Source organism: Treponema socranskii subsp. socranskii VPI DR56BR1116 = ATCC 35536, assembly GCF_000468115.1.
Classification (GTDB): domain Bacteria; phylum Spirochaetota; class Spirochaetia; order Treponematales; family Treponemataceae; genus Treponema_D; species Treponema_D socranskii.
The window spans coordinates 1-57671 of record NZ_AVQI01000028.1; the positions used below are offsets into that span (position 1 = coordinate 1).

Sequence of the window (57671 nt, forward strand, 5' to 3'; positions counted from 1 at the left end):
TTTTAAGAACGCGATCAAAGAGTGCATACAAAACGACATCCTGCAGGAGTATCTGTTGCGAAAGTCAAAGGATGTGATGAATATGTTAATTGCCGAATACGATTACGATGTAGACATCGCCGTACAGCGGGAAGAAGAGCGGGAAATCGCTCTGCAGGAAGGCTCATACCAAGCTAAGCTTGAAACGGCAAAAAACTTGCTCGGCATGGGGCTATCGATTGAAAACATAGCGCAAGCTACCGGCCTCACCGAAGACGAAATCGAAAAACCGTAACCGTACCCCTGCGCTATATTATCATCACTTTGCGAATTCGGCGAGCACGGTTTGAAGGGCTGCGATGCCGTAGAGGGCAGCGGTTTCACATCGCAAAATATTTCCCGCAAAGTGAACGGACGTAAATCCCGCGTTTCGGAGCGCTGTCATTTCATCCGGGCTGATGCCGCCTTCACATCCGACGGCGATCGCCGCGCACGTAACGCCTGCGAAAACCGCGTCCGAAAACGGCATGCAAAAATCATTCCGCTCCGAGAGGACGACGGCTGCCGACGTGTTTCGCGCTTTTTCGCTCATCCGTCTCCACACTTCACATACTCCTCGAACATCAGCGGTTTCGGCGACTGAGGTTTCCACGGGAGAGCCGCTCTGCTCGCGAGCTTCTTTGATGATCCGCGCAAAGCGTTCGGCTTTTCCTGCCAGAGAAGCGATGCTGCCCTTTTGCGAATACTCGCCTGCGACGGGAACTATCGTTTTCACTCCGCACTCGCAAGCCTGTCGGACAATGAGTTCCATCTTTTGCGGCTTCGCGATAAATTGAAAAAGCGTATATTCGACGGCACGGCGATCCTTATCGATATCGGCGGCTCCGACCCCGCGCACGACTGAGGCCACTCCCAATCCGCACTTTTGCAATACGGCAATGCCCCGAACGTCATCGATGCGTGCGACGGTCATGGAAAAAAGAAATCCGCCCGGAACCCGCACGGCGAGCATATCGCCCGGCTTTGCGCGGAGGACACGGCACAGGTGCGTAAAACTTTTCCCCGAAACGGCTATCAGTCCCTTTTCGTCCGGAGCAGCATCGGAGAGAAATTGCCGCACGCTTTAGACTCCCGCTTTCTTTTTCGCTTCGACTTCATCTTGCAGCTCTTTGAGCGTCTTTGCCGAACGCACGAGCTTTTGAAAATCGCTCGATTTTAAAATCTCGATCGCAGCGTTCAGCTGAATGTCGTAATCCGAATCGTAGAGCATTGCGGGCTTTAAGCGGTTTACGCGGACACGGATAAGACGGCGAAGCAAAGCCGCATTCAGCGGATATTTTTTTTGCAAAACGAGCGCGTAAGATGCGATGTCGCGTTCGGTCATACCTCTGTGAGAATCGACGTAGGATGCGATCGCATTCGATTTAATAAGTTCCGCGTAGGCTTTTTCTTCGGCATCATTCAGTTCGGGATAGAGCACTTCTCTGTCGGGGGGAATGCCGACTTTATCGATATTCGTATCGCTCGGCGTATAGTAGCGTGCCATCGTAATTTTAAAACCGTCGGAAGCGCTGAGCGGAATCACTTGCTGAACCGAACCCTTGCCGTAAGTACGCTGACCGACGAGGTATGCGAGGTGATTGTCTTTGAGCGCCCCCGCCAAAATCTCCGATGCGGACGCCGAACCGCGATTTATGAGCACGACAATCGGAAGACCTGCCGAAACCGTCGTCTTTTTGGCGTTCGCGGTAAAGACCTTGTTTTCAAATGCGAGGCGGCTCTTTGTCGAAACGAGCGTTCCCGAATCAATGAATTTATCCGCGACGTCTGCGACGCTCGTGATAAGTCCTCCGGGATTGTCGCGCAGATCGATTATTAAATCTTTATAGTTCGCCTTTGCAAACGAATCGAGCGCTTCCTGCACACGCTTGGGCGTATCGGGCGTAAATTCGATTATGCGGAGATAGCCCGCAGCGCCTATCATGCCGTACTTTACCGTCGGCACTTCGATGAGCGCTCGGACGAGCGTTACGTCGAATCTGATGTCTTTGCCTCGCAAAATCGAAACGATAACCGGCGTGCCCGCTTTGCCGCGCAAATGATTGAGCACTTCTTCCATCGTCATAGGAGCCGTAGCTTCCCCGTCGATCGCCGTAATATAATCACCCGACAGGATACCGGCCTTAGCACCGGGCGTATCTTCGATCGGAGAAGCGACTTCAACGTAGGCCGGTTTTTCGGAAGACGATTCGACGGGCTTACTGATGGAAAGGCCGACGCCGCCGAAATTGCCGGCCGTCGTATCGGAGAGCGGGCGCATCGTGTTTTGGTCGAGGTACTGCGTATACGGATCTTTCAACGAGTCGAGCATACCTTTGAGCGCTCCTTCGTAGAGCACTTTTGAATCGATTTCATCGACGTAATTCTGCTGCACAAAATCGAATACGGCAGAGATTTTTTTCATGTATTGGAAATTGGAAACGGATTCGCCGCCGACAGGCGATTCGGCAAAACACTGAGATGCCGCAGCGGAGACGATAAACGCGCATATAACGGATGCTGTAAAACGAATTGCTTTATTGTGTATTTTAAAGATAACCATAGGTATCATTGTATGACGGGAAGCTGAAAATTGCAACACGCAAAGCGGCACACACGGCAGCACCGCGAGCCGCCATGCGAGTGCGCTGCCTGCGCCTGCATTATGCGTGCAGATTTTCCTTTGCGAACGTGCGCGCGTCGACCGGATGACTGAACAGATAGCCTTGAAATTTATCGGGTCCGAAGGGCAAAAGCTTTTCCACGTTGCCGTACGATTCGATACCTTCCATGCACACCGTCATACCGAGCGCGTGCGCCATGCCGACGACGAATTCGATTATCTTTAAATCTTTCATATCGCCGGTGAGTGCTTTTTGGATAAACGTATAATCGAGCTTGAGCGTATTTGCGTGGATATCCTGCAGATAGCGCAGGTTCGAAAATCCCGTACCGAAATCGTCGATATCGATTTTAAGGCCGAGCGCCAAAAGCTCTGCGAGTACCGATTGAATTTCTTCATCGTCGATGTTGCCGCTTTCCGTTATTTCGAGCACGATATTTTTCGGATTGACCTTCGTACGCTCGAGTGCGATCTGCACTTCACTGACGAGGTTCGACTGCAAAATCTGCACAAAGGAAATATTGACGCTCACATAGAGATCGGGAAACAGCGTATTCCACGCGGCACACTGTGCAAACGCTTTTATGAGTATCCACCGTCCAACCGGCACGATGAGTCCGCTTCGTTCAAGGATGGAAATAAGCTCTCCCGCGCCGACCGTACCGAAGCGTTCGTTTTTCCAGCGCAAAAGCGATTCGGCGCCGATGACGATTTTCGACAAGCTGCCGCCTTTGCGTTTCTGCACCGTCTTTGCATTTACGATCGGCTGAAACAGAAGCGTAAATCCTTCAAACTTATTTTTTATGGAATCGCGCACCGCACTTTCGATTTCGAGCGTACGAAGATAGTTTGCATATTCGCGGGCATTGAACAGCTCGAGCGTATCTTTGCCGCTGTTTTTGGCGGATTCTACGGTAAACAAAAGTTTAGCAAGCATCTCCCTAAGCGTGCTTGTATCGTTGATAAAAGCGATACCGCCGACGGAAATGGTAAACATGCGCTTGTAACCCGACGCGTATTCGGCTTCCCGTATGCTTTGCTTTATGCCGCTGTAGCTGCGGCGTATTTCATCCGCACTTTCACCGCTGAAATTTATCAAAAGAAATTTTCTGCCGGAAAGCAGATACACTTTCGTGCCGTTTATGCATTGCCGTTTACACGCATCCGCGACGATGGACAATATTTCGTTTCCGGCTTCAAAACCGACGTGTTCGTTTATCGAAATAAAATTGTCGATTTCGATCTGCATGGCAAAACCGCTCAGCGTTCCCGTATCCATGCGCGCCGTATCGAAATCGAACTGAGCGTCCCGTTCCGAACCGAGGTTATCGTCTTCAAAAAAAGGATGCTTTTCGGCGGAACCGACGGAACCGGCAACGATATCACCCAAAGGAACGGGCAAGTGCAACATTCTGATTTCGGCAGGAACATATTCGCCGTATTTGTTGCGAATATGATACGTCGCTTTTATTTTCGACTTTTTATTTGCAATGATCGATTCGATATCGGCACTGCAGCGGACGCGTTCGTCTTCATGCACAAAGGTGATGATTTTCCGCACCGCTCCCGAAAATTGCACGCCGGGGAAATCGAAATGAGCCAAAGCTCGCTCCGATACAAAAAACGTATCTGTTGCGATATCGTATACAAACGCAAACGACTCGGTACAGTTTTCGAGAAGCGAGATAATATTTTTTACAATGCTTAAACCGATTTTATTTTGCACATTTCCCGTTCCGGTACGATACAGTATACAATAATCAATACGATATTGCAATAATTTTTTCGACGTTATCGCAGACATGTGATATTTTCGCACGTGTGATTTTTCGACACGGACGAAACAAGCCGAATATATCCTTGCTTTTCCGACAAGATGCTTTATAATGAACGTATGACTTTTATACAAAATGTAACCGAATATTACGACGAATTGTATCCCGTCACAGAAGAACAAAAAAAATTTTACAGCCGTATACAAGAATCCTATCCGACACCGGCGCGATTTTTGCAGATAGGATGCGGAACCGGTGCGCTCGAACACGTGCTTGTCAAAAGCGGCGCAGACATAACGGGCATTGAAGTTTCAAAAGAGCTCATAGAAATAGCGGCGCTGCGCCGAAGGACGCAGCTCATGCCGATACGTTTTTTTCAGCTTTCGACGCTCGACATGACACGCTTTCTCGGAAAAAATTTCTATAACGTCATCTCCTGCCTGAACAGCCGCATCGTCTTCGTTAGAGATAAAACGCTTGTACGCAAATTCTTTTTCGACTGCAAAGCGCTGCTCACGGAAGGCGGAACGCTCATCCTCCATCTGTATAATTTTCCTCGCGCGCTGCAAAGCGGCAAGACGGAACTCCGTACGCGCAGCAGCATCCGGGTTAAACTGTCGTCGACGCTTACGACAGGAAACGACGGTGCGTTTTTTATGAGCCAAACGCTCGAAACGGGTACGGGCAAAGTTCTCACCGTCATGAAAAACGAAGCGTTCTATCCGCTCGCAAAAGACGAAATCGCTTCATTCGCAAAAGAAGCGGGCTTTACCGATTTTTCGTTTTACGGCTCATACGCGATGGAAGCATTTACCGAACAAAGCGAATATCTCGTCTGCGCCCTACGATAAAAATGCGGCATTCGATTTAAAATTTTGCAACGCCCGCGATCGGCACTACGGCACGTCAGCCGATACGCCAGCGGTTGCCCGAATCTTTGGCAAAGCGCTTGGCGTTCACTTCGAGCAGGCGGCCGTCTTCTCCGAGCATTTTTATCGTAGACGTGATCGGATTTACTTCGGTGATTTTAAAATTCGTTCCGTCGTAAAAAAGGCGAATACCTTCCGACGGCAAATTTTTCCGCGCGTCGTTGTACCAATCGAATTCATACGAAAGACAGCATAAAAGCCTGCCGCACTGCCCCGAAATCTTCATCGAATTGAGCGAAAGATTTTGATCCTTTGCCATGCGGATCGACACCGGCTTGATCTTATCCGAAACGGCGTGACAGCAATACGGACGGCCGCAGACGCCGAGACCTCCGGTGATGCGCGCTTCGTCGCGCACGCCTATTTGCCGCAGTTCGATGCGCATTTTAAATACGGACACCAAATCTTTGACGAGTTCACGAAAGTCGACGCGGTTGTCGGAGCTGAAAAAAAACAACGCCTTTTGCTCGGCGACTAGAAAATGCACTTGAATCAATTTCATGTCGAGACGATGATAGGCGACTTTTTCTTTAAAAATTTTTACAGCATCGCTTTCTTTTACTTTCAGTTCTTCCGCACGCTTTGCGTCTTCTTTCGATACGACGCGGTCTATGTCGACGATATCGCTCTGCCGCACGCCGCGCGGCTTTTTCGTTTCGCCGAGCACGACTGCAATATCGCGCCCGTACCGCGTCGGGACGATGACGCGTATGCCCGCTTCGATGCCCTGCACGCCGCCGGCCGTCGCGTAAATGCTTTCGCGCGAGTATTCGAGTTTTAAATGATACAGCGGTTTATCGGGCGTAAAATCCGCCTCTCCCTGATCGCTTTCGTCCACAGCATCTTCAAGCGCTTCAAGATTTTCGCTCTCATCATCTATATCGTTTTCAAAAATATCGCTCATCGTCGCCTCTCCCGCGCGTTTGCGCGTTTTTCGGTTTTAACAATCGGAACCCCGAAAAAAAATTACAATTCTCAGAAGGTTTTTTCGGATTTATTAATTTTTATTTTAACATCAAGAAGCAAGCACGTCTACGAGCAAACCGCGGATCTCTTCGACGCGTTTCAAAAGCAAAAATTTATCGGCTTGATTTGCAAGGATTTCCGCCGCAAGATTGTTGAGCTTTTCGTCGATAATCCGCACTTGCACGAATATCCGCTCTTTATTTGTCCGCCGATTGCGCCGCCCCGAGAGTTCCTCAATCTCGAAGCTGTACTTTACGACGTACTTCATAAACTGGCTCACCGCACGCCGATATTCGGCAAAGGCATCTTCCGTCATCGAATCGATGAGCTTGTCGCCGGCAGTCGTTACGCGGTCTTTCAAAAAAACGACGGCGTCTTCAACGGACATCCCCGCGATTTCGCTCGGAAGTCCCGCCGACGCAAGTTCGTTTGCTTCTTCGTTTTTTTTCAGCATCGCGGAAAAAATTCCCGCGCTCTGCTGTGCACCCGCTTTTTTTTTCTTTGCTTCCTTTGCCGCTTCTCCCGCAGCCGAAGACACCGCAGTAAAATAAAGCGCCTGTCCCAGCGGATCGACCGTGTTCATGCAAACGCCGCCTTCGTGCGGATAGCTTTCGCTTCGAGGTAGCGCTCCGATGCTGCGAGGTATTTCGCTTCGTCTTCGATGGAAATGCAGTGTCCGTGAAAGATTACCTTTTCTTCGATCCGGACTTTTTGCGAAATGATATCGCCGATAACGGCAGCCGATGAAAGCAGCGTTACGCTTTCTTTTGCAATGATGTCGCCGAGCACGATACCGCCGACGATCGCGGACTTCGCCGTAAGATTGCCGCACAGCCGCGCCCGCTCGCCGATCTGCACGTTGCCGTCGGTGTCGAGATCGCCGCGTACGTCGCCGTCCAAACGGACGGAGCCGTTTATCCGAAGATCACCGGAAACGGTCGAACCTTCACCGATAACCGTGTTGATCGAAAAGTCGTCGGAGCGCAGCGCCATAAGTCAATTCGAAAGCTTTACGTTGATGTACTTTGCAGGGTCTACGACATCCGAACCGATATGCACTTCGTAATGCAAGTGCGGCCCCGTCGTAACGCCGGTGTTGCCGACATAGCCGATGACATCGCGCTGAGAGATGAACTGTCCCTTTGTCACGCGCGAAGACATCAAGTGCGCATAGCGCGTGTAGATGCCGTGTTTATGTTTGATAATAATGTAATTGCCGTAGCTTGCGTCGTAGCCGACCGTAACGACTTGCCCGCTCGCCGTCGCAATAACCGGATCACCTGAGCGGTACGTCGAAAAATCGATTCCCTTGTGAATATACCACTGTCCCGTAATCGGGTGCACGTTCGGACCGAAGGCCATGGAAATATGCGCATTGACGTTTTTCAGCGGCCAAACGCTCGGAATCTCCGTAAAGAGCGTATTTTGATTTTCAAGCATTTTACCGATCTGTTCGACGGGCTGCACCGCATTTTCAAGGTAGGATGCAAGCTGCTTGACGTCTTCCGTTTCGCGCATCGAACCCGCCACCGTTTCCTGCGTACCGAAAAGCGAAGAGAGGTCGCTGTTCGAAACCGACGCACGAGCGACGTTTGCACTGTCCGTAATGCCGAGCAGGGCAAGCGACTGCGACAGCGACGTTTGAAAGCGCTTTGCCGCCTGCATGAGATTCATGTTTTCGTCGCGAAGTTCGTCGAGACTCGCCTGCGTCAAACGATTCTGCGACGAAAGGCGCGATATCTCGGCACTTGAACCGATCGCCCTGCGATCAAAGTAGAAAAAAGATGCTACGATACCGAAGACAAGCACGACGCCGAGACCGAGAGCAAAAACATTTGTTTGGAAATTAACAACTTTACTCTGCGAATGCGGAACGATCATTATCGTCAGCTTGCCGTCGAGGATTTTAAATATCCGCTGCGCGCCGTTTTTTATACAATTTAAAAAAGAAAAAAATGCGCTGCTCGTTTTTGAGGCGACCTTTTTTTCCAACTTTTTATATTTTTGCGTCCGAGCCACAACCTCGCTCCTGTTCCACCCAAAATAGACCCGATACTGCCGCCGAGCCTCAACGTGTTATTGTAGCATATTAGCCGCCTTCGTGTCAAATGGTAAAAATCTCCAATCACGGAAATCAATTTTGCGCTTTTGCCCGTTCCGCGCTTTCGGCGGCCACCTCCCATTCTTCGCCGAGAGCCGTAAGACGCGCTTCCGTATCCGCGAGGCGCTTTTGCACGACGCGCGATTTTTCTCCCGACGCATACACTTCGGGCTTTGCAAGTTCGTTTTCGCATTCGGCCTTTTGCGCTTCGAGCGCGGCGATTTCCGTTTCGAGCCGTTCGACTTCGCGTTCGAGTTTTCGCTGTTCGGCTTTTCGCTTTTTCGCTTTTTCCCACGAAAGCTGTCCGCCCGCGAGCGCATCGTTCGTACCGGAAAGCTTTTCGCTCATCCCCGATCCGGCCGTACGAGAGACGAATTGCGCCTTTCCGTCGGACGAAGACGAAAAAGGCATACCGGCAACCGTTCCGTTTTTTTCCGCTTCGATGCGTTCAAGGTAATACGCATAATCGCCCGGAAAAATGCGGAAGCGCCCCGTTTCGAGAGCGAGCACGCGCGTCGAAAGCCCTTCGATAAAACCGCGGTCATGGCTCACAAATACGACGGTACCGCCGAAATCTTTGAGCGCCTGCATGAGCACGTCTTTCGAATGCATGTCGAGGTGATTCGTCGGTTCGTCGAGCACGAGAAAATTGACCGGCTCGAGCAAAAGCTTTAAGAGTGCAATGCGGTTTTTCTCCCCGCCCGAAAGCACGTCCAAACTTTTAAATACGTCGTCTCCGCGAAACAAAAACGCACCGAGCATGTCGCGCACTTTCGGAATCATTTCAAGCGGAGCCGCACTTTCGATATAATCGATGATGCTTTCGCTGCCGGAGATTTCTTCCGAACTGTCCTGAGAAAAATACCCCGTACGCACGCCGCTTCCGAATATGAGCTCGCCCGAAAAAGCAGTATCTTCCCCCGCGATGATCCGGAGGAGCGTCGATTTGCCCGCTCCGTTATGCCCTGCGACCACGAGCCGATCCCCGTTTTCGATCGTCACGTCGAGCTTGTCGAGCACATTGTGTTCTCCGTCATAACTTTTCGTTACGCCGTTTATGCGGAGCACGACCTTTCCCGCATGAGGAGCCGGTGGAAAAGTAAAGCGGATTTTCTTCATCGATTCGGGAATCTCGATGCGCTGTATTTTATCGAGCTGCTTTTGCCGCTCCTGCGCTTGAGATGCCTTTGTCGCTTTTGCACCGAAGCGCCTGATAAATTCTTCGAGGTGACGGATTTCCTTTTGCTGCTGTTCGTAAGAGGCGATGAGCGTTTTCAATTCGGTTTTGCGCACCGCTTCGTAGTGCGTAAAGTTTCCCGGATAGCGTTTGAGTTCGCCGCCGAAAAGTTCGTACACATCGGTAACGCTGACGTCGAGAAAATAGCGGTCGTGGCTGACGAGCAAAAATCCGCCTTTGAACGACTGCAAAAACCGTTCGAGCCAAGTACGCGCTTCTATGTCGAGGTAATTCGTCGGCTCGTCGAGGAGGAGTATGTCGGGATTTTGCATGAGCACTTTTGCAAGGGCGATCCGCATCTGCCAGCCGCCCGAAAACGCTTCCGTCCGTTTGGTAAAATCTTCGCGTGAAAAACCGAGCCCCGAAAGCACCGCTTCCGCCTGCGCCCGCCTCCTGTGCCAGCCGCTTTCGTCGAGCGCCGCAATAAGAGAAGCTTGCCGAGCGGCAAGATCGGATGCGCGTTCCGGGTACAGCGAAAGTTCGTCGCCTATCCGGTCGATTTCCGCCTGCATATCGTAGCCGAATTGAAACGCGGTATCCGCTTCTTCAAGCAGCGTGCGTCCCGCGTGCGTAAGCCCCGACTGCGGCAAATAGCCGATGCGCGCATCCTTTTGCACGACTCTCGTTCCGCTGTCGCAGGGGATGAGCCCGGCCATCACTTTGATGAGCGTCGATTTTCCTTCCCCGTTCGCTCCCGTAAGAGCGGCTTTAGTGCCCGACTGCAGATTGATCGAAACGTTTTTTAATATGTCGCGGCCGCCGAACGCGAGCGACACTTTTGAAAACTGAACGAAAGCCATGACAACCGCTGCTAATTTTTTTTGAAAAAGATGACGAGCGGACTTGCTCCCCGCCGCACGAGGGTATTGCCTTCAAAGCGCGCTTCGGACGCATCTTCAAGGCGTATGCCGTTCGCTTCGATTTTGTACAAAAAATTCACTTTGGCTTTCATGCCTTCAAAGGAAAACGAAAGCACACCGTCGTACTGCGGCGAAAGCGATGCGTCGATAAAATAATCGATCCCGACCGTACCGCCTCCCTTTGCGCTTTCGGCGATGAGAGACGGAACGAGCCTCCGGTTGCCCCGCCACGTAAAGGAACCGTCGCCTTTGAGCGAAAGCTGTCCGTATGCAGCGCTTTTAAAATTCGGCCCCGCCGCTGCAATGCGTGCATATTCGGCTTCTCGCCGCTCTTTTTCTTCGGCGACGAGGGCTGTTATATCGACGTCTTCTCCGAGTGCGATAAAATTATAATCGCGCGGTCTGCCCGCATCGTCGGCGCAAGTAACGGCGATATAATTGTTTTTGACGGAAACCTTTACGGGGGTATCGGTAAACGTATATTCGCCGTCCGCCGTTTTAAGTGCTTCTCCGTATTCCCACGAGCCGTAGCGTTCGGGAAGGTTCAGCGATACTTTTCGATTTTCGGCGTCGACCGTAAAACAATAGGCGGCATTCATGCGAAGCGGATCGACTCTCTTTTCGCGTATCATCGCGCGGTAATAATCGGGATACCATATCGTCCCGGCAAGCTTTTCAAATACGTCGTCTTTTTCTTCGGCACCGCTCCCCTCTCCCGTTTCGACGACTCCTCCCTTTTGTGTTTCAAAGAGCTCGAGATTGTACGAAAAGCACCAGCCCTGCGTACCGCTCGATGTCAAAACACGCAGCCAATTTCCCGCAAGCGCATCGGAGCCGACCATAACGGCCTGCCCCTCTCCCTTATACAGAATCTTAATAATTTCGCCTTTTCTGAGACGGTACACTTGCCTCGCCGTATTGACCGGTTCCGCGCGGATCGGAAGTCCGTCGAGCTTTACCGACGCATAGCGATGGAGGAATTCCGCGTACTGCCCGGCCGCCTTTTTGAGCGAACGGCGGGATGCCGGCGGCGTAATCTGCCACAGCGGGATATCGAAGCGCTCTTTGGAACCGGGGGCGGAGACGGCATAGGTGTGAGAAATATTTGAACGGATATACACGGGAAGGATATCGCCGTCTTGCAGGCCGCGCTCGGGGATATCCCACAGCAGCATGCCGTATCCCATAACGCGGGAACAGGACACAAGCGCAAACGAAAGGGCGCATAACGCGATCAAACCGTATTTTTTCGGCAAACAAATCATGAGATACAGCATAACACAGCGCGGCAAAAAAGTCATCTTTAAAAATACGGCATTAGCGTACGAGCACAGTCGGCATCGCCTCAAGCAAGTATACCGCTCGGTACGCCAGACAGCTGCCTGCAAATCATATCGCAAATCGCCTGTGAAAATTGTAAAAATATGTTATAATATAAGATGCCGGAAGCATTCGGCAATAGAAAGTTGCAACTTTCTGCAAAAGTTTTCAGAGGAGGTTTATGATGACTGTAAACAAAGGAACACCTATACTTCCGTATAGGGAGGGGGCTCGGTAAAGGCTTTTTAAAAAGCGTACCGATTATAGCGGGCGCCTTGCTGTTTGCAGCTGCGTTCGTTTTTGCAAGCTGTTCGAACGGCAGCGATTCGGGAGAAGGAACACCCGCACCGTCCGTCTTTGCCGTAAGCTTCGGCATAGAAGGCTTGCCTCCGAACGGTACCATTGAGGCAAGGGTAGACGGCACAATAATTATGCCGAACGATGTAGTACAAAAAGGCAAAACCGTAACCTTTACGGCAATGCCTAAGACGAATCACAAAGTAAAAGAGTGGAAGGTAGACGGCGCCGTCATAAGCAACTCTACAAACACCTATGTCCACACCGTAACAGATGCGGTCGATGTAAAGGTGAGCTTTGAAAGCGCCGGCGGCGAACGGATTGCAATTACCCAAGTGCGTGCAAAAACCGCCCCCCTCGTATTAGGCAGCCCGATACCGGACGGTCTTTCTTATACATACACAGACTATCTGCCTGCAAGCGTAGAGGGAGAGCCCGCAAAGCTTATCGCGAATAATTCTATGTACGGATGGGAAAAAAAGAACGGAACGGAATGGCAGGATGTTTCCGGTCAGCCTTGTACGGAAGGAATCTACCGAGTACAAACGCAAGTGCGCATAGACGGTGCTGAAAGCGCGCAATATATGCTTGCGCCCGACATAAAAGTATTTGTAAGCGTCGATGACGGTACCTCTTACGATGAATGGAGCGTTTCGGGCGTAGGTAACTATGAGGGTTATTCATACGCATGGGTTATTTCAAAAGAATATCCCGTCTCAAGCAGCGGACATCTTGCGCTCAGCCAAAACAACGTAGACATTCCCAAATCCTATGTCGGAAAACCGATAACCGAAGTTAATATAGCTTCAATAGTAAGCGGCGGTACGCTTCCGTATCATTTTACCCTTACTTCGGGAGCGCTTCCCGCAGGTCTTTCGCTTGACGAAAGCGGTGCAATTTTAGGCACGCCTACTGCTGTACAGCCGGGACAAACGGGAAGGATTGCACGGATTACGGTACGCGACAGCGCTTCGACGCCTGAAGAAAAGCTTATCGACGTCTTTTGTACGGAAGGCATAGTCGATAAAAAAGTCGTTACCTTTGCCGTCGGCTGGCGCGGAACCGCCCCCGCTCCGATTGAAGTCGATTCGGGGCAGTCGATTTTCGCTCCTGCCGCTCCCGTACCCGTCGATTCGAACTGGGCGTTTTCCGCATGGTGCGTTTCCCAAGATGATGCCCAATCCGGAACGGGTTCTTCGGGTACATGGGATTTTTCCGATCCGGTAACGGATCATATGACGCTCTATGCGCGCTGGAGCGATAACCGCACGGCAATAGACGCGCTTACGGCGACGATGGAGGCTCCCGTATCAGGCAGAGCGATACCGAATCCTATAACGTATACCTACAGTGCAGGCAGTCCCGCAAAACTTTTGAATGACGACTCCTACGCATGGCAAGTATGGAACGGTACTACGTGGGACAATGCGAGCGGCAATTTCGAAGCCGGAAAAAAATACCGCATAAACACACAAATGAGGATCGATCAGCCCGCCGGCAAAACGCACCGGCTTGCAACAACAGGTATTACCGTCACGGTAAACGGACAGGCATGGACGGTAGGTACATCCGTGCTCAATTATATCGACTATAACTATAGCGGAAACGTATATTCATACGTATGGGCTACCTCTCCGGAGTTTCAGTTGTAAAAGCTGCAAAAGCACATAGCCGTGCACGGGAGTTGAACTAACCTAACCGCTCTCAAGTCGGAGAAGATTCCGGCTTGGGGGCGGTTTTTTTGTCCGTATTCAAAATCGTACCGTTGACAGCAAAACACAATATCACTACCATCGTATGCAACAAAATCACAAGCGACGGCGTATGGAATTTTTGCGCCGCGCAATCGTTTTTCAAAAAGGAAAATACTATGAAACGAATCATCACCGTACAGGATATTTCATGCGTCGGAAAGTGCTCGCTCACCGTAGCGCTTCCCGTTATTTCCGCAATGGGAGTCGAAGCCGCCATCCTTCCGACGGCAGTGCTTTCGACGCACACCGCATTCAAAGGCTTTACATTCCGCGATCTCACGGAAGACATCACGCCGATATGCGATCATTGGAAAAAGGAAAAAATTTCATTCGACGCGATCTACACCGGCTACCTCGGCTCTTTCGAACAGCTCGATTTGATGAAAAAGATGTTCGCCGACTTCGGCGGAAAAGACGTGCTCGTCTTCGTCGATCCGTGCATGGCCGACAACGGAAAACTTTATCCGGGCTTTACGCAGGAGTTCGCATTCGCGATGGCAAAGCTCGCAGGTCTCGCCGACGTCATCGCGCCGAATATGACCGAAGCGTCGTTTATGCTCGGCGTTCCGTACAAAGCTGCCGGTGAATACGATGAAGCGTACATCAAAGACATGCTCAAAAAACTCGCAGCCCTCGGTGCAAAGCGCATCGTTTTAAAAGGTATCGAGTTCGCGTCCGAACCCGGCAAGATCGGCATCATGTCCTACGATTCGGAAAGCGGCGCTTATACGAGTTACTTTCACGAAAAATGCGCGACGAGCTTTCACGGCACGGGCGACATCTTCGCAAGCGTCTGCGTCGGCGCTCTCATGCGCGGCCGCTCTCTCGAACAATCCTATGCACTCGCGGCGGACTTCGTCGTCGAATCGATTAAAGCGACCGTTTCGCACAAAGATTACAACTGGTACGGCGTCGATTTCGAAAGCGCTATCCCTTACCTCGTAAAGCGGCTCGGAGCATAACGGATGCGCCTACTGTTTATCCGGCACGGCGACCCGAATTACGATTTGGACATATTAACCGAAAAGGGAAAACGCGAAGCCGCCCTGCTTGCAAGCCGCGTCGCAAAATGGCAGGTTACCGATTTTTTCTCCTCGCCCTTGGGACGCGCACAGGAGACGGCTCGAATCGCGATGAAGGACACCGGGCGCAAAGCCGAAACCTGCGATTGGCTGCAGGAATTTCATTATAAAGTGCGCGATCCCGAAACGGGCAAAAACAAAATCGCGTGGGACTGGCTCCCCTCTTTTTATACCGACCCCGCAAACAAAACGCTCCTCGACGCCGACAAGTGGATGCATACTCCCGTCATGGAATCGGGCAATATTGCACAGCGCTTCGAAGAAGTGTGCGGCGGCTTTGACGGCATCCTCGCGCGCTACGGCTTCGTGCGCGAAGGCGGCATCTACCGGACTGACGGCACGCACTGCCAAAAAGGCGTATTCAACGATTCGATCGCACCCGTTAAACGATCCTACGACGACCGGACGCTCGTCTTTTTTTGTCACTTGGGCGTTATGTTCGCGATCATCGGCCACCTCGTAAAAATATCGCCCGTGCAGTTGTGGCAGGGCTTTTACGTCGCGCCGACGTCGGTGACCGCTCTCGCATCCGAAGAGCGCGTTCCCGGCACCGCATTTTTCCGCGTGCAGACTTTCGGCGACACGAATCATTTGCACGACGGAAACGAAGCGCCTTCGGCCGTAGGATACTTTACCGACGTATTTTGCGATTAATGCGCTTTCGCTCAACCCGCAAAAGAATCGGCGGCGATGCGGCTGTCCGCACCTGCAAGCTTTTCTTTGAGATACAGGAATATTTGCTGCAGCTGAATGATAAACGAAATACGATCGTTCATCTGTATCAGTCCCTGTATCTGATCGTCGCTGATCGCTTTCGCTTTCAGCCGGTTCAAGCGGTCGACTTCGTTGATATTGGCAATCGTTTCCGAAATGGAAGCGCCGCTCTCTTTTAAGCGCCCGACAAGCGTCGATATCGATTGAAAGGTTTCGCCGTTTCCCTGTTTTATATCCTCGATGTTTTTCAGCGAACTTTTTGCCGACTGCTGCAGCGTCACGAGTTTTTTTGTATTTTCTTCGTTCAGGGAAACCAAACGCTCAAGGTCGGAACGAAGGCGATTGATGGTTTCGCTGATTTTCCGCGACATATCGTCGGTATTGCTCGAAAGCTTTTTTATTTCGTTCGCGATGACGCGAAAGCCTTTACCCGCTTGCCCGGCATGTGCGGCTTCGATTGAAGCGTTGAATGCGAGCAGCTGCGTATTCATGGCAATGCTTTGAATGGCAACGATAAATTTTTCTATGGAAACTATTTCAGTGTTCAGCTGTGAAAACTGATTGAAAAAGAGGCGCCCGCTTTCTTCGATCTTTTGTACCTGCATCGAAATATCGGTAAACTGATCGAGCGTCTGTTCAAGGTTGTCGACGGTTTTTTGATTCGTACCGATCATACCGTCGGCGCTTTTACCGATAGAATCGCTTATTTCCGAAAGGTTTAAAAGCGTTTCTTCCTGCTTTTGCTGCAAGATGCGTTCATTTTCTATAACCGCGAGATTTTCCCGTTTTACCGCGTCGTCTTTTGTCGTATCGTTGCAATAGTCCATCAAAATCCGCAAAAGCTCAAGGCCGCCGTCCAATACCGCATCTACCGTTATATCCTGTGTGGCCATAAAAACCTCCCTATACTTATTCACCGATAACGATTGAAACCAAGGTCTGATTTAAGTACACTTTTCGGAACAATTCGCCGTAACTCGAAAAACCGCAGTACACGGGAAATTTCGCATTGTATATGCTCGTCATAACGGGCCCTGATTTATCTCTGGCAAAGAGCAGCGCGCGGAAAGCACAATTGATAAACATGACAAACTGAGGCCGTCGTATTATCGAGAGGATTTCATCGCACGTATTTCGTGAAATTTCCTCATAATTATCGGGCTCGAGAATATCGATAAGGCTGCCGGGAAGAACTCGCCCCTGCATGTTTACCGTACCGTCGGAATTGAATTTATCGAAAGCGGTGATAAAGATTTCATCGCCGATTCGCCTTCCCAGCGGATGATCGAAGGTCACGTCGCCGACGCCGCTTTCGGGACATCCGACCGCTGCGGCATATTCTTTTTTCGGTGAAGAATAATTCATCGTCCGTATCAGACGGCGGGCGACATCCGCTTGCGTAACGGTAACTTGCTTTCCGTTCGGTTTATAGATATTTTCTTTTCTGATATCGAATTTGAGCGACGTATTAAAAAATAAAATAACCGCTCCGTCCGAAACGACATCTCCGTTGTAGCTCACATAGGTTTTTATAAAGCGCAAATCGTCGCCCGCACCGCCGCCGGCGATAATAAATTTATCGTTCGGCACGACTGCGTAAAATACGGAAAGCAGCGCTTCTTCCGCATAGCAGATACCGTTCACAAAAGCAAGCGCAAAAGCGTGCGTGTGGCAGGCGGGATCGTTCGCATCGATGCCGCATCTGTTCATCGCGGACAAAATTTTCGTTTTGTGAATAATCGGAAACTTATTTACGGCGTCGAGCAATACCCCTGCGAAACGTATTTCGGAACCGCTGACGGCAGTCAGCACGATAGAGTGATTCGTGAACCCTTTCATGGAAATTTCGCCGCACGTCGTCGTTCCGATAACCTCCGCATCGGGAAAACGCGCCTTTATTTCGGCCGAAAGAGCCGAAAAATCATAAATCGAGCTCGCAAAAAAATTACCGCACCGTATACCGAAAACGGCGCCTGCAGCGATCGACACAGATCGTTTACAACCTCGTGTATATCGCCTGTAATCGCTGTGCTTACAACTTCTTGTTTCATACTGCACCATCCTGTACGCTTGGTATGGGTATTACCCTGTTTTCAATAATAGTTCGATAATCGAAAAATAGCAATGCAAAACGGTAATCCGCATGAATGTATGCTGCCGCTCTTTCCGTCGACAATCGGTTAAAAAACCGCAGACCTTCATACGCCGAAGCACCTATGTATTTTACCGGTGCGGCAAAACGCGGCTCCATCACGGGTGTATGCCGTCGATCGTACATTCATCCGTGCACCAAAACCGCACCTCCGCTCGCATCGCGGAGCGCATCTGAGAATTTCCGCAATTCGCCGCTTTCGATTTCTCCGCTTACGCTTACCGCCGATTCGAAGCGTTCTGCAACATCGAAAAGCCGGAATTCTTTCATAATGCGTCGAAGCTTTTCGTAGGCGGCATACGAAGCGGTAAACGAAAAGCGTGTTTTTTCGATAAGTTCCGAAAAGACACCAAGACTCTCGGCTTTTTCGATAACCGCCTTTGCCGCATCCGTGTACGCTTTAACAAGACCGCCCGTACCGAGGAGCGTTCCGCCAAACCAGCGCGTGACGGTCAAAAGCGCATTCGTGCAGTTTTTCCCGCACAGCACGTCGAGCACCGGACGGGCGGCCGTTCCCGAAGGCTCGCCGTCGTCGCTCATGCCGCGTATTTCAGCCGAAGACCCCACGACGAAAGCGTGGACGACGTGAGAAGCGTTCGAATATTTCGCTTTTTGAGATTTTAATAATTCGCGCGCTTCGCTCTGCGACGCACAAGGCAAAAGTTCGGCAATAAAGCGCGAATGCTTTACGAGCGTTTCAGAAACCGCATAGCCTGTAAGCGCATCCAAAAAACTTTTCTCCGCTCAGGCTTCTTTCGGAGGCTCGACGTCGACAGATTCGACTTCTTTCGAAGCTGCGCGCGTCCCCTGTGCTTTTAACCCTTTTTCAGGGAAGGCGGACGCTTTGAAGCTTTCATCGAGTTTTTTAACCCGCGCTTTTTTCGCATAGTGCAGCGTAAACGTAAAATTTTTCCGCGTATCGACATGGAGCACTTCTTTGCCGTCGGGCGCAAAAAAATAATCGCGGTTCATGATATAGCCTTCGACGCGGCATCGTTTAACAAAAACGTATTTCGTTTCGGGGTCGCGGTAGATGACCGTAAAGAGCACTTTTGCAAGACTTTCTTTGTCCGCAAGCCCGCACCAAAACATGCCCGGCCCGACGAAAACTTTTTGCGGAGAATCGGTTACGCTGAATATGCCGCTCCGTCTGACAAAGAGTACCCGGTCGTAGGGCGTAATTTTAAGCACTTCGACGCCGCCCGAAACACCCGTTCCGAGATAGCCCGACGTACCGTCGTATTTGAGCGGGATGTCGCGCTTGACGATTTCTTTGACGTCGACTTTTTCGATGTCGGCGATCGTCGTAAGGCGCTGCGTCTTTTCCGCGTCGAGCTTTGCAAGCAAGCCGTCGAGCCGGCTTATCGCATAAGCGGCAAGATGCTTTAAAAGCTTGTCGATTTCTTTGATGCGATTTTTCGCAGCTTCCACTTCCTGGCGGTTTTTGTTGATATCGTAAAGCGAAATGCGGCGGATCGGAATCTTCAACAAGTGATCGACATCGTCGTCGGTTATGGGACGCAGAAGTTCTTTTTTAAACGGCACAAAACCTTTTTTTACCGCATCTACGACGGCCTCTTGGGTTTTCATCTGTTCGATATTTTTATAGATGCGCTCTTCGATAAAGATGCGCTCGAGCGTCCGCAAATGCAGCTTTTCGAATTGTTCGGCACGCTCGACGGTGAGTTCGTCTTTCAGTACGCCGACGAGCTGCTTTGCGTGAAATTTAATAACGTCGGTTACGGTAATCTGCATCGGCATATTGTCGCGGATAACGAGCAGATTGCAGTATATCGTCTGTTCGCATTCGGTATACGCGTAAAGCGCATCGACGATATCGGCGGCATACACGCCGCGCGGAAGCTTTATTTCGATGTTGACGCTTTCGGCCGTGTAATCGTTGATCGAAGCGATGCGCACTTTATTGTTTTTTGCGGCTTTTTCGATCGAGTCCATGAGCGACTCTGTCGTCGAACCGAAGGGCAGCTCGGTGATCGTAATCTTTTTTTCGTCGCTTAAATCCATCTTCGCTCTCGTAACGATTTTGCCCAAGCCGTCCTGATAGTCCGACACGTCGATGAGACCGCCCGTTTGAAAGTCGGGATAGAGCGTAAACTTTTCGCCGCGCAGACATTTTTTTTCGGCTTCGATGACTTCGCGGATATTGTGAGGAAGGATTTTCGTACTCATGCCGACGGCGATCCCTTCCGCGCCCAAAATCAGTACGAGAGGCAGCTTTGCGCGGAACATAACGGGCTCTTTATTGCGCCCGTCGTAGCTCGGAACGTAATCGGTGATCTTCGGATTGTAGAGGATATCGCGCGCAATGGGGCGCAGACGGCATTCGATATAACGCGCCGCGGAAGCCGAGTCTCCGGTGTAGAGGTTTCCGAAGTTTCCCTGCCGATCGACGAGCAAATCCTTATTGGCAAGAACGACGAGCGCCGAATAAATGGATGCATCCCCGTGCGGGTGATATTTCATGCACTGACCGACGACGTTTGCGACTTTGTGAAATTTGCCGTCGTCCGCTTCGAGGAGCGTATGGAGGATTCTCCGCTGTACCGGCTTCAGTCCGTCGACGAGTTCGGGGATCGCACGGTCTCGGATAACGTAGCTTGCATATTGGATAAAATTGCTGTCGAAAAGATTTTTTACGTATGCCATACCGTTTCAGTATACAGCAAATGCGGACTTCTGTCTTGCAACACGATACGGCAAGTTATGCCATATATCCCAAACACGAAGAAATCTGACGAGCGGTTTCGCAAATCATATAGATATTCGCATCCATCTGCTCTTTTGTAATATAATTTTCAAACGCGCTCATGCTCACCGCTGCGACGATCTTTCCGCTCGAATCGCGGATCGGTGCGGCATTGCAGTTATCGTTTAAAATAAGCTCTTCGCGGTCGATCGCATATCCCTGTTCGCGTATCTTCTGCAGTTCCCGCTGCAAAACCGCATAATCGGTAATCGTGTGAACGGTAAACTCTTTCAGCCCGCCGCTTTTGTCGATGATCCTCTCAAGCTCTTCGGGATACAATTCGGAAACGAGCACTTTACCCAAAGCGGAAGCGTTAAACGGAACTTTTTTTCCCGGAGTAAAATACGTTTTAATGATAACTTGCCCGTCGATCCTGTCGGTTTGCACTATTTCACCGTCGTATAAAACCGCCAAATTGATATTCGCTTCGGGAAAACGATGCGCAAGCATTTCCATATACGGAAGCGCGAACTTCCGTATATCGATCGAAGAAAGCGCACGGTTAAACAGCTTTAACACTTTAAGTGAAACCGTATATGTCCCCGCCGTTTCGTTTTTTATCAAATAACCGGCCGACGTCATCGTCGTAAGCAGACGGTAGGCCATATTGACGTTTATCTGCAGCGCTTTCATGACATCCTGCACCGTAAACGGATCTTCCTGTCCGGCCGCCATGTCGAAGATCGCAAGGCTTCGAGAAACTATTTTTACATTGTACTTTTCATCCTTATCGCTCATCATATTATGCGGAGTATACTGTTATTGCAGATAAAATGAAATACCGATACGGCGATTTTAGACATCGATTTCATAAGACAACACGTAAAACACCGGTAATCCCGCCGAATCCGATGCGTATCCGCCGCCCTTGCCTTGTCGATCGACGGCGGACTTTCGCGCACGGATCATGAACGGCATTTCAAAATACGAGGTAAAACTATGTAAAGCCCACGAACGACTTTTTATTAAGCGTTTACGATATTAACGGCTTTCCCCTTTTGAAATTGCTTTAAATTATCGACTGCGATATCCATTAAGCGCTGACGCGATTCTTTCGGCGCCCATGCGATATGCGGCGTGATAATGCAATTTTTCGCTTTCAACAGCGGATTCGTCGGCATTATAGGTTCGGTCGCAACGACATCCGTTGCATAATAATAAATTCTATCGTTATTAAGCGCATCCGCCATATCGCTTTCGTTTACCAGAGGACCTCGGGACGTGTTGATGATAATGACGCTTCGTTTCATTTTCTCAATACTGTTTCGATTTATCATCCCTTCCGTCGAAGGAAATAACGGAACATGTAAAGAGATGACGTCCGATTGCTCATAGAGCTTTTCAAGAGGAACGTACGAAGCGAGTTTTTTGCCTTCATCGTTTTGATATTCGTCATAGGCTATAACGTTCATTCCGAAAGCGCGTGCGATCTTTGCCGTACTCTGTCCGATACGACCGAAACCGATCACCCCCAGTGTTTTGCCGGCAAGTTCGATCAGCGAATAATCCCAAAAACACCAATCCGCATTGGACGCCCAGCGTCCCTCATGTACGGCAGCGGAGTGATGCGCCGCATGGTGGCAGATTTCCAACAGCAGCGCAAATACAAACTGCGAAACCGCCTGCGTTCCGTATGTAGGAATATTTGCGACGACGATACGCTTTTCTTTCGCGGCTTGAATATCGATAACGTTATAACCGGTTGCAAGCACGCCGATAAATTTCAGCTTCGGGCACGCATCGATCGTTTCTCTCGTAAGCGGAGTTTTATTCGTATACACATAGGCGGCATCCCCGATGCGTTCGACGATTTTATCGGGCGGAGTACGGTCGTAAACGGTTAAAGCTCCGAGCTGTCCCAATGCATCCCACGACAGATCTCCGGGGTTTTCGGTATATCCGTCCAATACGACAATTTTTTCCATTTTTTTCCTCAAAATCACGCAGTATGGGGAGCCTCTAAAAACTTCGGTTTCTAAAGGCCCCTGCAATAATTAATAATTATTTCTTCGACAAAAATTCTTTCATCGCGGCGCCTTGCTGATTGATGAAAGTATCATACACTTTTATTTGATCTCCGAAACAGATATCTTTTACTCCCAAATCGAGGTAATACTGTACGTCTTCGATTTTACCGTATATTTCGCATCGCGGACGGACGCCGTGCTTCAGCGCAGTTTCAATCATTTTCCGTTCGGCCTTTTTGCACTCTTCTTTAAAATCCGCTGCGTTGTGTCCGTTGCTCATGGAAAAATCCGAGGGGCCGAACTGTACCATATCGACTCCTTTTACCGAACAAATCTCTTCGATATTATCCATCGCTTCGCTTTTTTCGATCATAAAAGCCAGCACGATATCATTTACCCGTTCTGCGTGTTCCATCTGCTTTAAAAACGGTTGATAACCGATAAAGCGTCGGTTCGGGTATCCGAAGCGGCCTCCCGATACCGTCGAATCCGCTTTCATGGTTTTGACGGCGGCACGAACTTCATCGGCATTGTGCACATCGGTAAATAAAATCGCTTGAAAACCCGAAGCCGCGGCCTTTTGCGCAATATACGCCGAATTTTGGAAATCGACTTTAATCATCGTTCCCATATTCGAAAGCTCCGCCGCCCGCGCCATATTTTCCAAATCGTATTGCGAAAACGGCGAATACTCGGCAACGTACTCGACATAATCGAAATTGCCGCTGTTACCGACCAGTTCGATAAAAAACGGCCACGTCGTAGACATACGCGTTCCGAGTGTACGCCCTCCGGCACGAATAGCATCTCTCAATCGATTATTTTTCATATCATACCTCCATGAAACGTATTTTTATGCAATGTAAAATCGCCGGTACAATGTTAAACCGGCCGAAAAAGTTTTGCGTCAATCCCTCTCCGGCCGTTCAATATTTTATCGCATTTTTTCAAAACAGGCCCATCGCAATGAACAGTGCGGCAAATATAAATGCGATAAGTCCGCAGACGGAACCGAGAACGGTTATATATTTGAGCCCCTGGTTCGTCGTTAAATTAAACAGCGAAGTTTCAACCCAAAAACCCGAATCGCTTACGTGCGATCCGATCATCGTACCCGCCCCGATTAAAACGGCAACCGCAACAGGGCTCAAGCCCAATGTCGACATCATAGGCAGACATATTGCGGCCGCCGTCATACCCGCGGTTGTCCTTGAGCCTACTGCGATCATCATTATCGCTCCGATCATAAACGGAAGGATAAAGCTCGGAAAGCCGATGCCGGAAATCGCATTTCCCAGTTCGGGTATACCCTTATACGATTTGATAACCTGGCTGAAACCGCCGCCCATGGCCGTTACGAGGAGCGGAACCAAAGCTACGGTCAATGCATCGCTTACCCAACCGTTAGCCATGATAGCAAAAACTTTCTCTTCCTTTTTTCCCGTGTAATGCGCGTAATTTTCTTTTACGGTGCCGCCGTATTTGAATCCGACAAGGACGGCTATGACGACTCCGATAAACATCGCAATATTCCTGTTACCGATCGTCTGAAGCACATCTCTTGCAGCCATCCCTTCCGCCATCGTCATACCGGCAAAAGAAGCGAGGGTAATCAATATAACGGGCACCAAAATGGGAGCCGCGGCAAGCAATACCGGCGGAAGATTCGCATCTTTTATCAACAGGTCGCTGTAATTTTTGGAATCGACTTCTTCGACGCCGGCAATATAGTCGGCACGCGGTTCGATCCACTCTTTGGCTATGACGCCTTTCGTCAACAGCCAGGTCAGCATAAATGCGATAAATGAAATGACGATCCCCCACAAGATGACCATACCCAAATCCGCGGAAAGCAAAACCGCCACCGCAAGGATTCCGGGCGTCGGAGGAACCATGGAATGGGTCCATGAACCGCACAGCCCCGTAAATCCTGCCATTGTCGACATCGACTTATGATTGCGCTTTGCGATCGTTGATGCAATAGGAGCGGTAAGTACAAGGGTGATATCTCCGAATACGGGAATCGACATGATATATGCCGCCAATGCCGTTGAAAGCTCCAGAAATTTTCCTCTGAATAATTTAATAAAAAAGTTGACCATGGATTTTAAGGAATTGGTATCTCTGATGCCCTGCGCGATGATGGAGCCGAAGATTATCGTCAACCCGATTCCGCCGAGTGTCGAACCGAAACCCTGGGTAAACGAATTCATAGTAGTGCTCAGATCGTATCCCAATCCCAAACCCGTAAACATACCGGATATAAAAAGAGCAATCGTCGGATGTACTTTTAATTTTACAATCAAAAATACCAGCAGTGCGACGGCTATTAAAATAACCGACAAAAAGTGCGCTACCATTACTGTCCTCCTTCTACATTATTTCAAAACTCCTTTGTTGATAACGTTATCGGGTTTTTCCCCCTTCAGTACGCCTGCGATTCCGCTCAAAGCCTGATCAACCATCCAGAGGCGAGCTTTCATCGTCCCGCTGGCGACATGAGGCGTGAGTACGACATTTTCCTCTTTGTACAACCCTTCGTAAGGATGCGGTTCGTTTTCATACACGTCGAGACCCGCTCCCGCGATCACCCCTTCATGGACGGCTTCGCACAGCGCTTTTTCATCGACGATCGGCCCCCGTGCGGCATTGACGAGATATGCCGTCTTTTTCATAAGCTTAAGCTTTTCCATGTTGATAAGGTGACGATTTTCGGGAAGGTAAGGCATATGCAGCGTCACACAATCCGCATTTTTCAATACTTCGTCAAATTCCATATACGTCACGCCGTATTCTTTTTCATCTTCCGCCTTTGCCCGATATGTATCGTAGTAGATAACCGACATGCCCATTCCCTGCGCTTTTTTGCATACGGCCTTTCCGATTCTGCCGAAGCCCAATATTCCGAGCGTACTCCCGCTGATCGCCGTATTGTGACTCGGAAATAACGGAGCGTACCATTCTCCCCTGCGCACTTGCTTATCGTATCTGGAAACGCCGCGCATAACGTCGAAAATCAAAACCGCCGTCAATTCCGCCGTCGCATCGGTTACGGCGTTCGGCGTATTTACGACGGCGATCCCCTTGGTGCTTGCATACTGCCAATCGATATTGTCATAGCCGACGCCGAAATTCGCTATCGCCTTGAGCTTCGTTCCTTTATCGATTAACGCTTTGTCGGCTTTGTTCCCCAGCACGAAGAGCGCGTCGTACTGAGCTACGCTTGCCGCCACTTCTTCATATGACAATGCCTTTTCAGGTACTGTCATATCGAAGTCTTTCGCATATTTTGAATATGCCTCTTTGGGAATTGGAGCTGTCGTTAAGATTTTCATTTTACACCTCCTGTAAAAATCCGTCGTTTTACTGACATATACGAAATTCGACGATTAAATCGTCCCGTCCCATGTTGAAACCTTTGTCGTACCATGTTCCGATTCGGCAAACCACCTCGATGTAACGGTTTTCGTTTCCGTAAAGAATTTATAGCCGTCTTTTCCGAGACAATGCAGGTCGCCGATAAAAGAATCTTTATGTCCCGAAAAGGGAAACATACCGACGGGAACGGGAATTGCAACGTTGATACCGACCATCCCGCCGTCCGTATGCCGGGCGAATTCCCGCGCATAATATCCGTTTTGCGTAAAAATAGCCGATCCGTTGGCAAACCTGTTTTTATTCATCGCCGCCAGTCCCTCTTCAAACGAACGGACTCGTTTTATGCACAATACCGGCCCGAAGATTTCGGACTGCCCCACAGTCATATCGTTCGAAACATTATCCAAAATCGTCGGTCCCAGATAGAATCCGTTTTCAAATCCGTCCGGTTTGCAATCCCTGCCGTCGAGGACAAGCGTAGCGCCCTCTTTAATACCCCTATCTATCCAGTCGATAACGGATTGACGATGCTTAGCGCTTATGACCGGCCCCATATCGGTCGTTTTATCGTATGCCGGCCCGACCTTTAATTTTTTGGCTAAAGATACGAGTTCGAAAACCAACGCGTCCGCTACGGCATCGTGTACGACAACGACCGGAAGCGCCATGCAGCGTTCGCCGGCGCAGCCGTACGCCGCATTGATAATAGCGGCCGCGGTTCTTTTTACCGGTACGTCATCCATAATCAAAGCGTGGTTTTTCGCTTCTCCCTGAACTTGCACACGTTTCCCCGCCTGCGCCGCAACGGAATAAATATGTTTTCCGACATCGGTCGTACCGACAAACGAAACCCCTTTGATTCTGGAATCGGTCAATAATATCTCCGCTTCATTCCTCGAACACGTAACAATATTGAGCACACCGTCGGGTAATCCCGCTTCTTTGTACAATTCGGCAAAGCGGAGCGCGCTTAACGGAGTAACGGAGGACGCTTTTATAACAATCGTATTGCCGCACGCTATGCAGATCGGAGTCATCCATCCCATAGGTATCATCGAGGGAAAATTAAAAGGAGCAATTCCTGCAAAAACGCCCAAAGGATGTCGATACGATACCGTATCAAAGCCCGACGATGTATCCATAAGGCTTTCACCCATCATCAAAGAAGGAGAAGCGATAGCCTGCTCGGTTCCTTCTTTCGCTTTTAACACATCGCCTTCCGCTTCAAACCAATTTTTTCCGTTTTCAAACGCCACCAAATGCGTCAGTTCTTCCATATTTTGAATAATCAATTCACGAAGTCTGTACAAGATTTGCGTGCGTTTTAAAACGGGCGTTGCCGACCAATCTTTATAGGCAGCATGTGCGGCGGCTACGGCAGCCGTCACTTCGTCTTTCGTACACTGCGGAATCCGAGAAATAACTTCTCCCGTACTCGGATTATATTGTTCGATATATGTACTCGTCTTCGACTCTACGAAGTGTCCGTTGATAAAAGGTTTAACGATTTTTACGTTTTCCATAAAAGCTCCCTTATTGATATCCTCTCCTATATTGTATGCTCTTCCACAAAATCAATTCGGTTGCACAATCGGGAATTTCGGGGAGCGCCCGCTCAAAACGTCATCGACGGCAATCGCACACGACATTGCCATAGCTTCTCCCGCTTCATCCGTCAGCGCGGCATTGTGCGGCGTCAAAATGACATTCGATAATTTCAATAACGGATTGTCGGCTTCAGGCGGTTCCTTTCCGAATACGTCCAACGCCGCCGACTTGACTTTGCCGCTCTTTAAAGCGGCGGCAAGATCCGATTCGTTGACGATTCCGCCTCTCGCACAATTAACGATAATGACACCGTCTTTCATTGTGTCGATAGAATTTTTATTTATTAAATTATCGGTTTCGGGTGTAAGCGGAACATGTACCGTAATGATATCCGCAGCTTTAAAAACATCCGCAAGAGAGTTTTGCCACGAAACAAAATCAGGAAGCGTCTTCGGCTTATAAATATCGTACGCAAGGATTTCCATACCGAAACCGTGCGCGGCTATTTCCGCAACCTTACTTCCGATCGCTCCCATTCCGATGAGCCCCAATTTTTTGCCGGAAATTTCCACACCGTGTACTTTATTTCTGATCGCAAAATTACCGCTGCGGATTTCGCTGTCGAACGTCGAGAGCATCTTCGCCGCGCCGAGGATAAGCGCGATCGTATGCTCGGCGACCGATGTAACGTTAGCGCCCTTTGCAATCGTAACCCACAATCCCTGCTTTTTTGCCTGTTCCAAAGGCAGATTATCCACGCCGACTCCGTGCCGAGCTATGATTTTCAGCTTCGTGCCTGCCCGTATCACCTTTTCCGAATATACAGCCGTCCTCGCGATCAAAGCGTCGGCCGTCGGAATCTCCCGTAATAACGTTTCTTCATCAAAAGCGGGACCGACTTGAAGCTCATAGCCTTTTTGAGAAAGAAACTCTTTCGCTTTCGGATGGATATCCTGCGGAATTAAAATCTTATACATAATCACTCCTTTTCATTTTTTTACAATTTATTCAGTACAGCGCAAAATCGGCGCTGCAAAAATCGATAAAACCGTTTTTTATCGTCATAACCGGCACGATGAGCTTATTCGCCTCATACGGGACTTGTGCAAAATCCAAATGAACGTGCTTGCGCTCTTCTATTTTGAATATCGTAACGTCGGCCTGCATACCGCTTTGCAGCAAACCTATTTTCCTGCCCATTTTCATTAAACGAACGGGAGCCGTCGTTACGGCATGGATTATATCCGCTAAGGGCATACCCAATGACAGATATTTCGACATAACAAACGGCAAGCTTTTCGCGTACGGAGAAAAATTAACCTTGTCTGCAGTCAAATCGGAACTGATAATATCGGGATAAAAATTCTGTTCCAACGCGGAGCGGCACACATTGATCGAAAAATTTCCCATACCGTTACACGAATCGAATATGACGCCTCGCTTTTTTGCATCGAACATCGAGGACTTTACTTTCCCGTCATCCGCCAAAATAGTGTTGCCCCGTCCGTGATAGCAATGGCAAAAAACGTCATCCTTCCGCAAAGTGTCTGCGATTTCCGCCATGTCGCACGGCGGATCGGTCGTGTGAACGCAAACGTTCGTTTCGATATCCTTCGCAATATTCACGACATCTTTAAGATCCTCGAGCGTATCGGCAATCCCCTTGCTGAAACGAATTTTCAATCCCAAAAGCGTGTCGGGGAATTCCCGAAACAGACGCCGTATCTCTTCAACTTTATAAAACCGCTTGTTGAAAATTTCAGTGATATTGTCATCGATTTGCCCTGCGCCGTAAACGTTGAGATAGCATTTAATATCGAGAGAACTCGCCCGTATGATACCGTCGTTGAAAATTCTGAAATTCGCACAACCCGCAGTTCCCGCATCGACGGCAGACGTGACGCCGGTAGATACCAATACATCGGGATTGATCGCCAAGCCCGATCCGCCGTAGAAAATATGACAGTGAAAATCCACCCAACCCGGTGAAACGAAATGCCCGCTTGCGTCGATTTCTTTGACGATGGAATCGTCCTTTTCGGACACGTCGATTATAATTCCGTTTTCAAGCAAGACATCCCGTTTTGTAAGCGCTTTCGTCACCGGATCGACAACCGTTCCGTTTTTTATCAAAAGCTGTCTTTTCATACTACGCGATCCTCTCTTTTTGTAGAGCTACGATCAAACGATACCCAGCAAATACAGAATATACGCTACGCCGAAAGCAAAAAGCGGTATAAGACACTGCGATACAAACGTGTATTTATAGGTATTTACCATTTCCGTATTTGCAACGCTGTTTGCCAACACGACGCCTGAAGCGTGCGGCATCGCGTCGAGTCCCGCAGAAGCGATCGCCGTCATACGATGCAAAACGGCGGGATTGATTCCGGTATTTAAAAAATGCTGACCGAGCGTTTCCATAAATATCCGCAATCATCCGGAAGACGATCCCGTAATAGCGCAGATGACATTGATAGAGATAAACGCCAGTAAAAGCGGACTCAACGGTAAAGCCAGCAGCCAATCGACGGTTGTTTTAAATGCCGGAGCCGCTTGAACGACGCCGCCGAATCCCATAATCGAAGAAGTTATCATCAGCGCGGACAGCCCGTTCGCACAACCGGCACCGATAACGTTGTTGACATTAAATCGCTTATAGAACAATGCGACGGCGACTAAAATAGCCAGCGTCATGCCGATAACGGCGACAAAAGTCGCTTTCCACGCAGGACACAGCGATTGAATGATAAAAATAGAACCGAGCAAAACGATGAGGGGTAAAAATGCCGCCCACGTTTTCGGTTGATCGACGTTTTTTTCTTCCGTAAATAAATCATTGGTACCCGGCTGAAAATGCATTCCTTTTGCACGGCAACGCTTTGCCACATACGTATAAAAAAGGAAATCCATCGCAAAGATAAAAACGGAACATATCGTCGCCATGATCGGAGCCGCATAAATCGTCGTTCCGAACGTTTCCGTCGGTATAAGATTTTGAACGGACGGGACGCCGGGGCCGACGGACATGCCGACGGTCGCAGGCAGAGCCAGCAATAAACCGGGGAAGATCTCTTTCGGCAGATCGGCTTCTTTAAACATGGCGATACAGATGGGATACATCGTAAACGCAATAACGAAAACACCGATGCCGCCGTACGACAATATGAGCGTCGTAATCAAAATAGCCAATATGACGTTTTGTTTGCCGATTTTTTTTACGACGGCATTTGCGATGGTAAGCGATGCCCGGCTGTCCTGCATTATTTTCCCGAAAATCGCACCCAAGACGAACATCAACATCCATGAACCCGCAAAATTTTTAAAAGAATTTGCAAAACTTACGGAAAAGGCGTCCCACACATTCATCCGGCTGGTTACGATAACGACCAGCGACGAAACAACGGCGACGATCGTCATATGCCAGCCTTTAAAAATCATCCAAACGACAAGTACAACCGCTAAAATAATCCCAATAGCGCCCAACATAGAAAACATCCTCTGCAGTTAATCGTATATGCCTTTCATAATCTCAGCGATCTTTAGAGCATTAGTCGTCTCTCTCATCATCTTTTGACGTTTTTTTTCCACTTCGCTTATTTTTTTTACGTTGGCTAAAACCTGTTCGATTGCTTCCGACGGAAATTTAACCGCACCGTTTTCATCCATGTGAATGATATCGTTCGGTGCCACATACATACCGCAGATATCGACGGGAACATTGATCGCTTCGATTGCAAAGGGTCCGTGCCCCGCAGTTACTCCGGTAAGCATGTATTGGATATTCATAGGGCGTATTTCATCGACGTCGCGAGAAGGTCCGTCGCTCAACACACCAACTACTCCCATCGATTTAAAAGCCGTCATCATATTTCCGCCCAATAAGCCGTTGATTTTTTTTATTTCGGGCGGAAAATTTTGTTTTATCGCCAAAATGACAGGCTCTTTTACTTTGCTTAATGCGGCCAATACATCTTTAAACGTTAAACGGTTATAGGAAGAATCCGGCATACCGTACACTACGGTCACGGCAACTCCGGTCCTCGGCCCCAGATCGGGAAACATACATTTCAACGTTTCGTCCGTATACCAATGACCGTTCCACGGGTGATACAGCCCCAAACAGCTGTCCGTTTTCTGCGGGTAAGTCGCAACGGCATTGGTGATGCTCGGCGTATCGTACGCTTCCAATTCTTTTAACAGTTTTTCCATCGTTTTATCTCCCGGGTAAAAGACCTGCAATTTTCATCTGTTCCCGCATAAGGTTCAGCACCGATTCGTCCGAAGGCAAACTGGGCAGATAGGGAAGCCCTACGTCCTGCCCGTTCAAATTCGCATAATCTTTCGTTCCGACGGGGAAACTCGCTTTGTCCAACAAAAGGCGCAAGGGATTTAATGCACGCTGGAACTCCAAGGATTGCCGTATATCTCCCTGCTCATAGGAACGGTAAATACTGCAAACGAGTTCCGGAAATATATTTGCCATTGTCGCAACGGCGCCGTGTCCCCCGTGCACGAGGGTTCCGTATATCAACGTATCCTTTCCGCCGAGCACTTTAAAAGGAGTATGCAGCGTCCGCCGTATCAATTCGCTTGTAAGCGTCATATCGCCGCTTGAATCCTTAATTCCGACGATATTGTCACAGCGCTCGATCAGTTTTACAACCAAATCCGCCGTCATACCGTAACCGACACGACCGGGATTGTTGTAAAGCAGCATGTCCTTTCCTTTGATCGCATCCGCAATGGAAGAAAAATGATTTAACAATTCTTTTTCATTCGGTTTTAAAAACATCGGCTGCAAAACGGAAACCGCCCGAGCTCCGAGCGAAAGCGCTTTTTGTGCCAGTGCAATACATTTTTTCGTACCGATAGCTCCGATACCGAAATATACGGGCACCCGTTTTTTAGCTTGATCGAGGATAATCTCCAATCCCCTGTACTGCTCATCCTCTTCGATTACATAAAATTCCCCGTTGCTCCCGAAAGCCAAAATGCCCGAAACGCCGCCTTCGATAACAAAATCGACCTGCTTTCGTAATTTTTTTTCGTCGATTCTTTCATTTTCATCGATCGGCGTTAATATCGGCGGAATAATCCCCTTGATGTAATCGGTTGTCATTTTTTGCTCCTCATTGCGACATTACGATTCGATACGTAAATCGTTATTTTTTCTTATACGATGCCTTCAGTTCGTCGCTTATATCCATATAAATCTTTTCCTGATTTTTCAGGAATTCGATCGTATCCTTCGTATCTTTATACAGCGGCACTTGCGAATATGCGTTCCGAATTTGATCTTCATATTCTTTGTTTTTTGTAACGATGTTTTCACATGCTTTGCTCATCTTTTCGATTATTCTGGGATCCGTCCCTTTTACCGCATACAGCACGTAAACCGGATCGAATTCGCCGTTTACCCCCTGCTCTTTTACGGTCGGGTATTCAGCCAATGTCGGATGCCGTTCCGACGCGCAATTTCCAAGCACTTTAAATTCGCCGGTTTTGATATAGTCCGCAATATTCGGCATACCTGCCAAAATGATATCCAAGTGATTTCCCTTCAGCGCGACAACGCGGTCGGAAGCGGAACCCGATGAGACAAGATTAAATTTGGCACCCGCTTTTTCAAAGACGACCGCCATATAATTCGACGTCGCACCGGGATTGACGCCGAAACGATATTTTCCGGGATTCTTTTTTGTCTCTTCAATCATGCCTTGAACATCGTTTGCAGGAAAATCGGAACGGACGGTAACGAATTCTCCCGTTCCCTGTCCGAACGCGCACACGGGATCCAAATCCGGCCAACCTTTTTCCGTAATGCCGAACGCTTTTGCCGTATGCAGCGGAACGTGATTCATGTAAAATTTATATCCGTCATTCGGAGAATTTACGACGTCTTCCGTTGCGATCGAACCTCCGGCACCGGTGATGTTCGTAACGACGACAACGACTCCTATTTCATCTTTTAAGTATTTTGCCAATGTGCGCGCGTTGAAATCGGAGTCCCCGCCGGCAGACATTCCGCATACAAGCTGTATGGATTTTTTCGGCCAGTCGAGTTTGCCGGCCGCTTCCGACTTTTTGGAGCAAGCTCCGAATACTATCGTGATCAAAAAAAATACCGCGAATAAAAAGAATACTCTGTTTTTCATTTTGTCCTCCTGACTGTAAAATATTTATGTAACGTGTGATGTCCTATTTATTAGACCTCTTTATTTGCTTGTATATGGAAAATACCAAAAATAAAAATGTTAAAAGTATAAATATTCCGGAGATAGGGCGCAATAAAAACGGAAGGAATCGATCATTGGTCATGGAAAGCCCTCGCCTCAAATTCATCTCAAGCGTTCCGCCTAAAATAAATCCCAAAACCAGCGGCGGCAGCGGGAAATCGAGTTTATTTAAAAAATATCCTATGATTCCGAAAAAGATAATCGCACCGACATCGAAAATTCTGTTGTTCGTACCGAATGCGCCGATAACGCAGAGCACGACGATCAGCGGCATCAGTATATTTTTGGGAACCGTTAAAACTTTTACAAAAGCTCGTATTCCCAAGGTTTCGACGATGAGCATCAAAAAGCTCGCGATCAGCATAAAAATAAAGATCGCGTACATTAGATTGCCATGGGTTTCAAAGATAAGCGGCCCGGGTATAATGCCGTGTATCATCAATCCGCCTAAAACCATCGCCGTCGTAGTATCTCCCGGTATCCCCAAAGTCAACAGAGGAATCATAGCGCCGCCTATCGTTGCGTTATTTGCCGTTTCCGACGCCACGAGACCGCTTATCTCTCCTTTGCCGAATTTTTCGGGGGTTTTGGATTGCGATTTCGCTACCGTATATGCGATCAAATTTGAAGTTCCGCCGCCTATACCGGGCAGGATTCCTATCCCCAAGCCGATCATCGCCGATCGGAACGCATTACCCAGCTGCCGGATAAACTCGGTCATCGTGATACCGAAACCTCTCATTTTGACTTTTGGAATATCGAGCGGCTGCTGCAGCGTGCTGTCCGTACAAGTATTCAATACTTCGGAAATCGCATACAAGCCCACCAATACCGTCAAAATATTAAAACCGGATTTCAGCGTTATTGTGCCCAACGTAAAACGCGGCATACCGACTACGGGATCCATGCCGACCGTCGACAATATCAAACCCAAAACGCCCGTCATCAAACCCTTAATCATATTTTCAGACGACAGAACGACGATGAGTACGACCGAAAAAAGAGCAACGGCAAAATACTCTTGAGGACCGAATTTGATCGCCAATGAAGCCAATACCGGCGATATAAAAATAAGAGCGACGATACCTATCAACGTACCGACGAATGAAAATAAAATGCCCACGCCCAAAGCCTTATCGGCTTGCCCCTTAAGCGCAAGCGGCCTTCCGTCGAAACAGGTCGCAACGGAAGAAGGGGTTCCCGGTATATTAAGCAAAATCGCCGAAATCAAACCGCCCGATATACCGCCGATATACAAACCCATCATCGTACCCATGCCCTCGGTTGTCGTCAGGCTGTAGGTGATCGGCAAAAAAATCGCTATCGCCATAGTCGCGGAAAGGCCCGGAATCGCGCCGAATATTATCCCGACGATAACGCCTATAAAGACCCAAATCAAACTGAGCGGGTTATTAAAAATTACGGAAAGACCTGAAAGGAGCATCGCACGCAACCTCCTAAAGATTAATAATGCCGCTCGGCAAAACCAAAGTAAAACATCGGGTAAAAACAATATAGATTATTGCAGTGGATAAAACCGAAATACATAAAAAGAGGCCTATGCGTTGTATGCTGTATTTTTCCTTTGGCGTCAAAACGAGTGTTTGAGCGAAAATATAACATACCGTCATAAGCGGGAAACCCAAAACATTCATCAATACGACATAGGCAATCAACAGTACAAAGGTTAAGATTATACGGATTCTTCCGCTTTTATTGATCGCTTTCCGAACGACGTCGTCCCCGTCTTTGGTATCTTTTTCGGTAAAATCTTTAATTATTAAAACTATGCTCAGACAAACCAATAAGCAAGCCAAAAGCCGCGGGAAAAAAGTGGAATTGATAAATTTATCTTCCAGAATATTGATGCGATGTGACAAATAATAATAAAAAGCCGCAAAGATAATCATAAAAATCGCTATGACGGTATCTTTATGTCGTTTTATATATGTATTCATTTTTTTGCCTTACATTTGTCTGTCAAAATCATTTTCCTATCTTTACGTTCGTTATCTTTTCATAGTATTTTGCAAGCGCACTGTGATCGTCTTTTTCAAAGCCGTCGGCTTTCAGCGCCTGCATCATTTCCATAACTTCGGCGGTAAGCGGAACAGGAGAAGTCACCGCATGCGCAGCGTTGAGCGCGTTCGTCAAATCTTTGATATGGAGTTCGATTCTGAAACCGGGCTTGTAATCGTGCGCGAGCATCATCGGCGCTTTTGCGTTCATAACGGTAGAACCCGCAAGACCGCCCTTTATCGCTTGGAACACGAGTTCGGGGTCGACGCCGGCTTTGCGCGAAAACATCAGCGCTTCCGCGAGAGAGGCGATATTGCAGGCGACGACGATTTGATTTGCGAGCTTTGCGACGTTTCCCGCACCGAGCTCTCCGACATATACGACCGAGCCCGCCATCGCTTTGAGCACGTCGAAGTAGGTATCGAACAGCTCTTTTTTTCCACCGACCATAACCGACAGCGTGCCGTCTATCGCCTTCGGTTCGCCTCCCGAAACGGGAGCGTCGAGCATATCGACACCGAGCTTTGCAAGATCGGCTCCGATTTTGCGGCTTTCAACGGGATCGATAGAGCTCATATCGATGAGGATCGAGCCTTTTTTCACCGTTTCCGCGATGCCGCCCTTGTCGAAAACGGCCGCGCGCACGTGCGGAGAATTCGGTACCATCGTGATAATGACGCTGCATTCTTTCGCAACGGCAGCTCCGTTTTCCGCAGCCTTTGCCCCGCAGCCTACAAGTTCGGCGACTGCGTCTTTATTGAAATCGCATACGACGAGTTCATGTCCTGCTTTGATAAGGTTTTTGCTCATCGGTTTGCCCATAATACCGAGTCCGATAAATCCTATTTTCATCGTCTTCTCCTATCGCGGCATTCTAAAAAACAGTTTATCAAATAAAAAATCGTAATCGTTTTGTATATTTAACACAAAAAAATATATAATACTATTATATTTTTGTCAATATGATTTATAAAAAATTACATAAATATCACTGTTTATATAAATTAAATTTATTTTTATATGATATTTACATACATTTTGATAAAAAAATGCATATTTTTGAAATATTACTGCTCTATTTCACCGAATTTTCGCTTGCGTACACGATGCGGAAAAACCGAAACTCGCTTCGTATGCATGAGGATATGTAAGAAAGTGCTGATTAAAACGAGGATTACAATTCTATTACTTTTTCTTCGATATCATCCCATTATGAGATCGGCGGGGATCATATCTTTAATTTCGGGCGTAATACGCTGCCGATTGTTTAAAATAAGATTTACACTTTTAAGCGAAATGCCGAGAATCTCGGCCAGGTCTTCCCGATTCCAGCCGAGTTCTTTCATCGCGTCTTTAATGATGTCTCCGGGACCAGGATTGTAAAACGGTTTTACTATTTCAGGCATATCAATTCCATTACGTAATAATGATATCCAAAATCCGCAACCGCTTTCCGCCCTTACAGCGCGTCGAAAAAGCCTTTAGCCTTCAAGAGTTCCGCGTTCAAAATACCGCCGAGCGCGGCACCGCGTTTCGTATTGTGACTCAGCGAAACGAATTTTACGTCGAACACGTTGCACGGTCGGAGCCGTCCGATAACGCAGGCCATGCCTCCTTCGGTTTCGCGGTCGCGCCTCGGCTGCGGGCGGTTTTCTTCGGAGCGAAGCACGATCGGATGAACGGGCGCGGACGGCAGCTGCAATTCCTGCGGAAGCGAGCGATAGCTCTTCCACACGCGCGCGATCTCTTCGATCGAAGGTTTTTTCTCCTGCGGTACATCGAAATCGAGGTTTACGCAGGCGGTGTGTCCGTCGACGACGGGAACGCGCGTACACGTCGACGATACGGCAGGACCTGCCGCATTGACGATTTCGCCGTCTTTGACCGAACCGAGTATCTTCAAGCATTCGCGCTCGGTTTTTTCTTCTTCGCCTCCGATAAACGGCACGATATTGTCGATCATATCGAAGGACGGCACGCCGGGGTAGCCCGCCCCGCTGGTCGCCTGCAGCGTCGTCACGATCATGCGCTTGATCGGATAGCCCGCCTGAATGAGGGCGTGGATCGGCATCATATAGGTTTGCAGCGAACAGTTCGGCTTTACGACGATAAAGCCCTTGTCCCAGCCGTAATGCCGTTTTTGAAACGCGATCACGTCGAGGTGCGCCCAGTTGATCTCCGGTACGAGCATGGGTACGTCGCTCGTCCAGCGGTTTGCGCTCGCGTTTGAAACAACGGGAATGCCCTCCGCCGCATAGCGCGCTTCGAGCGCTTTGATTTCGTCTTTGCTCATTTCAAGCGCGCTGAACACGAACGCGCATTTGCCGAGCGCACGCGGCGCGTCGTTCGCATCCTCGACGGTAAGCTTTGCAACGCCCGAAGGGATATCCGCTCCGATGAGCCAGCGGTTTGCGACCGCTTCTTCGTACGATTTGCCCGCAGAGCGCGGACTTGCCGCAACATAGCTCACTTCAAACCACGGATGATTTTCAAGCAGCGCGATATAGCGCTGACCGACCATGCCCGTTGCACCGAGCACGCCTACCGGTATCTTTTCCATAACAATTTCCTTAATAATTTTATTCGTCAAATGTAAGTTCGGCGGAGCGCAACGCACGCCTTACAATCCGCACGATGCAATCCGTGCGTTATAATCCGCACGCCGAAAGCGCTTCTTCGATAATCTTTTTCGCCTCGTCGTGCACATCGACGAGCGGCAAACGCACGCTCCCCGAAGGCAAACCTTTGACACGCATCGCATATTTTATCGACGTGGGATTTCCGTCGACAAAGGCCGCTTTGAAAAACGGCAGCAAGCGATAATGAATTTTCCGCGCCGCTTCATAATCGCCGGAAAGAGCAGCTCTTACCATTTCCGAAACGAGAGCAGGCGCCGCATTCGAAACGACCGATACGACGCCGTCGCCGCCGCATGCGATGAGCGGAAGCGTCATCGCATCATCCCCGCTCAGTACGGCAAAGTCGGGATGCTTCGATTTAATCGTGTCGATAACGTCCGTCATCTGAGAAATGCTGCCGCTCGCTTCTTTGACGCCCGCGATATTCGGCAAATCCGCGATGCGCGAAAGCGTCGGCGTATCGATGTTTTTTCCGGTGCGGCCGGCGATATTGTACACGAGGATCGGAATGCCTACGCGAGAAACCGCTTCAAAGTGCCGGAAGATGCCTTCGGATGAAGGCTTATTGTAATAAGGAGTTACGACGAGAGCGGCATCGGCACCCGCTTTTTTTGCGCGCTCCGTATAGCGGACGGCATCGCGCGTATTGTTGCTGCCCGCGCCGAGGACGACGGGTACTTTGACGCTCTTCTCTTTTTCGAACGCACGCACTTCTTCCATTACGACATCGATGATACGCTGTTCTTCGTCTTCATCGAGCGTCGGCGTTTCGCCCGTCGTACCGAGCGGCACGAGTCCGTCGATGCTCTCTTCCATTTGAAAACGGAGCAGCTTTCGATATCCGTCATAATCGATCGAACCGTCTTCCTTTATCGGCGTAATCATCGCCGTAAATGCACCGCGTAACCGTATCATAATCGCCTCGCATTTTCGAATGATGAACGCATTATCGCACGTTTATGCGTTTTGAGCAATGCGCACGAACCTTTGCCTTGCGCTGTGCGCAGTGAGGTATGCGCACGGCTTGGACTTGCACGCTTACTGTTCGAAACCGCGTAAATCGTTTATACTGTACCAATGTTCCGTTTGTATGTGGAAAGAAAGCGCGGTTTTCAAAATGAAGCCGAAAGAATCAAATCGGAAATCGTTCATTTTTTGCGGATTCCGAGCATTACGGGCGTGCGGTACTTGAACCGCTACGACGTCGAAAATATTTCCGACGAAGAAGCGAAAGAGGCGGCGCATCGAATTTTTTCCGAACCGCAAAGCGACGAGTGTACTTTCGATGCGCTTCCGCTGCGTCCGGGCGAAACGGCGATCGCGTGGGAATACCTCCCCGGTCAATACGATCAACGCTCCGATTCCGCAGAGCAGTGTCTTTTGCTCTTGCGCGCAAGCCTTCCCGAAAAAAGCCGCGGTACGAAGCCGCCCCGTGTGCGGTGCGCAAAGGTCGTCCTCCTTTCAGGCGCGGTGAGCGCGCGCAACATCGAGCGCATTCAAAACTATCTTATCAATCCCGTCGATTCGCGTCTTGCAGAAGACGCCGTCCCCGACACGCTCGAATTGAAAGCGGCTCCCCCCTCAGACATTCCGTCCGTTGCGGGATTTATCGGCATGGACGAAAGAGAACTCGCCTCTCTTCGAAAGCGCATGGCGCTTGCAATGGATGCGGCCGACGTCGCGTTCATGCAGGATTATTTTAAAAAGGAAGGACGAGATCCGACGGAAACGGAAATCCGCGTGCTCGATACGTATTGGTCGGATCACTGCCGGCATACGACGTTCCTTACGGAATTGACGGACATTAAAATCGAAGACGGCGCATACGCTCCGCTTTTCGCTTCGTCGCTTGAAACCTATACCGATATGCGCGTCGACGTGTACGGAAAAGCGGAAAAACCCGTGACGCTCATGGATATGGCAGTCATCGGTGCAAAGTATTTGCGGAAGCACGGCAAACTCGACGATATGGAAGCGTCCGAAGAAAACAATGCGTGTTCGCTGTTTATCGACGTGCATTATACGACGGACAAAGACGGAAAACCGCTCTCTCCCGATTCTCCGGGCGAAACGGAAAAGTGGCTGCTGTTATTTAAAAACGAAACGCACAATCATCCGACGGAGATCGAACCTTTCGGAGGAGCTGCGACGTGTATCGGAGGGGCGATCCGCGATCCGCTTTCGGGAAGAGCGTGGGTATACCAAGCGCTCCGCGTAACGGGAGCTGCCGATCCGACCGTACCGATTTCCGAAACGATTCCCGGAAAACTTCCGCAGATGAAGCTGTGCAGGGAAGCGGCTCAGGGATTTTCTTCGTACGGTAATCAAATAGGGCTTGCGACGGGACAAGTCGCGGAATTGTATCATCCGGGCTATGGGGCAAAGCGCATGGAATGCGGGGCGGTCATCGCCGCTTCTCCCGCGGACTCCGTTGTCCGCGAAAGACCGGAAGCGGGAGACGTTGTCATTTTGCTCGGCGGCGGTACGGGACGCGACGGTATCGGAGGCGCGACGGGTTCGTCGAAAGTGCACACCAAAGAATCGGTGACGAGCGCGGGTGCGGAAGTGCAAAAAGGCAACGCCGTCGAGGAACGAAAGATACAGCGCCTTTTCCGCAATAAAAAAGTGAGCTTGATGATACGCCGTTCGAACGACTTCGGCGCGGGCGGTGTGTCAGTCGCGGTCGGAGAATTGGCGGCGGGGCTCGACATCGATCTCGATGCGGTGCCGAAAAAATACGACGGCTTAAACGGCACCGAGCTTGCAATTTCCGAATCGCAGGAACGCATGGCGGTCGTCGTACGCGAAAAGGATGCGCGCGCTTTTATCGACCTTGCGGCGAAGGAAAATCTCCGTGCGGTCGTCGTCGCAAAAGTGACCGGCACGAATCGCCTCGTCATGAAATGGCGGGGCAAAACGATCGTCGATCTTTCCCGCGATTTTCTCGATGCTGCCGGCGCTCCTCACAAAGCGCGTGCGTACATTGAAAACCCCGCGCTGCCCGAAACGTCGCCGCTTGTCCGCCCGCTCGAAACCGTTTCAAAAAAATTGCCCTCATCGCTTTCGGATGCATGGCTTGCAAATATAAACGATTTGGCCTGCTGTTCCGAACGCGGCCTTTCCGAACGCTTCGACGGTTCCATCGGATCCGCAACCGTTTTATTTCCCTTCGGCGGAAAATATCAGCGTACGCCCGAAGCGGCTATGGCGGCAAAAATACCCGTCGCCTCTCCGCGTGAAACCTCGACGGCGAGCATGATGTCTTTCGGCTTCGATCCCTTCGTCGGCGAATGGAGCGCATGGCACGGCGCCCAAACGGCGGTGCTTTCCTCCCTTGCAAAAATCGTGTGTATCGGCGGAAACGCCGCTTCGTGCCGCCTGTCGTTTCAAGAATACTTCGGCCGCGCCGTCGATGAAAAGACGTGGGGCTATCCTGCAGCGGCTTTACTCGGCGCGCTCGACGCGCAAAAGAAAACGGGCTGTGCGTCGATCGGCGGAAAAGACAGTATGAGCGGCACTTTCGAAAATATAAACGTTCCGCACACGCTCGTGTCGTTCGCCGTAACGCACGATGAAGCTGAGCGAGTGACGAGCGGTTCGTTTAAAAAATCGGGGAACGCGATCTATTTCGTCGGCACTCCCTATTCGCCGCTCCTTGCTCCCGATTTCACCGCATTTATGCAAAATGCCGCAATCCTCTATCGCTTGAACGCATCCGGCGCCATACGCGCGATGTATCCCGTCGGTTCGGGCGGCATCGCGGAAGCTCTTACGAAGATGATGATGGGAAACGGTATCGGAGGACGCATCGATGCCGTGCCGCTTTCGTTTACGAGAGCGCACATACCGGGCGCGAAAGCGTCTTCGCTCGATCTCTTTACGCCGCAATACGGCTCGATCATCTTGGAAGCCGCCCCCGAAGCGGAAAGCGAAATCGATAAGGCGGGTTTTGTTTCCGGTACGATTGTTAAAATCGGCAAGACGATATGCGAAAGTGAAATCGTCGTCAAAGACGAACATGCGGGAATTCCGCACACGAAGATTTCGCTTTCGGATGCCGAAAAAGCGTGGGAATCGAAACTCTCAAAGGTATTTCCTCCCGTATCCGAAAGCTCCGCTCCGCCTGCGCTTCCATCCTTTGCGCTCGCCGCACATCCTTCGCTTGCCGATTTGAGGAGCTGCGTTTCGCTCGGCAAAAAAAGCTTTGCCGCTCCGACAAAAAAAGTGCGCGTACTCATCCCCGTTTTTCCGGGAACGAACTGCGAATACGATATGGCGCGCGCGTTCGCCGTCGCAGGAGCCGAAACGAAGATCGCAGTCTTTGCAAACAATACTAACCGAGCCCTCGAAGAGTCGCTCGAAACGCTTGAGCGGGAATTGAAAGGCGCGCAGATTTTAGCGCTTGCCGGAGGATTTTCCGGAGGAGACGAACCCGACGGTTCGGGTAAATTCATCGCGAACGTTTTGCGCGAAGGGCGCATCGCAGAGCAAGTGATGCAGCTTATTAAAAAGAGGGACGGTCTCATCCTCGGCATCTGCAACGGTTTTCAGGCCCTCATCAAAACGGGGCTTGTGCCTTTCGGTGAAATCCGCACGATGACCGCCGATATGCCCACCCTCACGTTCAATACCGTCGGGCGCCACATTTCGCGCATCGCCCGCACGCGCACGGTGAGCGCATTGAGTCCGTGGGCGTTCGATGCGTCGGTTATCGACGAGAGGGTACACTTGATTCCCGTTTCACACGGGGAAGGCCGCATCGTTGTCGCCGCATCGCTTGCGGAACAGCTTTTCGCTTCGGGACAAGTGTTTTCGCAATACGTCGATGCTCTCGGTGTGCCTGCCGTAACCGAGCCGGACAATCCGAACGGCTCTCTCTTTGCAATCGAAGGGCTTACGAGTCCCGACGGCCGCGTGCTCGGTAAAATGGGACACAGCGAGCGCACGATCGGCATCGACGGAGGAGGCGCTTCGCGCGACCTCATCAAAAACGTCGCAGGCGATCCGCTTGCAAACGAATATGAAACATCCTGCCAAAATATCTTTGCGGCGGGAGTAAGATATTTTAATAATTAATAATATGGAGTGTATGATGTTTAACAAAAAGATAAAACCGATAATCGGCGCTTTGGCGATCGCAGTGTTTTTTACCGGCTGCTCCGTTTCCGCAAAAGCCGGCAAAAACGGCTGGTACGTCGATTACGATGAAGCAAAAAAAGCCGCGCAGAAAAAAAATAAAAATCTCCTCATCTTTTTTTCCGTGGTCGACAACGACGAGGAGAGCCGGACGCTCAAAGAAAAAGTGTTCGATACGAAAGAATTCGTTTCCGCGCTTTCGAAGCGTTTTATCCTCGTCAATTTGGATTTTTCGGCCTCACTCTCCGGCGATGACGAAGATCAAAGCGAAAAAGGGAAAAAAGAGGCGGAAGAGCGGCAGCGGAAAATCGACTACATGGGGTACATCGCCTCTCTCTATAACGTCGATTCCATCCCTTCCGTTTTTCTTGCGACAAAAGAAGGCTACTGTGCGGCGAAGATTGAAGCTTCCGATGAAGATGCCGCCCCCGAAGCGTATATAAAGCTCATCGGAAGCAAAACGGCCGATCTCGATAAAATCAATACATTGGCTGATGCGGTGCGCGCGGCGTCCGGAGTTGAAAAAGTGCGTGCGATCGATGCGCTCTCGGAAGCGACGGATGATACGCGGCGCATGCTTTTGGCCGATCTTTTCCGCACGATTTCGTCCCTCGATCCGAATGATGAAACGGGACTTGCCGGCAAATATATTTTACTCACGGCCGTTTCCGATGCGTCGACATTTTATATGCAGCGCGATTTCGCTCCCGCGATTCAAGCACTCGCTTCGGCCGCCGAAGACGAACGTCTCAGTGCATCGGAGCGGCAGCAGGCGTATTATTACGCAGGCGAATTATTAACGACGACCGGCAGTACCGATTACAAAGCCGTCTTCGATTATTTTCAAAAAGCCTACGACGCGGATCCCGAAAGCGAATATGCTCCGCGCATAGCCGAAATGCTTGTCGCTTTAAAGGAAGAGATCGAACGAATTGCCGGCGACGGAAAGCAGCGATAAATCATGGAAAACAAACCGCCCGATAATCCTGCAACCGTCGTTTTACTGATCGCCGCGGCTGCCGTTTTAATAACGCTGTCCGCGCTCTTTTCGATTTCCGAAAGTTCGTTCCTCGGGATGAACAAGCTTCGGCTCCGCATAAAGCGCAAAAACGGAGACAGAAGCGCGCTTCGAGCCGCAAAGCTCCTCGAAAAAAAAGACGTGCTCATCAATTCGCTCCTCGTCGCAAACGATCTCGTGAACATCCTCCTTTCCGCGATCCTTACCGCCGCCGCAATCGCGCTCTTCGGAAAAAACGGCGTCGGAATCGCAACGTTTACGACAACCGTTCTTTTATTGATTTTCGGAGAGATAACTCCCAAAGCGGTTTCAACGCGCCACCCCGATGTGTTCGCGTATGCGCTTTCGAAATTCGTCTCCGTCACCGTTTTTATCTTCAAACCGATTTCGATCGCGTTTACAGCCGCAGCTCACGTTATTCTGCATTTGTTCGGCGTGAGTACAAAAAAGCCCGACCGGTCGTATACCGAAGAAGAGATCAAAACCTTTATCGCCGTCGGTGCGGAAAGCGGCGCGCTCGAAAAAGACGAAAATGCGATCATGAACCGCGTTTTCAAATTCACCGATTTGGAAGCGCAGGATATCATGATTCCGCGTACGAAAATCGTCGCCGTATCCGATAAGGCAAGCTGGCGCGACATCATCGAAAAAGCCGAGCGATCGCGCTTTTCGCGCTTTCCCGTCTATCGTAAAGACATCGACGATATCGTCGGCGTCCTTTACATAAAAGATTTGCTCGCGTACAAAGAAAAGGCGGATGCGTTTTCCGTGCGGACCGTCATGCACGAACCGATTTTTATCCTCGGTACGAAAAAGATGTCGTCGGTGCAGGAAATGCTCCGCGAAAACCGTCAGTCCCTTGCGATCGTCGTTGACGAATATTCGGGCACCGACGGCATCATCACGCAGAGCGACATCGCCCGCGAAATTTTCGGCATAACCGATTCGAATGCGAGCGGACGCGGGCATTTGCCTCCGGTAAAAATCGAAGACACGTCCGACTTCGTAACCGGCGGCGATATGCTGCTGAGCGAAGCGCGGGAGCTGCTGCACGTGCCGTTTGCATCTGACATAAACGAAACGCTCGGCGGCTGGATCACCGAGAGGCTGGGGGATATGCCGCGCGCGGGAGACTGCATCGAATACGAAGGGCTGCGTTTTACCGTGCTTTCGATAAAAGACCGAAGAATTAATAAAATCCACGTAAAGCGTCTTTCAGGCGATGACGGAGAGGAATGATATGAACACCGTCGTCATATTAATAATTTTGATCGTGCTCGTCGCGCTTATCGGATTTTTTGCGGCATCGGAAACGGCGTACCTTTCCCTTTCGAAAATCAAATTGCGAGAACTCGTGCAGAGTAAAAAACGCTGTGCGAAAACGGCACTCGCTCTCCGAAACGACATGGACAGGCTGTTGACGCTCGTGCTCGTCGGAATCAATTTTTTCAATACCTTCGCCGCATCCCTTGCGACCGCGCTCGCCGTTTCGATCGTCGGTTCGAGCGGCGTCGGTATCGCCACACTCGTCATCACATCCCTCGTAACGATTTTCGGCGAGATCATTCCGAAGACGGCCGCCGTTTTACATCCCGACGCGACGGCGCTGCGCTTTGCACCGCTGTTGCGCGCGCTTGAAAAAATCTTTTTTCCGATCGTGTGGTTCTTTTCGCGGATTTCGCGCGGCACTTCGTTCATTGTCGGAAAATTTTGGAAGGACGACGAAGAGGATGTGACGGAAGAAGACATCAAAATGATGATCGCGGTCGCCGCGCGCGAAGGAACGCTCGAAGAAGGCGAAAGCAAAATGCTCGCGAAAATCTTTCAGTTCAGCGATCTGCGCGTCCACGATATCATGAAGCATCGCTCCCTCGTAAACGCCGTTTCCGCCGACAGCGATTATGCGCACATCTCCGACATCTTTTTAACGACAGGCTGTTCGCGCATTCCCGTTTTCGAACATACGCCCGATGCGATCGTCGGCGTGCTCGGATACAAATCGGTACTCTTCAGTTCCGAAAAAGAAACGAAACGGAGCGATTTTATCCGCCGGAAAATGTCACGTGCGCTCTTCGTCCCCGAAACCTTTACCGCCCTCGAAATGCTCGAAGATTTTAAAAAAGCGCACACGGATTTTGCCGTCGTGCTCGACGAGCAGGGCTGTACCGCAGGCATCGTTACGACGGACGATGTGATGCGCGTCGTGTTCGGACGCATGACCGATGAGAACCCGACGTCCGACATCGCGCCCGAATCGCGGATTACGCTCGTCGGAAAATCGGAATACATCGTGCCCGGTGATATGAAGCTCGACGATGTAAATGCAATTCTGAAACTCAACTTGGAGTCGGAAGATTTCAATACGCTCGGCGGCTGGCTCCTTGAAAAGTTCGGATACTTACCGTCGGCGAGCGAAGCGTATATCGACGGGACGACGGCGTACATCGTAGAAGATCAGGCAAGGCGCCGCATTTTATCGGTGCGCATAAAAAAAGGCGCAGGCCGAATTCAAAAAGCGAATCGATAAGTACAGCCGATCGAAATCTCCCCCGTACTGCGCGAAGCGCCGCCCTCCGCATCTCCGGATTTGTGCCACGGACCTGTCGGACTGTTTGCATTGTACGTTGCGCCTCGTATACGGCGCGTCAGTGTCCACGAAAGAGAGAGCGACAGCGAAATATTTTTATTAAAAGAATAGACGGCTTCGGCTCCGAATCGATATGCGGAAAACCATCCGTGCAGGATGTCGGCAAAGTACGTACCGGATCCGCCGTAATGATGATCGAGCGCCTGTATATACGCATACGGCGAAAGCGCAAACGAAAGCGCAAACGTAAATTTATTGTTAAAAACGGTATCGAATGAAACGCCCGACCATGTATGCACTTCTTCGCGCGTATAATCGATTCCAAGCGGAACGTAGGGCTTCGCGGCGGGATCGTTCCACGCAACGCCGGTATGGGTAAGCGCATCATAGCCTTCCCATGCGCGCCCGTCCCGCGCTTTCAAAGCGATGTACGTATAATCGACTCCGCTAAAAGGGCTGATCGAAAAGGAGTCCGCTATATGAAACGCATACGAGATCCGTCCGCCGAACGCATACGAAGAGGCGATCGTATTTTTATGAACCGAATACGTGGTTTTTAAATCCGTCAGCGTTTTCCAATCGGAGTCTTCCATATCGCCCGATCGCATCGGAACGGCGCCGCGCGCGAATCCCCGAATCGAAAGCGCTTTCCACGAAGCGCCGACGGCACCGCCGAAGAGCAGAGCCGGTTTTATATCCCAATCGAGCTCGCTGATTTTTTTATAATCGCCGGCGGCATCTTTTTTATAAACGTATTCGCCGATCGTACCGTATTCGACGGAAAAAAACGGCGTGACGGAGACGCTCCAATCTTCTGCAGCGAAACTGTGTGTAACTCGTGCAAACAAAATAATAATTAATAGTATTGTTGTGCGGCGATTAAACGGCAAGGGGATCGACCTTATACAGTTTTGCAAGTTGTTTGCGCGTCGCATCCATATCTTTCGGATACGGCGCATAAAACGCCATGCGCTCGCCCGTGGCAGGATGCGCAAACGTCAGCTTGTACGCGTGCAGCGCAAGGCGGGCTAAAAGCGGACGCTCTTCGAATACGTCGCCGTTCCACTTCTTTTTGAAATCGCTCAAGCGAACCGGCTTTTGATTACCGCCGTACAGCGGATCGCAGACGATGTATAATCCGTGCGCCGCCAAGTGCGCTCGGATCTGGTGCGTGCGCCCCGTCTTCGGAACGGCTTCAATCCATGCGTATTGACCGCAGACGCCGATAAGGCGAAAATCGGTGACGGAATCTTTACCGCTTTTTTTATTGACGACGGTACGGTGCTTTGCATCTCCGTCGGGAAGGAGCGCTTCGTCGGCGTGCAGCGTTTCCCACAAGGGTCGTCCGTAGACGAGACAGTGATAAATTTTTTCGACTTCTCTGTGTTCGAACTGAAGCGAGAGAGAACGATGCGCTTTTTCATTGCGCGCATACGCGATCGCGCCCGACGTATCTTTATCGATACGGTGCACGGCAAAGAGTTTTCCGAACTCGCTTTCAGCTTCGATGTCGAGCCGCGGGGCCGCTTCGTCGTACCGGTCGGCGGCGATGAGCAGTCCGCTTTTTTTATTCAGTACGACGATATCGTCGTCCGCATAGAGCACCGTGTAAGGCGGTATTGCTTTCATAAAAACAGTATAGCAAAATGCTCGCGTGTATGAAAGGAGGACTGTAAGCAATGTTCGGTGAACGGCTGTCCCCTATTTCTGCCGCAGCAGGTGCGGCGAGCCGTATTTGCTCACGTAAAAATCTAACCGAAAGCGCGCTTGCATTCCCTTCGTTTTTCAGCTATGATGATTCCACCGACGCGGCTGTAATATAGCGGTAGTATACGAGCTTCCCAAGCTTGGTGTAGGGGTTCAACTCCCCCCAGCCGCTAAAACTCCAAATTTATAATGCAGTTACCATTTAACAAAACAATATGTGGCAGCAAAATAATTGGGAGTTGAACCGCGGAGCGCGCGCGGCGCAGGTGCGCCGAAAAGGCGGCAGGAGGCCGCCGACAGCGCGCGGAGACGGCGTGGAAGGAGCGGACAGGAAGTCCGCGAGAGGAACGCTTCAACTCCCCCCAGCCGCTAAAACTTCAAATTTTCAATATAATCCTCCGCCGCAAAACAATATATAACAGCAAAATAATTGGGAGTTGAACCGCGGAGTGCGCGCCGAGACGGAATCTTTATACCGGCGATTATATTTTTCCATAAAAAACTCCGAAACCGGAAATTTACGGCGATTATTAGGGTATGAATTATCGCTGTATATTGATCGCCGCAGTTTTTGCGGTATTTTTGTCGGCAAATCGATTTTCCGCTGCCGAAAAGTCGGAAAAAACGAATACCGAACAAAGAATCGAACGGAGTTCGGAAAACGGCAAAAACAAACAAAAACCCGAAGCGCTTTTCAAACGGCTCGATGTACGCACATCGTCGTCCTTCCGTTTCGATGCCGCAGATTCTTCCGCTCAAGCCTCGGCGCTTACGGCTGCCGGTATGCGCGCCCTTTTCCGCGATGCCGACGTGCGCTTTTACGAAGTCCTATCGGATATCGCCTTGCCGCATTTTAAGAGCGCTGCCGTTCATTCTCCGCAATACGGGGCGGCAGTATCTTTCGCTCGTGCGCTGCGTTTTCCGCTCATGCTGAAAGCGGGTACGCTGTCGGTAAACGGAAGTTTTTTGCGCCTCACTTCTCCCGCTCCGCCCTTTTCGGCTTCTCCGTTTGCAACATCGTTTCCGACGAAAACAGGGATCGCTTCTTCGCTTCCGTCGTCGGGTACGGGAAATAAAACGTTCGCCGTTGCAGCCGACTGCCGCATTCCGAACACAGCGCCGCTTTTTGCCGGATCCGGAGCTTCTTTTTTTTATCGGGAAGACGGAACCCTTGCCTCTTCAGCGGATATCCGCATCGCTTTGCCGCGTATGATAAGCGCGGGTATTTCGTTTACCGGGACAAGTGTGTTTCTCAAAAACAACGCGTCATCGTGGTTTTCCGAAATCGCATTTTTTAAACCGGCTCGGCATTCCGCATTTGCCCTACAAACGCTCTTTTCGGCGCCGAACATCACTTCTCTCTTTACCGCGGGCTTTTATAATCAGCCGTCAGGAAAACTGCGCCGCACATACCGAAGCGAAAATGTATTCGCATTCGGGAGCTGTACGCTGCTCGCTTCGGTTTTCGCAGCCGACGGACGCGGCATCATGACGCCGAGCGGCGAAGTGCTACATACGCTTCGCCAATTCCGCATTTCCCCGCAGTATATGCATCGCTTCCCATCTCCTCGACTTCCATCTTTTACTGTCGGAGCGGCGGGAGTCATGAAGCAAACATATACACCCGCCCGCGACATCGAACAAATAGAGGTAAAATGCGGAGGAGGTCTTCGGTACGCGGACAAATACATCTCAGCAAGCCTCACATTCGAATCCGCCGGCATCGAATTCTCAAACGCGCAAAAGCTCGATGCCGATACTCTGTACTATACGATTTCCGGAAGATTCGCTCGGCGCAGCGGAAATCTCCGCTGGGGAACGCAAGCTTCTTGCACATTTTCAAAAAAAACGGCTGAGGAATCGTGCAAAATTTCAATCGCACATTCGAAAAAAAATTTTACGGTTTCAGGCAATGCCGGATTTTCATTAAAACAAAAAAACGACGAATATGGAGGCGGAAGCGCCGCGCTCGGATTTTCGGCTTCTCATACGACAAAATTTATTAAATATACATTCCGGTTATCGGCCGCCGGAAAATATTGATAATTTTTGCGGTATTGAATAAAGCTTTGTAATCGGTTATATTTATCCCTTACTGTAAGGTGGAATTTTTTTTATAAAGAGGTAATTAATATGGACTTTGATATTTCCAAAGTACGAAATATCGGTATCAGCGCTCACATCGACTCGGGAAAAACGACTTTGTCGGAACGCATTTTGTTTTACTGCAACAGGATTCATCAAATTCACGAAGTTCACGGTAAAGACGGCGTCGGCGCGACAATGGACAGCATGGAATTGGAACGCGAGCGCGGCATTACGATCCAATCCGCAGCAACGCAGGTTCAATGGAAAGATTACACAATCAACCTAATCGATACGCCCGGACACGTCGACTTTACGATCGAAGTCGAACGGAGTCTACGCGTTCTCGATGGCGCCATCCTCGTTTTGTGCGCGGTCGCGGGCGTTCAGTCGCAGTCGATCACCGTCGACCGTCAGCTCAAGCGCTATCACGTACCGCGCATCGCATTTGTCAATAAATGCGACCGGCAAGGCGCGAATCCCATCCGCGTGTGCAAACAGCTGCGCGACAAACTCGGACTCAACGCACACATGATGGCGCTTCCGATCGGACTCGAAGACAAGCTCGAAGGCGTCGTCGATCTCGTTGCAATGAAAGCGCTCTATTTCGAAGGTCCCGACGGCCAGGAAGTACGCGTTGCCGAAATTCCCGCACACATGGTCGAAGAGGCGCAAAAATACCGCGCCGATCTGGTCGATGCGGTGTCGATGTTCGACGATCAGCTCATGGAAGACGCACTTGAAGGCAAAGAAACGGAAGAAGAGATCATCGCGGCCGTCCGCAAAGCGACGCTCGCCGAACAGTTCGTCGGCGTATTCTGCGGTTCGGCTCACATGAACAAAGGCGTACAGCTCGTGCTCGACGGCGTTACGCGCTATCTTCCCGACCCGACCGAGGTGCATAACTATGCGTTCGACCTCGACAATAACGAAGCGCAGGTCGAGCTTTTCAATGTCGCCGATAAGCCGACCGTCGCGATTGCATTCAAACTCGACGACGGACAGTACGGACAGCTCACCTACGTCCGCGTGTATCAGGGTACTATCCCGAAAGGATGCGAGCTGTACAATACGCGCGCGCGAAAAAAGTTTAAAGTCGGACGTCTCGTGCGCATGAATGCGGACAAGATGGAAGACATCAACGAAGCGACTCCCGGCGATATTGTAGCGCTGTTCGGCATCGACTGCGCATCGGGCGATACGTTCTGCGGCGGCGGACTCAATTACTCCATGGCGTCGATGTACGTTCCGAATCCCGTCATCTCCGAATCGATTACGCCGAAAGAAAAAAAAGACGCCGCTCAGATGGCGAAAGCGCTCAACCGCTTTACGAAAGAAGATCCGACGTTCCAAACCTACGTCGATCCCGAATCGAACGAAACGATCATCAAAGGTATGGGTGAACTGCACCTCGCCGTCTATGTCGAACGCATGAAGCGCGAATACAAGTGCGAAGTCGTCGTCGGTCAGCCGCAAGTCGCTTACCGCGAATCGATTACGCAGAGCGCTCCGTTCAACTATACGCACAAAAAGCAAACCGGCGGTTCCGGACAATACGGACGCGTTGCCGGTATTATGGAGCCGCTCGCGGACAAAGATTACGAATTCGTCGATGCGATCAAGGGAGGCGCCATCCCGAACGAATACATTCCGTCCTGTGACAAGGGATTCCGCAAAGCAATGGAAAAAGGCACGCTCATCGGCTTCCCCATCGTCGGCGTAAAGATGACGATCAACGACGGTCAATACCACCCCGTCGACTCATCCGACATCGCTTTCCAGCAGGCTGCGATCGGAGCTTTCCGCGAAGGCTACGAAAAAGCAAAACCCGTCATCCTCGAGCCGATTATGAAAGTGTCGATTTCCGGGCCGACCGAATTCCAGGGCAATATGTTCGGACTCATCAACCAGAGACGCGGTGTCATCATCGATACGACCGATGAAAACAATACGTCGACCGTAAACGCGGAAGTACCGCTTTCGGAGATGTTCGGCTTTTCGACGATCCTCCGCTCTTCGACTCAGGGCAAAGCGGAGTTTACGATGGAATTCCTCAAATACGGACGCGTACCGAACGCCGTAGGCGAAGAACTGATGAAAAAATATCAAGAAGAGCGCAAAGCAGCGCAAAAATAACGAGATACGATAAAAGCGGTGCCGACGTTTTGACATCGCTTTTTCGTAAACTCCATACTTTAAAAGTTTTATAGGAGACAGCTATGGACAAAAAAGATCTTATCAACTACAGCCCTGTGCGCAGCTTTGACAATATTACCGATGGAGGACTGAAAGCCGGAGAAATCGGTCTCGTCACCGCAAAAAAGGGCGTCGGAAAAACGGCCATCCTCGTGCAGTTCGGTCTCGACGCATTGCTCAAAGACGAACAACTCGCTCACGTTTCGTTCGACCAGCATTCTTCGAACGTGATTTCATGGTACGACAGCATCTTTACCGAGATATCGAAGAAAAAAAATATCGCAGATACCCCCGAATTGAAAGACAGCATTATGCGTGACCGCATGATTTTAAATTTCAATCAGGAAACCTTTTCGCTTGCAAAAGTAATCAATACGCTCAAATCGCTGAAAGCCGGCGGCATCGCCGTTTCCGCGCTCGTCATCGACGGCATGAACATGGATAAAGTGAGCAAAGAAGATATCGAAACGGTTTCACATTTTGTTAAAGAAGAAAAAATAACCGCGTGGTTCAGCGACACAAAGGCGAGCGCGGATTTGGAGGGCTCCTGCCGTCCGGAACTGCTTCCCTTTTTCGATGCAGTGTGCCACCTTGCCGCTTCGCAAAATGGAGTTGCGCTCAGTGTATTGAAGCTCCGCGATAAAACCGCTGTTGCGGGTACGGTAAACCTCGATCCGAAAACGCTGCTCATGTCGGCAAAGTAAGATTCGCTTTTTATTCCGATCTGATAACCGCGGCGGCAAATCGCTCTATGCCGCAGGCTTGTCGATCGGATATTTTTTTGCATACACGGAATTCCGGCAACACACCGCACTCACCGTATTGACAAATGCCCGCCAAACACGTATAGTGACGGAACAGTATATTCCCCGATTGTGTAATGGTAGCACCGCAGATTCTGGTTCTGCTTGTGGGGGTTCGAATCCTCCTTGGGGAACGCAAAAGACTTTTCAAAAATTTCGATTTTTGGAAAGTTTCCTTGATTTATTATGCGATGTTTGAAATTAAGTCATTAACAATACAAAAACTTAATTTCAAACTCGACAGGCTGTCGAAAAAGTAACCGACTTTTGAGACAGCCCTTTTTGTCAGTACCGGGTCCCTTCGTCTATCGGTTAGGACGAAAGATTCTCAATCTTTAAAGACGAGTTCGACTCTCGTAGGGACCGAAAATAGTATTTTTTAATTATTTGTAATATAATAAATTACAAGCACCGTCCAAAGAGCTGTACTCTCCAAATCCTGCAGCTTATACCGAACCGTTTCGATATGGAAAAGTATACTGATTCTGAAAATCGACATCCTACTCTTTCCACGGAAATATGAGCGATTTGAACGAACGCGGTTCGAGAGTCTCTTTATCGTTTTGCAAAAGCTCGTCCCACGGAATGTAGCGCTTTTCTTTCGGAGTTTTCAATTCGGGATGCGCTTCGTAATAATCGTATTTATACAAGCGTAAGCGGAGCGCGTTAACCTGTGCAAGCGTGATGCCTGCAACGGACGGCAAAAGTCCGAACAAAAAAACGCTCAGCGCTAAAAGAAAAAAATTGTACACCACCGTAAACAAGGAAAACCATATATTATCAAAAAATACGATAAAACACTTTTTTAAGCATTTTTTAAAATCGTTATGCATGAGAGAGCGAATCGCAACGAACCACTGAAGCGAAAGCAGCGTAAAGACGACAAGCCACACGAACATCGAACCGATAAACATCGTCGGGAGCGTTTTTTGTGCAAAGTAAAACGGGATGCAGACATAAGCTGCCGTTCCTACGACGCTGAGGATAAGACCGAAACGGATACCGTCTGCGATACACGATGGAATCGCCCGAAAAAAATCCGCAATGTGTGCGCTTCCGAAATTTGCCGCAGAAGAAGCGACTTCTCCCGATGCGAGGGTGAGTATCGATATGACGATGCCGAAGAGGATAATGAGAGCTATGACGAGCGGTACACTTTGCTGTAGAGCGTAGATAAGCGATAAAAGCCCCAGAGACACGGTCATGATGACGAGGTTTATGACGATGAGCGAGAGCATATTGTCCCAGCCGTCGTAAAAATTTTTTTTGATAAAAAAAAGATACATACGGTATTGTAGCGCTATTTGATTTAGAGCGCAACAAGGTGTATACTTTTGTTATGCAAACGGATATACGGCAGAGTATGTCGCTCGTATCACGCATACATTCGGCAGCGGCGGATTTTCTCATAAAGCGCCTCGCGGAAAAGGGCTTACCCGATTTCGCTTCTTCGCACGGTTTTATTCTATTTCAGCTCGCCGCAAAAGACACGCTGACGATGAAAGAGCTTGCCGAAAAAATCAACCGCGACAAATCGACGGCGACGGTTTTGGTGAGAAAACTCGAGCGCGACGGATTTGTGAAAACATTTTCCACTCCCGACGATGCACGGCGCAAGCTCGTATCGCTCACGCGCAAGGGAATGCGTTACAACGATGTGACGACCGAGCTTGCAAATGATCTGCTTAAAATATTTTACAAAGGCTTTTCCGAAACCGAAAAGAAAAACGCTTTCGCCTACCTTTCGCGCATCGCAGAAAATTTTTCTCAATAAAACGAAAGACCGCCCGCATACGATGCAGGCGGAACGGACGTACGCCTACGGCACCGGCGGATGCGACGCTCCGCGAACACGGAGTTTTTATACCGCATCCATGCGCTTGACAAAAGTTTTATATAAAACTATATTTACCGGCAAGAGGTAATTCATTATGAAAAAATCGATATGCGCCGCTGCACTCACGGCTTTTCTTTTGACTTTTTTTTCGTGCAGCGCAAAAAAAACACAAGCTCATTCTATCGCGGTCTTCGTTCCCGGCATCATAGCCGACAGCCCCATCTACGCGATGCTCGCCGAAGGCGTACAGCATGCGGTCGCTTCGTACAACGACGGAAAAGACGGAAGTGCGCAAGTCTCCGTCACGGTGCTCGAAGCGGGAACAAACCAAGCCGAATGGTCGGCAAAACTCACCGCCCTTGCCGCGGAGCAAAAATACAGCGTCATCATTTCATCGAACCCGTCGCTGCCGGAACTCGTCGAACCGCTTACCGCACAGTTTCCGAATCAAAAGTTTATTCTGCTCGACGCCTATAAGTCGGGAAACTCGTCGGTGGCAACCGTACGTTACAATCAACACGAACAGTCGTATATTACCGGCTATATGGCGGGCCTCATGACGAAGTCGAAAAAGGTAGGTCTCATTGCAGGACAGGAATATCCCGTCATGAACAACGTCATACTTCCCGGCTACAAAGAAGGCGCAGAAGCCGCTTCTCCCGGTACGGCGGTCGATTTCCGCGTCGTCGGCAACTGGTACGATGCGACAAAGGGTGCAGAGCTTGCAAACGCGATGTATTCGTCCGGAGTCGATGTGATCCTTCCGATCTGCGGAGGGGCATCGCAAGGCGTCATCAACGCGGCGAAAGAAAAGGGAAAATATCTCGCATTTTTCGATAACGCGAGCTTTGAGCGCGCGCCGGACAATATCATATCGTGCACGCCGCTCGAGCAATCGAAGATGGCGGAAAACGTAACGGCCGACTACCTCGCAGGCAAAACCGAATGGGGTACGGCGAAAACGGTCGGCGTCGCGGACGGTTTCGTGCGCTTTGTGCAGGACGCGCCGGATCACAAAAACGATGCGGTGGCGGATGAAATGCGGGCAAAGATGCGCGACGTCGTCGCAAGTATAGAAAACGGTACGCTCGTTCTTCCGCAAAATTGACATGACAAATTTTTTTTAATTAATTTACTATGGATGTTGCACTCGAACATATTTCAAAACGATATCTGCACAAAACGGTGCTCGAAGATCTTTCCCTCGTCTTTCAGGGCGGTATGATTCACGCGCTGCTCGGAGAAAACGGCGCGGGAAAATCGACGACGGCGGCTGTTTTAAGCGGCGCGCTCGAACCCGACGGCGGTACGGTTCTCATCGACGGAAAGGCTGTGCGGTTTTCTTCTCCGCGCGATGCCCTTCGCTTAGGCATCGTCTGTGTACGGCAGCGGCCGCTTATCGCCGACGGCATCAGTGTATGGGAAAACATTCTCCTCGGAACGGAATACGGAGCTGCGGGAAAAACACTCAAAAAGGGCGAAATCTTTTCGCGCGCGGAATTGTTAAAATCGAAATGGGCGCCGCACTTAAACTTCCGCGCTCTCGCCGCGCATATCGGAGGGGACGAACGCTTTTATACGGCGCTCATATCTGCCCTTATACGCGAACCTCTCATGCTCATCCTCGACGAGCCGTCCGCGCTGCTCGACCGGGAACAGAGGGCTTCCCTCTATGCAAATATCCGCGAACTTGCAGATAAGGGAATGAACGTCATCGTTATCACGCACATCATGCAAGAAGCTTCTCGCTATACCGATACGATAACCGTGCTGCAAAAGGGGAAGGGTGCCGAGCACTATGAGCGGAGCGCTCTGTATGTGCCGAAGACACAATCGGAAGCCGCGCAGGTTTATGTCCTTCCGGCAAAAGTAAGCAAAAAAAATGGCGATGATTGTATTTCATTCGCTCACATCGGT

The 57671-nt window shown here is 50.0% G+C and carries 50 protein-coding genes, 3 tRNA genes and 1 pseudogene (1 of these 54 running past the window's edge); 18 read left to right on the plus strand and 36 right to left on the minus strand.

Going from position 1 to position 57671, the window contains the following annotated elements; all coding sequences use genetic code 11:
- Positions 1–274: pseudogene (locus tag HMPREF0860_RS04205) on the plus strand (hypothetical protein); the annotation flags it as partial.
- Positions 275–298: 24 nt separating this feature from the next.
- On the opposite strand, the gene HMPREF0860_RS04210 reads toward HMPREF0860_RS04205, so the two are convergent.
- The 3 genes from HMPREF0860_RS04210 to HMPREF0860_RS04220 form a co-directional block, all read right to left on the minus strand.
- Positions 299–1099 carry an RsmE family RNA methyltransferase gene (locus tag HMPREF0860_RS04210; protein WP_021330810.1) on the minus strand — a complete coding sequence of 267 codons (801 nt, stop codon included), beginning with the start codon at positions 1097–1099 and terminating at the stop codon, positions 299–301.
- A gap of 3 nt (positions 1100–1102) precedes the next feature.
- A complete protein-coding gene (locus HMPREF0860_RS04215; protein WP_331270936.1) occupies positions 1103–2581 on the minus strand; it encodes a S41 family peptidase in 1479 nt (492 codons plus the stop codon).
- A 100-nt stretch (positions 2582–2681) separates the two neighbouring features.
- On the minus strand, positions 2682–4445 hold the full coding sequence (locus HMPREF0860_RS04220; RefSeq protein ID WP_021330699.1) for an EAL domain-containing protein: 1764 nt from the start codon (positions 4443–4445) through the stop codon (positions 2682–2684).
- A 90-nt stretch (positions 4446–4535) separates the two neighbouring features.
- Here HMPREF0860_RS04220 and HMPREF0860_RS04225 point away from each other — a divergent pair, with 90 nt between their 5' ends.
- Complete coding sequence (locus HMPREF0860_RS04225; protein ID WP_021495536.1) at positions 4536–5267, plus strand: class I SAM-dependent methyltransferase; 732 nt, start codon at positions 4536–4538, stop codon at positions 5265–5267.
- Between the two features lie 55 nt (positions 5268–5322).
- Here HMPREF0860_RS04225 and HMPREF0860_RS04230 read toward each other — a convergent pair whose 3' ends face one another.
- The 6 genes from HMPREF0860_RS04230 to HMPREF0860_RS04255 form a co-directional block, all read right to left on the minus strand.
- The gene (locus HMPREF0860_RS04230) at positions 5323–6249 is read right to left on the minus strand and encodes a PSP1 domain-containing protein (protein ID WP_021330799.1); all 927 of its coding nucleotides are present in this window, start codon (positions 6247–6249) and stop codon (positions 5323–5325) included.
- 111 nt (positions 6250–6360) lie between these two features.
- Positions 6361–6894, minus strand: a complete 534-nt coding sequence (locus tag HMPREF0860_RS13200) for a YaaR family protein (RefSeq protein ID WP_021330642.1) — start codon at positions 6892–6894, stop codon at positions 6361–6363.
- A complete protein-coding gene (locus tag HMPREF0860_RS04240) occupies positions 6891–7304 on the minus strand; it encodes a bactofilin family protein (RefSeq protein WP_021330662.1) in 414 nt (137 codons plus the stop codon). The genes HMPREF0860_RS13200 and HMPREF0860_RS04240 overlap by 4 nt, the downstream gene beginning before the upstream one ends.
- Before the next feature lie 3 nt (positions 7305–7307).
- Positions 7308–8330 (minus strand): M23 family metallopeptidase, encoded by a 1023-nt coding sequence (locus tag HMPREF0860_RS04245; RefSeq protein ID WP_021330763.1) that lies wholly within the window; start codon positions 8328–8330, stop codon positions 7308–7310.
- Between the two features lie 115 nt (positions 8331–8445).
- On the minus strand, positions 8446–10449 hold the full coding sequence (locus HMPREF0860_RS04250; RefSeq protein WP_021330832.1) for an ABC-F family ATP-binding cassette domain-containing protein: 2004 nt from the start codon (positions 10447–10449) through the stop codon (positions 8446–8448).
- 11 nt (positions 10450–10460) lie between these two features.
- A complete protein-coding gene (locus tag HMPREF0860_RS04255; protein WP_162146994.1) occupies positions 10461–11774 on the minus strand; it encodes an SH3 domain-containing protein in 1314 nt (437 codons plus the stop codon).
- Between the two features lie 330 nt (positions 11775–12104).
- Here HMPREF0860_RS04255 and HMPREF0860_RS04265 point away from each other — a divergent pair, with 330 nt between their 5' ends.
- The 3 genes from HMPREF0860_RS04265 to HMPREF0860_RS04275 all read left to right on the plus strand — a co-directional run bounded on the left by HMPREF0860_RS04265 (position 12105) and on the right by HMPREF0860_RS04275 (position 15616).
- Positions 12105–13778 carry an Ig domain-containing protein gene (locus HMPREF0860_RS04265; protein ID WP_021330675.1) on the plus strand — a complete coding sequence of 558 codons (1674 nt, stop codon included), beginning with the start codon at positions 12105–12107 and terminating at the stop codon, positions 13776–13778.
- Between the two features lie 218 nt (positions 13779–13996).
- Positions 13997–14842 (plus strand): pyridoxamine kinase, encoded by an 846-nt coding sequence (locus tag HMPREF0860_RS04270; RefSeq protein ID WP_038081351.1) that lies wholly within the window; start codon positions 13997–13999, stop codon positions 14840–14842.
- A 3-nt stretch (positions 14843–14845) separates the two neighbouring features.
- Complete coding sequence (locus HMPREF0860_RS04275) at positions 14846–15616, plus strand: histidine phosphatase family protein (RefSeq protein ID WP_021330667.1); 771 nt, start codon at positions 14846–14848, stop codon at positions 15614–15616.
- Positions 15617–15627: 11 nt separating this feature from the next.
- On the opposite strand, the gene HMPREF0860_RS04280 is transcribed toward HMPREF0860_RS04275, so the two are convergent.
- The 24 genes from HMPREF0860_RS04280 to dapA all read right to left on the minus strand — a co-directional run bounded on the left by HMPREF0860_RS04280 (position 15628) and on the right by dapA (position 39300).
- Positions 15628–16569 (minus strand): methyl-accepting chemotaxis protein, encoded by a 942-nt coding sequence (locus tag HMPREF0860_RS04280; protein WP_021330736.1) that lies wholly within the window; start codon positions 16567–16569, stop codon positions 15628–15630.
- Between the two features lie 16 nt (positions 16570–16585).
- On the minus strand, positions 16586–17665 hold the full coding sequence (locus HMPREF0860_RS04285; protein ID WP_021330790.1) for an FIST signal transduction protein: 1080 nt from the start codon (positions 17663–17665) through the stop codon (positions 16586–16588).
- Positions 17666–17954: 289 nt separating this feature from the next.
- Complete coding sequence (locus HMPREF0860_RS04295; protein ID WP_021330649.1) at positions 17955–18557, minus strand: IMPACT family protein; 603 nt, start codon at positions 18555–18557, stop codon at positions 17955–17957.
- Positions 18558–18572: 15 nt separating this feature from the next.
- Positions 18573–20495 (minus strand): DNA topoisomerase IV subunit A, encoded by a 1923-nt coding sequence (locus tag HMPREF0860_RS04300; protein ID WP_021495538.1) that lies wholly within the window; start codon positions 20493–20495, stop codon positions 18573–18575.
- Positions 20496–20550: 55 nt separating this feature from the next.
- Entirely contained in the window at positions 20551–21336 is a 786-nt protein-coding gene (locus HMPREF0860_RS04305; protein WP_021495539.1) for an IclR family transcriptional regulator, read from the minus strand.
- A 54-nt stretch (positions 21337–21390) separates the two neighbouring features.
- A complete protein-coding gene (locus tag HMPREF0860_RS14225; protein WP_269208043.1) occupies positions 21391–21513 on the minus strand; it encodes a hypothetical protein in 123 nt (40 codons plus the stop codon).
- Positions 21514–21560: 47 nt separating this feature from the next.
- Positions 21561–22520: a D-2-hydroxyacid dehydrogenase gene (locus tag HMPREF0860_RS04310; protein WP_021330652.1), complete on the minus strand. Its 960-nt coding sequence runs from the start codon at positions 22518–22520 to the stop codon at positions 21561–21563.
- 76 nt (positions 22521–22596) lie between these two features.
- Positions 22597–23391 carry an HpcH/HpaI aldolase family protein gene (locus HMPREF0860_RS04315; RefSeq protein WP_021330837.1) on the minus strand — a complete coding sequence of 265 codons (795 nt, stop codon included), beginning with the start codon at positions 23389–23391 and terminating at the stop codon, positions 22597–22599.
- A 118-nt stretch (positions 23392–23509) separates the two neighbouring features.
- Positions 23510–24922 (minus strand): GntP family permease, encoded by a 1413-nt coding sequence (locus tag HMPREF0860_RS04320; protein WP_021495531.1) that lies wholly within the window; start codon positions 24920–24922, stop codon positions 23510–23512.
- Positions 24923–24940: 18 nt separating this feature from the next.
- Complete coding sequence (locus HMPREF0860_RS04325) at positions 24941–25897, minus strand: NAD(P)-dependent oxidoreductase (protein ID WP_021330792.1); 957 nt, start codon at positions 25895–25897, stop codon at positions 24941–24943.
- A gap of 54 nt (positions 25898–25951) precedes the next feature.
- Positions 25952–27463: a CoA-acylating methylmalonate-semialdehyde dehydrogenase gene (locus tag HMPREF0860_RS04330; RefSeq protein WP_021330812.1), complete on the minus strand. Its 1512-nt coding sequence runs from the start codon at positions 27461–27463 to the stop codon at positions 25952–25954.
- Between the two features lie 51 nt (positions 27464–27514).
- Entirely contained in the window at positions 27515–28465 is a 951-nt protein-coding gene (locus tag HMPREF0860_RS04335; protein ID WP_021330619.1) for a hydroxyacid dehydrogenase, read from the minus strand.
- 31 nt (positions 28466–28496) lie between these two features.
- A complete protein-coding gene (locus HMPREF0860_RS04340; protein WP_021330691.1) occupies positions 28497–29636 on the minus strand; it encodes an amidohydrolase family protein in 1140 nt (379 codons plus the stop codon).
- A 33-nt stretch (positions 29637–29669) separates the two neighbouring features.
- The gene (locus HMPREF0860_RS04345; RefSeq protein WP_021330695.1) at positions 29670–29912 is read right to left on the minus strand and encodes a hypothetical protein; all 243 of its coding nucleotides are present in this window, start codon (positions 29910–29912) and stop codon (positions 29670–29672) included.
- Between the two features lie 12 nt (positions 29913–29924).
- Complete coding sequence (locus HMPREF0860_RS04350; RefSeq protein ID WP_021330627.1) at positions 29925–30977, minus strand: GntP family permease; 1053 nt, start codon at positions 30975–30977, stop codon at positions 29925–29927.
- Positions 30978–30995: 18 nt separating this feature from the next.
- Positions 30996–31700, minus strand: coding sequence for an RraA family protein (locus tag HMPREF0860_RS04355; protein ID WP_021330823.1), 705 nt, complete (start codon positions 31698–31700; stop codon positions 30996–30998).
- 4 nt (positions 31701–31704) lie between these two features.
- Complete coding sequence (locus tag HMPREF0860_RS04360; protein ID WP_021330717.1) at positions 31705–32610, minus strand: dihydrodipicolinate synthase family protein; 906 nt, start codon at positions 32608–32610, stop codon at positions 31705–31707.
- 43 nt (positions 32611–32653) lie between these two features.
- A complete protein-coding gene (locus HMPREF0860_RS04365; RefSeq protein WP_021330643.1) occupies positions 32654–33646 on the minus strand; it encodes a tripartite tricarboxylate transporter substrate binding protein in 993 nt (330 codons plus the stop codon).
- Between the two features lie 43 nt (positions 33647–33689).
- Positions 33690–35171, minus strand: a complete 1482-nt coding sequence (locus HMPREF0860_RS04370) for a tripartite tricarboxylate transporter permease (protein ID WP_021330728.1) — start codon at positions 35169–35171, stop codon at positions 33690–33692.
- A gap of 13 nt (positions 35172–35184) precedes the next feature.
- Positions 35185–35685, minus strand: coding sequence for a tripartite tricarboxylate transporter TctB family protein (locus HMPREF0860_RS04375; protein ID WP_021330640.1), 501 nt, complete (start codon positions 35683–35685; stop codon positions 35185–35187).
- A 28-nt stretch (positions 35686–35713) separates the two neighbouring features.
- The gene (garR, locus tag HMPREF0860_RS04380; protein ID WP_021330821.1) at positions 35714–36598 is read right to left on the minus strand and encodes a 2-hydroxy-3-oxopropionate reductase; all 885 of its coding nucleotides are present in this window, start codon (positions 36596–36598) and stop codon (positions 35714–35716) included.
- 350 nt (positions 36599–36948) lie between these two features.
- The gene (locus HMPREF0860_RS04390; RefSeq protein WP_021330730.1) at positions 36949–37152 is read right to left on the minus strand and encodes a helix-turn-helix transcriptional regulator; all 204 of its coding nucleotides are present in this window, start codon (positions 37150–37152) and stop codon (positions 36949–36951) included.
- A gap of 53 nt (positions 37153–37205) precedes the next feature.
- Entirely contained in the window at positions 37206–38306 is a 1101-nt protein-coding gene (gene asd, locus HMPREF0860_RS04395; protein ID WP_038081264.1) for an aspartate-semialdehyde dehydrogenase, read from the minus strand.
- Between the two features lie 88 nt (positions 38307–38394).
- Positions 38395–39300, minus strand: a complete 906-nt coding sequence (dapA, locus tag HMPREF0860_RS04400) for a 4-hydroxy-tetrahydrodipicolinate synthase (protein WP_021330612.1) — start codon at positions 39298–39300, stop codon at positions 38395–38397.
- Between the two features lie 162 nt (positions 39301–39462).
- On the opposite strand from dapA, the gene HMPREF0860_RS04405 reads away from it, so the two are divergent.
- The 4 genes from HMPREF0860_RS04405 to HMPREF0860_RS04420 are packed head-to-tail and all read left to right on the plus strand — an operon-like array spanning position 39463 to position 47066.
- On the plus strand, positions 39463–43461 hold the full coding sequence (locus tag HMPREF0860_RS04405) for a phosphoribosylformylglycinamidine synthase (protein WP_021330745.1): 3999 nt from the start codon (positions 39463–39465) through the stop codon (positions 43459–43461).
- 4 nt (positions 43462–43465) lie between these two features.
- A complete protein-coding gene (locus HMPREF0860_RS04410; protein ID WP_081670746.1) occupies positions 43466–44479 on the plus strand; it encodes a thioredoxin family protein in 1014 nt (337 codons plus the stop codon).
- 3 nt (positions 44480–44482) lie between these two features.
- Positions 44483–45778 carry a hemolysin family protein gene (locus HMPREF0860_RS04415; protein ID WP_021330604.1) on the plus strand — a complete coding sequence of 432 codons (1296 nt, stop codon included), beginning with the start codon at positions 44483–44485 and terminating at the stop codon, positions 45776–45778.
- A 1-nt stretch (position 45779) separates the two neighbouring features.
- Positions 45780–47066, plus strand: coding sequence for a hemolysin family protein (locus HMPREF0860_RS04420; protein WP_021330720.1), 1287 nt, complete (start codon positions 45780–45782; stop codon positions 47064–47066).
- Here HMPREF0860_RS04420 and HMPREF0860_RS04425 read toward each other — a convergent pair.
- Together HMPREF0860_RS04425 and HMPREF0860_RS04430 are read right to left on the minus strand one after the other, a co-directional pair.
- Complete coding sequence (locus HMPREF0860_RS04425) at positions 47048–47974, minus strand: omptin family outer membrane protease (RefSeq protein ID WP_021330786.1); 927 nt, start codon at positions 47972–47974, stop codon at positions 47048–47050. The genes HMPREF0860_RS04420 and HMPREF0860_RS04425 overlap by 19 nt on opposite strands.
- A 31-nt stretch (positions 47975–48005) precedes the next feature.
- A complete protein-coding gene (locus HMPREF0860_RS04430) occupies positions 48006–48755 on the minus strand; it encodes an RluA family pseudouridine synthase (RefSeq protein WP_021330708.1) in 750 nt (249 codons plus the stop codon).
- A gap of 179 nt (positions 48756–48934) precedes the next feature.
- Between HMPREF0860_RS04430 and HMPREF0860_RS04435 the strand changes: the two genes are divergently transcribed.
- From HMPREF0860_RS04435 to HMPREF0860_RS04460, 6 genes are all read left to right on the plus strand, one after another.
- Positions 48935–49005: transfer RNA gene (locus HMPREF0860_RS04435), tRNA-Gly, on the plus strand.
- A 365-nt stretch (positions 49006–49370) separates the two neighbouring features.
- A complete protein-coding gene (locus tag HMPREF0860_RS04440) occupies positions 49371–50876 on the plus strand; it encodes a hypothetical protein (RefSeq protein ID WP_021330801.1) in 1506 nt (501 codons plus the stop codon).
- Between the two features lie 90 nt (positions 50877–50966).
- Positions 50967–53054, plus strand: coding sequence for an elongation factor G (gene fusA, locus HMPREF0860_RS04445; protein WP_021330712.1), 2088 nt, complete (start codon positions 50967–50969; stop codon positions 53052–53054).
- Between the two features lie 83 nt (positions 53055–53137).
- Positions 53138–53818 (plus strand): ATPase domain-containing protein, encoded by a 681-nt coding sequence (locus HMPREF0860_RS04450; RefSeq protein ID WP_021330648.1) that lies wholly within the window; start codon positions 53138–53140, stop codon positions 53816–53818.
- A 162-nt stretch (positions 53819–53980) separates the two neighbouring features.
- Positions 53981–54051: transfer RNA gene (locus tag HMPREF0860_RS04455), tRNA-Gln, on the plus strand.
- A 160-nt stretch (positions 54052–54211) separates the two neighbouring features.
- Positions 54212–54283 (plus strand) — tRNA-Glu (locus HMPREF0860_RS04460).
- Positions 54284–54417: 134 nt separating this feature from the next.
- Here HMPREF0860_RS04460 and HMPREF0860_RS04465 read toward each other — a convergent pair.
- Complete coding sequence (locus HMPREF0860_RS04465; RefSeq protein WP_021330625.1) at positions 54418–55203, minus strand: hypothetical protein; 786 nt, start codon at positions 55201–55203, stop codon at positions 54418–54420.
- A gap of 53 nt (positions 55204–55256) precedes the next feature.
- On the opposite strand from HMPREF0860_RS04465, the gene HMPREF0860_RS04470 reads away from it, so the two are divergent.
- From HMPREF0860_RS04470 to HMPREF0860_RS04480, 3 genes are all read left to right on the plus strand, one after another.
- The gene (locus HMPREF0860_RS04470; RefSeq protein WP_021330796.1) at positions 55257–55691 is read left to right on the plus strand and encodes a MarR family winged helix-turn-helix transcriptional regulator; all 435 of its coding nucleotides are present in this window, start codon (positions 55257–55259) and stop codon (positions 55689–55691) included.
- 157 nt (positions 55692–55848) lie between these two features.
- Entirely contained in the window at positions 55849–56862 is a 1014-nt protein-coding gene (locus HMPREF0860_RS04475) for a BMP family ABC transporter substrate-binding protein (RefSeq protein WP_021330723.1), read from the plus strand.
- 29 nt (positions 56863–56891) lie between these two features.
- Positions 56892–57671, plus strand: the 5' portion of a protein-coding gene (locus tag HMPREF0860_RS04480; protein WP_021330663.1) for an ATP-binding cassette domain-containing protein. Its footprint extends 663 nt past the window's final position; 780 of the gene's 1443 nt are visible here — the first part of the coding sequence; its start codon is at positions 56892–56894; its stop codon lies beyond the right edge, outside the window.

Bases quoted from the DNA above. Each gene is read 5' to 3' on its own strand.
- dapA (WP_021330612.1), bottom strand. From the start codon at position 39,300: ATGATACGGTTACGCGGTGCATTTACGGCGATGATTACGCCGATAAAG.
- HMPREF0860_RS04315 (WP_021330837.1), bottom strand. From the start codon at position 23,391: ATGAAAAATAATCGATTGAGAGATGCTATTCGTGCCGGAGGGCGTACA.
- HMPREF0860_RS04355 (WP_021330823.1), bottom strand. From the start codon at position 31,700: ATGGAAAAACTGTTAAAAGAATTGGAAGCGTACGATACGCCGAGCATC.
- HMPREF0860_RS04280 (WP_021330736.1), bottom strand. From the start codon at position 16,569: ATGGCCACACAGGATATAACGGTAGATGCGGTATTGGACGGCGGCCTT.
- HMPREF0860_RS04475 (WP_021330723.1), top strand. From the start codon at position 55,849: ATGAAAAAATCGATATGCGCCGCTGCACTCACGGCTTTTCTTTTGACT.
- HMPREF0860_RS04225 (WP_021495536.1), top strand. From the start codon at position 4,536: ATGACTTTTATACAAAATGTAACCGAATATTACGACGAATTGTATCCC.
- HMPREF0860_RS04270 (WP_038081351.1), top strand. From the start codon at position 13,997: ATGAAACGAATCATCACCGTACAGGATATTTCATGCGTCGGAAAGTGC.
- HMPREF0860_RS04345 (WP_021330695.1), bottom strand. From the start codon at position 29,912: ATGGAAACGCTCGGTCAGCATTTTTTAAATACCGGAATCAATCCCGCC.
- HMPREF0860_RS04310 (WP_021330652.1), bottom strand. From the start codon at position 22,520: ATGGAAAAAATTGTCGTATTGGACGGATATACCGAAAACCCCGGAGAT.
- HMPREF0860_RS04300 (WP_021495538.1), bottom strand. From the start codon at position 20,495: ATGGCATACGTAAAAAATCTTTTCGACAGCAATTTTATCCAATATGCA.
- HMPREF0860_RS04465 (WP_021330625.1), bottom strand. From the start codon at position 55,203: ATGTATCTTTTTTTTATCAAAAAAAATTTTTACGACGGCTGGGACAAT.
- HMPREF0860_RS04220 (WP_021330699.1), bottom strand. From the start codon at position 4,445: ATGTCTGCGATAACGTCGAAAAAATTATTGCAATATCGTATTGATTAT.
- HMPREF0860_RS04375 (WP_021330640.1), bottom strand. From the start codon at position 35,685: ATGAATACATATATAAAACGACATAAAGATACCGTCATAGCGATTTTT.
- HMPREF0860_RS04430 (WP_021330708.1), bottom strand. From the start codon at position 48,755: ATGAAAGCAATACCGCCTTACACGGTGCTCTATGCGGACGACGATATC.
- HMPREF0860_RS04275 (WP_021330667.1), top strand. From the start codon at position 14,846: ATGCGCCTACTGTTTATCCGGCACGGCGACCCGAATTACGATTTGGAC.
- HMPREF0860_RS04340 (WP_021330691.1), bottom strand. From the start codon at position 29,636: ATGAAAAGACAGCTTTTGATAAAAAACGGAACGGTTGTCGATCCGGTG.
- fusA (WP_021330712.1), top strand. From the start codon at position 50,967: ATGGACTTTGATATTTCCAAAGTACGAAATATCGGTATCAGCGCTCAC.
- HMPREF0860_RS14225 (WP_269208043.1), bottom strand. From the start codon at position 21,513: ATGCCGTTCATGATCCGTGCGCGAAAGTCCGCCGTCGATCGACAAGGC.
- HMPREF0860_RS04450 (WP_021330648.1), top strand. From the start codon at position 53,138: ATGGACAAAAAAGATCTTATCAACTACAGCCCTGTGCGCAGCTTTGAC.
- HMPREF0860_RS04420 (WP_021330720.1), top strand. From the start codon at position 45,780: ATGAACACCGTCGTCATATTAATAATTTTGATCGTGCTCGTCGCGCTT.
- HMPREF0860_RS04240 (WP_021330662.1), bottom strand. From the start codon at position 7,304: ATGGCGCTGCGCTCCGACGACTTTTCGATCAACACGGTTATCGGTGAA.
- HMPREF0860_RS04415 (WP_021330604.1), top strand. From the start codon at position 44,483: ATGGAAAACAAACCGCCCGATAATCCTGCAACCGTCGTTTTACTGATC.
- HMPREF0860_RS04405 (WP_021330745.1), top strand. From the start codon at position 39,463: ATGTTCCGTTTGTATGTGGAAAGAAAGCGCGGTTTTCAAAATGAAGCC.
- HMPREF0860_RS04215 (WP_331270936.1), bottom strand. From the start codon at position 2,581: ATGGTTATCTTTAAAATACACAATAAAGCAATTCGTTTTACAGCATCC.
- HMPREF0860_RS04335 (WP_021330619.1), bottom strand. From the start codon at position 28,465: ATGTATAAGATTTTAATTCCGCAGGATATCCATCCGAAAGCGAAAGAG.
- HMPREF0860_RS04370 (WP_021330728.1), bottom strand. From the start codon at position 35,171: ATGCTCCTTTCAGGTCTTTCCGTAATTTTTAATAACCCGCTCAGTTTG.
- HMPREF0860_RS04305 (WP_021495539.1), bottom strand. From the start codon at position 21,336: ATGATGAGCGATAAGGATGAAAAGTACAATGTAAAAATAGTTTCTCGA.
- HMPREF0860_RS04365 (WP_021330643.1), bottom strand. From the start codon at position 33,646: ATGAAAAACAGAGTATTCTTTTTATTCGCGGTATTTTTTTTGATCACG.
- HMPREF0860_RS04230 (WP_021330799.1), bottom strand. From the start codon at position 6,249: ATGAGCGATATTTTTGAAAACGATATAGATGATGAGAGCGAAAATCTT.
- HMPREF0860_RS04440 (WP_021330801.1), top strand. From the start codon at position 49,371: ATGAATTATCGCTGTATATTGATCGCCGCAGTTTTTGCGGTATTTTTG.
- asd (WP_038081264.1), bottom strand. From the start codon at position 38,306: ATGGAAAAGATACCGGTAGGCGTGCTCGGTGCAACGGGCATGGTCGGT.
- HMPREF0860_RS04470 (WP_021330796.1), top strand. From the start codon at position 55,257: ATGCAAACGGATATACGGCAGAGTATGTCGCTCGTATCACGCATACAT.
- HMPREF0860_RS04325 (WP_021330792.1), bottom strand. From the start codon at position 25,897: ATGAAAATCTTAACGACAGCTCCAATTCCCAAAGAGGCATATTCAAAA.
- HMPREF0860_RS04350 (WP_021330627.1), bottom strand. From the start codon at position 30,977: ATGTTGGGCGCTATTGGGATTATTTTAGCGGTTGTACTTGTCGTTTGG.
- HMPREF0860_RS04390 (WP_021330730.1), bottom strand. From the start codon at position 37,152: ATGCCTGAAATAGTAAAACCGTTTTACAATCCTGGTCCCGGAGACATC.
- HMPREF0860_RS13200 (WP_021330642.1), bottom strand. From the start codon at position 6,894: ATGAACACGGTCGATCCGCTGGGACAGGCGCTTTATTTTACTGCGGTG.
- HMPREF0860_RS04410 (WP_081670746.1), top strand. From the start codon at position 43,466: ATGGAGTGTATGATGTTTAACAAAAAGATAAAACCGATAATCGGCGCT.
- HMPREF0860_RS04360 (WP_021330717.1), bottom strand. From the start codon at position 32,610: ATGACAACCGATTACATCAAGGGGATTATTCCGCCGATATTAACGCCG.
- garR (WP_021330821.1), bottom strand. From the start codon at position 36,598: ATGAAAATAGGATTTATCGGACTCGGTATTATGGGCAAACCGATGAGC.
- HMPREF0860_RS04330 (WP_021330812.1), bottom strand. From the start codon at position 27,463: ATGGAAAACGTAAAAATCGTTAAACCTTTTATCAACGGACACTTCGTA.
- HMPREF0860_RS04255 (WP_162146994.1), bottom strand. From the start codon at position 11,774: ATGATTTGTTTGCCGAAAAAATACGGTTTGATCGCGTTATGCGCCCTT.
- HMPREF0860_RS04250 (WP_021330832.1), bottom strand. From the start codon at position 10,449: ATGGCTTTCGTTCAGTTTTCAAAAGTGTCGCTCGCGTTCGGCGGCCGC.
- HMPREF0860_RS04320 (WP_021495531.1), bottom strand. From the start codon at position 24,922: ATGGTAGCGCACTTTTTGTCGGTTATTTTAATAGCCGTCGCACTGCTG.